Source organism: Bacillus sp. FJAT-29814 (assembly GCF_001510715.1).
GTDB lineage: Bacteria > Bacillota > Bacilli > Bacillales > Cytobacillaceae > Neobacillus.
This window is the reverse complement of record NZ_LMTJ01000005.1, coordinates 140,360-198,030: the sequence shown is the minus strand read 5'-3', so window position 1 is coordinate 198,030 and position 57,671 is coordinate 140,360. Positions and strand designations below refer to the sequence as shown.

55 protein-coding genes and 3 other annotated features (1 of these 58 cut by a window edge) are annotated in these 57,671 nt (G+C 43.1%); of the genes, 8 read left to right on the top strand and 47 right to left on the bottom strand.

Translation table 11 applies throughout. From position 1 onward, the window contains the following. The 12 genes from uvrC to zapA form a co-directional block, all read right to left on the bottom strand. Nucleotides 1-252, bottom strand: the start of a protein-coding gene (gene uvrC / locus AR334_RS13370) for an excinuclease ABC subunit UvrC (protein ID WP_066311461.1). It extends 1,524 nt beyond the left edge of the window; 252 of the gene's 1,776 nt are visible here — the first part of the coding sequence; it begins with the start codon at nt 250-252; its stop codon lies off the left edge, out of view. A gap of 126 nt (nt 253-378) precedes the next feature. Beyond that, complete coding sequence (gene trxA, locus AR334_RS13365; protein WP_066311459.1) at nt 379-693, bottom strand: thioredoxin; 315 nt, start codon at nt 691-693, stop codon at nt 379-381. Between the two features lie 168 nt (nt 694-861). Then, entirely contained in the window at nt 862-1,839 is a 978-nt protein-coding gene (locus AR334_RS13360) for an electron transfer flavoprotein subunit alpha/FixB family protein (RefSeq protein WP_066311457.1), read from the bottom strand. Between the two features lie 39 nt (nt 1,840-1,878). Then, entirely contained in the window at nt 1,879-2,652 is a 774-nt protein-coding gene (locus AR334_RS13355) for an electron transfer flavoprotein subunit beta/FixA family protein (protein ID WP_066311451.1), read from the bottom strand. 125 nt (nt 2,653-2,777) lie between these two features. Then, nucleotides 2,778-3,551 carry an enoyl-CoA hydratase gene (locus tag AR334_RS13350; RefSeq protein ID WP_066311449.1) on the bottom strand — a complete coding sequence of 258 codons (774 nt, stop codon included), beginning with the start codon at nt 3,549-3,551 and terminating at the stop codon, nt 2,778-2,780. An 18-nt stretch (nt 3,552-3,569) separates the two neighbouring features. Further along, nucleotides 3,570-4,136 (bottom strand): TetR/AcrR family transcriptional regulator, encoded by a 567-nt coding sequence (locus AR334_RS13345; RefSeq protein ID WP_253701306.1) that lies wholly within the window; start codon nt 4,134-4,136, stop codon nt 3,570-3,572. 216 nt (nt 4,137-4,352) lie between these two features. Further along, complete coding sequence (locus tag AR334_RS13340) at nt 4,353-6,056, bottom strand: AMP-binding protein (RefSeq protein ID WP_066311445.1); 1,704 nt, start codon at nt 6,054-6,056, stop codon at nt 4,353-4,355. Between the two features lie 367 nt (nt 6,057-6,423). Continuing rightward, nucleotides 6,424-6,831: a DUF350 domain-containing protein gene (locus AR334_RS13335; RefSeq protein WP_066311438.1), complete on the bottom strand. Its 408-nt coding sequence runs from the start codon at nt 6,829-6,831 to the stop codon at nt 6,424-6,426. 71 nt (nt 6,832-6,902) lie between these two features. Further along, the gene (locus AR334_RS13330) at nt 6,903-9,260 is read right to left on the bottom strand and encodes an endonuclease MutS2 (RefSeq protein ID WP_066311437.1); all 2,358 of its coding nucleotides are present in this window, start codon (nt 9,258-9,260) and stop codon (nt 6,903-6,905) included. A gap of 16 nt (nt 9,261-9,276) precedes the next feature. Next, the gene (gene polX / locus AR334_RS13325; RefSeq protein ID WP_066311428.1) at nt 9,277-10,992 is read right to left on the bottom strand and encodes a DNA polymerase/3'-5' exonuclease PolX; all 1,716 of its coding nucleotides are present in this window, start codon (nt 10,990-10,992) and stop codon (nt 9,277-9,279) included. A 96-nt stretch (nt 10,993-11,088) separates the two neighbouring features. Beyond that, the gene (locus AR334_RS13320) at nt 11,089-11,619 is read right to left on the bottom strand and encodes a CvpA family protein (protein ID WP_066311424.1); all 531 of its coding nucleotides are present in this window, start codon (nt 11,617-11,619) and stop codon (nt 11,089-11,091) included. 6 nt (nt 11,620-11,625) lie between these two features. Further along, complete coding sequence (gene zapA / locus AR334_RS13315; protein WP_066311408.1) at nt 11,626-11,886, bottom strand: cell division protein ZapA; 261 nt, start codon at nt 11,884-11,886, stop codon at nt 11,626-11,628. A gap of 106 nt (nt 11,887-11,992) precedes the next feature. Between zapA and rnhC the strand changes: the two genes are divergently transcribed. Further along, nucleotides 11,993-12,940, top strand: a complete 948-nt coding sequence (rnhC, locus tag AR334_RS13310) for a ribonuclease HIII (RefSeq protein ID WP_156431274.1) — start codon at nt 11,993-11,995, stop codon at nt 12,938-12,940. A gap of 13 nt (nt 12,941-12,953) precedes the next feature. Continuing rightward, the gene (locus AR334_RS13305; RefSeq protein WP_066311403.1) at nt 12,954-13,244 is read left to right on the top strand and encodes a 4a-hydroxytetrahydrobiopterin dehydratase; all 291 of its coding nucleotides are present in this window, start codon (nt 12,954-12,956) and stop codon (nt 13,242-13,244) included. A gap of 44 nt (nt 13,245-13,288) precedes the next feature. Here the strand turns inward: AR334_RS13305 and pheT are convergent, their stop codons facing one another. The 3 genes from pheT to AR334_RS13290 form a co-directional block, all read right to left on the bottom strand. Continuing rightward, entirely contained in the window at nt 13,289-15,703 is a 2,415-nt protein-coding gene (gene pheT / locus AR334_RS13300; RefSeq protein WP_066311401.1) for a phenylalanine--tRNA ligase subunit beta, read from the bottom strand. Nucleotides 15,704-15,717: 14 nt separating this feature from the next. Then, entirely contained in the window at nt 15,718-16,755 is a 1,038-nt protein-coding gene (pheS, locus tag AR334_RS13295) for a phenylalanine--tRNA ligase subunit alpha (protein ID WP_066311393.1), read from the bottom strand. Between the two features lie 52 nt (nt 16,756-16,807). Next, nucleotides 16,808-17,045 (bottom strand) — a binding site (T-box leader). A gap of 44 nt (nt 17,046-17,089) precedes the next feature. Beyond that, on the bottom strand, nt 17,090-17,851 hold the full coding sequence (locus AR334_RS13290; protein ID WP_066311392.1) for an RNA methyltransferase: 762 nt from the start codon (nt 17,849-17,851) through the stop codon (nt 17,090-17,092). Between the two features lie 120 nt (nt 17,852-17,971). On the opposite strand from AR334_RS13290, the gene sspI reads away from it, so the two are divergent. Then, nucleotides 17,972-18,181, top strand: coding sequence for a small acid-soluble spore protein SspI (gene sspI / locus AR334_RS13285; protein ID WP_066311391.1), 210 nt, complete (start codon nt 17,972-17,974; stop codon nt 18,179-18,181). 40 nt (nt 18,182-18,221) lie between these two features. Here sspI and AR334_RS13280 read toward each other — a convergent pair whose 3' ends face one another. Both AR334_RS13280 and AR334_RS13275 read right to left on the bottom strand, forming a co-directional pair. Then, nucleotides 18,222-19,310, bottom strand: a complete 1,089-nt coding sequence (locus AR334_RS13280) for a M42 family metallopeptidase (protein WP_066311384.1) — start codon at nt 19,308-19,310, stop codon at nt 18,222-18,224. A 69-nt stretch (nt 19,311-19,379) separates the two neighbouring features. After that, nucleotides 19,380-19,874, bottom strand: coding sequence for a dUTP diphosphatase (locus AR334_RS13275; RefSeq protein ID WP_066311378.1), 495 nt, complete (start codon nt 19,872-19,874; stop codon nt 19,380-19,382). A 92-nt stretch (nt 19,875-19,966) separates the two neighbouring features. Between AR334_RS13275 and AR334_RS13270 the strand changes: the two genes are divergently transcribed. Next, a complete protein-coding gene (locus AR334_RS13270) occupies nt 19,967-20,350 on the top strand; it encodes a sigma-w pathway protein ysdB (protein ID WP_066311375.1) in 384 nt (127 codons plus the stop codon). A gap of 16 nt (nt 20,351-20,366) precedes the next feature. Here the strand turns inward: AR334_RS13270 and AR334_RS13265 are convergent, their stop codons facing one another. Genes AR334_RS13265 through infC form a run of 4 tightly spaced genes read right to left on the bottom strand, consistent with a single transcriptional unit; the run spans nt 20,367 to nt 21,825 of the window. Further along, entirely contained in the window at nt 20,367-20,636 is a 270-nt protein-coding gene (locus AR334_RS13265) for a DUF1294 domain-containing protein (protein WP_066311373.1), read from the bottom strand. 57 nt (nt 20,637-20,693) lie between these two features. After that, nucleotides 20,694-21,053, bottom strand: coding sequence for a 50S ribosomal protein L20 (rplT, locus tag AR334_RS13260; protein ID WP_066311372.1), 360 nt, complete (start codon nt 21,051-21,053; stop codon nt 20,694-20,696). 36 nt (nt 21,054-21,089) lie between these two features. After that, a complete protein-coding gene (gene rpmI / locus AR334_RS13255; protein ID WP_066311369.1) occupies nt 21,090-21,290 on the bottom strand; it encodes a 50S ribosomal protein L35 in 201 nt (66 codons plus the stop codon). 16 nt (nt 21,291-21,306) lie between these two features. Next, nucleotides 21,307-21,825: a translation initiation factor IF-3 gene (infC, locus tag AR334_RS13250; RefSeq protein ID WP_172799234.1), complete on the bottom strand. Its 519-nt coding sequence runs from the start codon at nt 21,823-21,825 to the stop codon at nt 21,307-21,309. Between the two features lie 83 nt (nt 21,826-21,908). Next, nucleotides 21,909-22,041 (bottom strand) — a sequence feature (ribosomal protein L20 leader region). A gap of 220 nt (nt 22,042-22,261) precedes the next feature. Here infC and AR334_RS13245 point away from each other — a divergent pair. Further along, entirely contained in the window at nt 22,262-23,179 is a 918-nt protein-coding gene (locus AR334_RS13245) for a nuclease-related domain-containing protein (protein WP_066311364.1), read from the top strand. Between the two features lie 504 nt (nt 23,180-23,683). On the opposite strand, the gene thrS is transcribed toward AR334_RS13245, so the two are convergent. The 19 genes from thrS to AR334_RS13150 form a co-directional block, all read right to left on the bottom strand. Next, a complete protein-coding gene (gene thrS / locus AR334_RS13240) occupies nt 23,684-25,615 on the bottom strand; it encodes a threonine--tRNA ligase (protein ID WP_066311363.1) in 1,932 nt (643 codons plus the stop codon). Between the two features lie 63 nt (nt 25,616-25,678). After that, nucleotides 25,679-25,922 (bottom strand) — a binding site (T-box leader). An 85-nt stretch (nt 25,923-26,007) separates the two neighbouring features. Continuing rightward, a complete protein-coding gene (locus AR334_RS13235; protein ID WP_066311361.1) occupies nt 26,008-26,886 on the bottom strand; it encodes a putative sporulation protein YtxC in 879 nt (292 codons plus the stop codon). Between the two features lie 151 nt (nt 26,887-27,037). Then, on the bottom strand, nt 27,038-27,964 hold the full coding sequence (gene dnaI / locus AR334_RS13230) for a primosomal protein DnaI (RefSeq protein WP_066311356.1): 927 nt from the start codon (nt 27,962-27,964) through the stop codon (nt 27,038-27,040). A gap of 14 nt (nt 27,965-27,978) precedes the next feature. Then, the gene (locus AR334_RS13225; protein WP_066311353.1) at nt 27,979-29,361 is read right to left on the bottom strand and encodes a replication initiation and membrane attachment family protein; all 1,383 of its coding nucleotides are present in this window, start codon (nt 29,359-29,361) and stop codon (nt 27,979-27,981) included. A gap of 49 nt (nt 29,362-29,410) precedes the next feature. Continuing rightward, nucleotides 29,411-29,872 carry a transcriptional regulator NrdR gene (gene nrdR, locus AR334_RS13220; RefSeq protein ID WP_066311350.1) on the bottom strand — a complete coding sequence of 154 codons (462 nt, stop codon included), beginning with the start codon at nt 29,870-29,872 and terminating at the stop codon, nt 29,411-29,413. Nucleotides 29,873-29,987: 115 nt separating this feature from the next. Beyond that, on the bottom strand, nt 29,988-30,374 hold the full coding sequence (locus AR334_RS13215; RefSeq protein ID WP_066311347.1) for a hypothetical protein: 387 nt from the start codon (nt 30,372-30,374) through the stop codon (nt 29,988-29,990). 106 nt (nt 30,375-30,480) lie between these two features. Then, nucleotides 30,481-30,855 (bottom strand): adenosylmethionine decarboxylase, encoded by a 375-nt coding sequence (gene speD / locus AR334_RS13210; protein WP_066311338.1) that lies wholly within the window; start codon nt 30,853-30,855, stop codon nt 30,481-30,483. Between the two features lie 239 nt (nt 30,856-31,094). Beyond that, on the bottom strand, nt 31,095-32,126 hold the full coding sequence (locus AR334_RS13205; RefSeq protein WP_066311335.1) for a glyceraldehyde-3-phosphate dehydrogenase: 1,032 nt from the start codon (nt 32,124-32,126) through the stop codon (nt 31,095-31,097). A 167-nt stretch (nt 32,127-32,293) separates the two neighbouring features. Then, entirely contained in the window at nt 32,294-32,905 is a 612-nt protein-coding gene (coaE, locus tag AR334_RS13200; protein ID WP_066311332.1) for a dephospho-CoA kinase, read from the bottom strand. A gap of 21 nt (nt 32,906-32,926) precedes the next feature. Beyond that, nucleotides 32,927-33,562: a sporulation membrane protein YtaF gene (ytaF, locus tag AR334_RS13195; protein WP_066311328.1), complete on the bottom strand. Its 636-nt coding sequence runs from the start codon at nt 33,560-33,562 to the stop codon at nt 32,927-32,929. Nucleotides 33,563-33,781: 219 nt separating this feature from the next. Continuing rightward, the gene (mutM, locus tag AR334_RS13190) at nt 33,782-34,609 is read right to left on the bottom strand and encodes a DNA-formamidopyrimidine glycosylase (RefSeq protein ID WP_066311326.1); all 828 of its coding nucleotides are present in this window, start codon (nt 34,607-34,609) and stop codon (nt 33,782-33,784) included. A gap of 65 nt (nt 34,610-34,674) precedes the next feature. Further along, a complete protein-coding gene (gene polA / locus AR334_RS13185; protein ID WP_066313823.1) occupies nt 34,675-37,311 on the bottom strand; it encodes a DNA polymerase I in 2,637 nt (878 codons plus the stop codon). Nucleotides 37,312-37,321: 10 nt separating this feature from the next. After that, a complete protein-coding gene (gene pnpS, locus AR334_RS13180) occupies nt 37,322-38,725 on the bottom strand; it encodes a two-component system histidine kinase PnpS (RefSeq protein WP_066311324.1) in 1,404 nt (467 codons plus the stop codon). Then, nucleotides 38,722-39,438 carry a response regulator transcription factor gene (locus AR334_RS13175; RefSeq protein ID WP_066311322.1) on the bottom strand — a complete coding sequence of 239 codons (717 nt, stop codon included), beginning with the start codon at nt 39,436-39,438 and terminating at the stop codon, nt 38,722-38,724. The genes pnpS and AR334_RS13175 overlap by 4 nt, the downstream gene beginning before the upstream one ends. 142 nt (nt 39,439-39,580) lie before the next feature. Then, nucleotides 39,581-40,057, bottom strand: coding sequence for a MaoC/PaaZ C-terminal domain-containing protein (locus AR334_RS13170; RefSeq protein ID WP_066311319.1), 477 nt, complete (start codon nt 40,055-40,057; stop codon nt 39,581-39,583). Between the two features lie 83 nt (nt 40,058-40,140). Further along, on the bottom strand, nt 40,141-41,079 hold the full coding sequence (mdh, locus tag AR334_RS13165) for a malate dehydrogenase (protein ID WP_066311316.1): 939 nt from the start codon (nt 41,077-41,079) through the stop codon (nt 40,141-40,143). A gap of 77 nt (nt 41,080-41,156) precedes the next feature. Continuing rightward, complete coding sequence (icd, locus tag AR334_RS13160) at nt 41,157-42,425, bottom strand: NADP-dependent isocitrate dehydrogenase (RefSeq protein WP_066311314.1); 1,269 nt, start codon at nt 42,423-42,425, stop codon at nt 41,157-41,159. A 127-nt stretch (nt 42,426-42,552) separates the two neighbouring features. Further along, nucleotides 42,553-43,671, bottom strand: a complete 1,119-nt coding sequence (gene citZ, locus AR334_RS13155; RefSeq protein ID WP_066311311.1) for a citrate synthase — start codon at nt 43,669-43,671, stop codon at nt 42,553-42,555. Nucleotides 43,672-44,010: 339 nt separating this feature from the next. Beyond that, a complete protein-coding gene (locus AR334_RS13150; protein WP_066311307.1) occupies nt 44,011-44,472 on the bottom strand; it encodes a DUF441 domain-containing protein in 462 nt (153 codons plus the stop codon). A gap of 211 nt (nt 44,473-44,683) precedes the next feature. On the opposite strand from AR334_RS13150, the gene ytvI reads away from it, so the two are divergent. Then, nucleotides 44,684-45,781 carry a sporulation integral membrane protein YtvI gene (ytvI, locus tag AR334_RS13145; protein ID WP_066311303.1) on the top strand — a complete coding sequence of 366 codons (1,098 nt, stop codon included), beginning with the start codon at nt 44,684-44,686 and terminating at the stop codon, nt 45,779-45,781. A gap of 156 nt (nt 45,782-45,937) precedes the next feature. Here ytvI and pyk read toward each other — a convergent pair whose 3' ends face one another. The 7 genes from pyk to dnaE all read right to left on the bottom strand — a co-directional run bounded on the left by pyk (nt 45,938) and on the right by dnaE (nt 56,412). Next, nucleotides 45,938-47,698 carry a pyruvate kinase gene (pyk, locus tag AR334_RS13140; protein WP_066313817.1) on the bottom strand — a complete coding sequence of 587 codons (1,761 nt, stop codon included), beginning with the start codon at nt 47,696-47,698 and terminating at the stop codon, nt 45,938-45,940. A 53-nt stretch (nt 47,699-47,751) separates the two neighbouring features. Further along, nucleotides 47,752-48,711, bottom strand: a complete 960-nt coding sequence (pfkA, locus tag AR334_RS13135) for a 6-phosphofructokinase (protein ID WP_066311300.1) — start codon at nt 48,709-48,711, stop codon at nt 47,752-47,754. A gap of 306 nt (nt 48,712-49,017) precedes the next feature. Continuing rightward, complete coding sequence (accA, locus tag AR334_RS13130) at nt 49,018-49,995, bottom strand: acetyl-CoA carboxylase carboxyl transferase subunit alpha (RefSeq protein WP_066311297.1); 978 nt, start codon at nt 49,993-49,995, stop codon at nt 49,018-49,020. After that, nucleotides 49,986-50,867 carry an acetyl-CoA carboxylase, carboxyltransferase subunit beta gene (gene accD, locus AR334_RS13125; protein ID WP_066311294.1) on the bottom strand — a complete coding sequence of 294 codons (882 nt, stop codon included), beginning with the start codon at nt 50,865-50,867 and terminating at the stop codon, nt 49,986-49,988. Before accD ends, accA begins: the two co-directional genes overlap by 10 nt. A 206-nt stretch (nt 50,868-51,073) precedes the next feature. After that, nucleotides 51,074-51,640, bottom strand: a complete 567-nt coding sequence (locus tag AR334_RS13120) for a FadR/GntR family transcriptional regulator (RefSeq protein WP_066313807.1) — start codon at nt 51,638-51,640, stop codon at nt 51,074-51,076. 56 nt (nt 51,641-51,696) lie between these two features. Beyond that, complete coding sequence (locus AR334_RS13115) at nt 51,697-52,935, bottom strand: NADP-dependent malic enzyme (protein WP_066311291.1); 1,239 nt, start codon at nt 52,933-52,935, stop codon at nt 51,697-51,699. Nucleotides 52,936-53,049: 114 nt separating this feature from the next. Beyond that, the gene (gene dnaE / locus AR334_RS13110; protein WP_066311286.1) at nt 53,050-56,412 is read right to left on the bottom strand and encodes a DNA polymerase III subunit alpha; all 3,363 of its coding nucleotides are present in this window, start codon (nt 56,410-56,412) and stop codon (nt 53,050-53,052) included. A 150-nt stretch (nt 56,413-56,562) separates the two neighbouring features. On the opposite strand from dnaE, the gene AR334_RS13105 reads away from it, so the two are divergent. Next, the gene (locus tag AR334_RS13105) at nt 56,563-56,901 is read left to right on the top strand and encodes a YtrH family sporulation protein (RefSeq protein ID WP_066311283.1); all 339 of its coding nucleotides are present in this window, start codon (nt 56,563-56,565) and stop codon (nt 56,899-56,901) included. Then, the gene (gene ytrI / locus AR334_RS13100) at nt 56,898-57,401 is read left to right on the top strand and encodes a sporulation membrane protein YtrI (RefSeq protein WP_066311280.1); all 504 of its coding nucleotides are present in this window, start codon (nt 56,898-56,900) and stop codon (nt 57,399-57,401) included. The genes AR334_RS13105 and ytrI overlap by 4 nt, the downstream gene beginning before the upstream one ends. The last annotated feature ends 270 nt before the right edge of the window (nt 57,402-57,671 follow it).

The following is a 57,671-nucleotide window of genomic DNA, read 5'->3' as shown; positions in this document are numbered from 1 at the left end:
TTTCTTAATTAGGTTTAATTCCAAAAGCAGTGCTTCAATATTGGATGAAGTAACAATATATTCAAAGTCTTCGATTTCATTGACAAGCCTAAATGTTTTGCCGTCATGCGATCCAGTGAAGTAGGAACGGACGCGGTTTTTTAAGACTTTCGCTTTCCCGACATAAATAATTGTTCCCTGACGGTCTTTCATTAAGTAGCAGCCAGGCTGGTCGGGCAATAGTGTCAGCTTCTGTTTGATTATTTCATTCATAAATGCCGGCTCCTCTCCGTCAAATGGTTATCTTTAAATTTTATAGCATTCGTGAGCTTTAGGGAAGTAGGAGGTTATTAGCAAAAAAATAAACCCCAGCTCAATGCTGAGGTTAGTGTACACAACTTAAATGTGTTTTTGCAGAACGCTTGCCAATGCGTCTTTTGGCTGGAAGCCGACAACCTTGTCAACGACTTCGCCATTTTTAAATACTAACAAAGTCGGAATGCTCATGACGCCAAAGTTAGCAGCTGTTTGCGGATTTTCATCCACATCAAGCTTAGTAATTCTAATTTTTTCGCCCAATTCTGCGTCAAGCTCTTCCAATACAGGTGCAATCATTTTACAAGGTCCGCACCATGGTGCCCAGAAATCTACCAGAACAGTGCCTGAGCCTGTTTCAGCAGTAAAATTTTGATCGGTTAAGTGTGCAATAGCCATTTTATTGACCTCCTAAAAAATAACTTAAATACTAACGAAAGTATAACATTGTTAGCATTTACACGCTAATAATCTGTCTCGCAACTAATTTTCCCTTTTTACCCGTAAGTATTCTATGCAAAAGCCATGATAAAAGCGAGCGGAACTGTTCCGCTCGCCCCTATATTATTATTGGTGAACCTTTAGCTTTTTAAACTCTTCCGTCAACATTGGCACCACTTCGAATAGGTCACCCACGATACCGTAATCGGCCACCTTGAAGATGTTTGCTTCAGGGTCCTTGTTGATGGCCACAATGACTTTGGAGTTGGACATGCCGGCAAGGTGCTGGATGGCACCGGAAATGCCGCAAGCGATATATAGATCAGGTGTTACAACCTTACCTGTTTGGCCAATTTGCAGCGAATAATCGCAATATTCAGCGTCACAGGCACCACGGGAAGCACCTACGGCACCGCCCAATACATCGGCTAATTCTTTAAGCGGGGCAAAGCCTTCCGCACTCTTGACACCGCGTCCGCCGGAAACAACTACTTTCGCTTCACTTAGGTCAACGCCTTCGGTTGCTTTTCGTACCACTTCTTTAATGATGGCGCGAAGGTCTTTGATTTCTACGGAAAGGGAAGAGACTTCCCCAGCTCTGCTTTCATCTTTTTCAAGCGGTGCAATGTTATTTGGACGAACCGTTGCAAAAATTAAACCATCGGTCACGATTTTCTTCTCAAACGCTTTACCGGAGTAAATCGGACGTGTGAATACAACATTCCCACCAGCGACTTCTACTGAGGTTGCATCGGAAATCAAACCGGACTCAAGCTTGGCAGCAATTTTTGGAGACAGGTCTTTGCCCAGTGCAGTATGTCCAAATACCAGGCCTTCAGGCTGCTCTTGGTCCACTACAGCCAACAAAGCTTGAGAAAATCCATCAGATGTATATTGCTTTAATTTTTCATCTTCAACAACGACTACGCGATCAGCGCCATATTTCACTAGCTCCGCACCTAGGCTGCTTATTGCATCACCAATTAAAACACCGACAACTTCTCCGCCTTCTGCAACTGTTTTTGCTGCAGCAACTGCTTCGAAAGATACATTACGTAAGGATCCGTCACGAACTTCTCCGAGTACCAATACTTTTCTTGACATATGTGTATACCTCCTGGAAACAATTATTATGAAAACCGATTAAATGACTTTAGCTTCAGTGTGCAGCAGGTGAACAAGCTCCTTCACTTGGTCAGCCAAATCGCCTGATAGGACCTTTCCTGCTTCTTTTTTAGCAGGCAGATAGATTTCAATCGTTTTTGTTTTTGCTTCAACATCATCTTCTTCAAGATCAAGATCATCCAGTTCCAGTTCTTCAAGCGGCTTCTTCTTCGCTTTCATAATACCCGGTAAAGAAGGATAGCGCGGCTCGTTTAATCCTTGTTGTGCAGTCACTAATAATGGCAGGCTTGTTTCAATTACTTCGGAATCACCCTCTACGTCACGTGTAACCGTTACGCTGGTGCCATCAATTTCAAGCTTAGTAATCGTCGTTACATAAGGAATATCCAGCAGCTCGGCAACACGAGGACCAACCTGGCCGGAAGCATTATCGATCGCAACATTTCCACCTAAAATAAGGTCAACTTCTTTATCCTTTAAGTATTCAGCAAGGATTTTAGCTGTTGTAAATTGGTCGCCGTTCTCCACATCATCTTCGGTATTGATTAGAACAGCTTTATCAGCGCCCATTGCAAGTGCAGTACGAAGCTGCTTTTCAGTGTCTTCATTGCCGACAGAAATGACAGTCACTTCACCGCCATTGGCATCGCGGACTTGGATCGCTTCTTCAATTGCATACTCGTCATAAGGATTGATGATGAATTCGGCGCCATCCTCATTGATTTTGCCGCCGGAAAGGCTGATTTTTTCTTCCGTATCAAAGGTTCTTTTCATTAACACATAAATGTTCATGGTCAGGGTTCCCTCCTAGATATTCAAACATTTTTTTAGTTTGAAAAATTAAGAATATTTTTCTTAAAAAAATATATAAGCTTCAACGGCCCCGAGCGGATGCTCAGCACTATGCCATGTGAAGTTTATTCGCCTTTAAAATTTGGCACCCTTTTTTCAATAAAGGCTTGGATGCCCTCTTTTGCATCATTTGAGCCAAACACCTGGCCGAACAGCTCGGCTTCTCGTTTGGTTCCTTCGTAAAACTCTTTCGTTTTTGCATAGTTTACTAGTTCGATAGCCGCTTTTATAGCGACAGGACTCTTCTTGGCAATTTTGTTCGCAAGCTTTAATGCCTGCTCCAAAACCTCTGCTTCCGGATAAGCGTGGTTCGCAAGACCAAATTGAACCGCTTCCAATCCTGTGATTGGTTCTGAAGTGAACATCATTTCCGCCGCTCTTGCCACACCAACATATCTTGGCAAACGCTGGGTTCCGGCAAATCCCGGAATTAACCCGAGCTGCAATTCAGGCAAACCAAGTTTGGCGGTTTCGCTGACAAGGCGGATATGGCAGGCCATTGCCAGCTCCAAGCCACCGCCAAGGGCCGCACCGTGAATCGCGGCAATGATCGGTTTAGGGAATTTCTCCATCCTGTCGAATAAATCCTGTCCAAACGAACCCAGCTTTGAAAAATCATCAGAAGAGCCAACTGTAGTAAATTCCTTAATATCGGCACCTGCCGAGAAAAAGCGGCCCTCCCCATGAATGACAACAACCCTTAGCTCCCGGTTAGGCTCCACTTCATCCAGGACGGCAGATAGCTCCCGTAACAGACCGTTTGAAAGAGCATTTGCCGGGGGACGCTCGAGCGTGATCACTGCAACGCTTCCTTCACTTGACCATTTTAAATATTCCAATCCATTCCCTCCTATCCTTTATCGCTGATAGCTCCCCAGCCCGTTTAACAAAAGACTGTGGACTTTGGGTGCCATTGCGACCAAATTAAACTTTTGTTCGCTCATGACCCATGATGTGACAATTTCATCAATGGTCCCAAAGATCATTTGTCTTGTTAAGCGAACATCAAGATCACTTGAAAACTCCCCATTTTCCATGCCTTCCATAAGGATCTTGTCGATAAGCTGCAAATATCCTTTAAGGACAGCGTTTATTTTCAAGCGCAGCTCCTTGTTCGACTGGCGCAATTCCAGCTGGGTTACAATCGCCATATGTATATCCTCTGACAGGAGTTGGAAGTGAGTTTCAATCATCATTAATAACTTCTCCGCCGCCGTCTGTTTTCCTGCTGTCTTTACCTCTATATTTTCAACAAATTGTCCCATTTTTTCTTCAAAGAGAGAGATCAGGATGTCTTCTTTGTTTTTAAAATAAAGATAAATGGTGCCATCGGCCACTCCGGCCTGCTTGGCAATTTTTGAAACCTGGGCCTGGTGGTAACCGTTTTCGGCGATTACAACAACTGCTGCATCAATAATTTGCATGTATTTTGGTCTCAATTTTTTCACTGCTATCCCGCCTTTGAAGAAAAAAATCAATCTCTTAAATAAAAAGAAAAATATGAATGAATCATCATTCATATTTTTATATTAATTATTATCTGTATTTCTGTCAAGAAATACTTCTTCATATAATTTTCACAATTTTAATGAGACAACCCTTTTTTATCAAAAAAAATAAGGGCGAAGTCTTCTAAGCTGCTAAGCATGTTTTTTACTTTCATTCTCTAGTTTTTGGAGTTCTTCCTCTACCAGCATCCGTCTTAATATTTTGCCGACGGCCGTTTTGGGCAGTTCATTTCTGAATTCGTATTGTCTTGGTACCTTATAGGCTGCCAGATATTTTCTGGCAAATTTGTTCATTTCGTCGGCGGTAACAGCCGAGCCATCCTTTAACACAATGTAGGCTTTAACGGTTTCGCCGCGGTATGGGTCAGGAATTCCGGCAGCTACTGCTTCAACTACATCCGGATGTTCATATAATACTTCTTCTATCTCTCTTGGATAAATATTATACCCCCCCGCGATAATCATATCCTTTTTGCGATCAACCACATAGAAATATCCATTTTCATCCATATAACCCAAATCACCTGTATAAAGCCAGCCGTCCTTCAATACCTCTTCCGTTGCTTCCGGACGGTTCCAATAGCCCTTCATAACCTGCGGGCCTTTAATGATGATTTCGCCAATTTCCTTTAACGGCATTTCTTCTCCCGTTTCAGGTGAAACGACCTTGGCATCTGTATCTGGGTATGGCACCCCAATGCTGCCCTTCACACGTTCTCCCCACAAGAAATTGGAATGGGTGACCGGAGATGCTTCTGACAACCCATAGCCTTCAACCAGCTTTCCACCCGTGATGGACTCAAACTTCTCCTGTACCTCTTGTGGTAGCGATGCAGAACCGCTGATACAAGCATTAATCGATGATAAATCATATTTTTTCAAATCAGGATGGTTTAACAGGCCGATAAAAATCGTCGGCGCTCCCGGGAATAAGGTCGGACGCTGTTTTTCAATCGTTTTTAATGTATCGAGTGCATCAAATTTTGGCATTAACACTAATTTTGATGCCATCATAATCGACAAGATCATCACGGTTGTCAGGCCATACACATGGAAAAATGGCAGGATCCCCAAGATAACTTCCTCACCAGGTTTGCATTTATAAAGCCAAGCTCCGTTCGCCGTGGTGTTGGCAATGATATTTCTATGAGTCAGCATAACCCCCTTCGGCAGTCCTGTTGTCCCGCCTGTATACTGCAGCAAACAGATGTCTTCCTCAAGGTTGAAATCATGCTGTATTAATTTTTTCTGCTTCCACTTCAAGATCTCTGTAAGTAAATGTGTATGGCCTTCATGTTTTACTTTAACGACAATTCCATATTGCTTTTTCTGAATATAAGGATAAACGAGGTTTTTCGGAAACGGCAAGAAGTCTTTTATGCAGGTAACAATGATGTGAGTTAAATCGGTTTGCGGCATTATTTTGGAAACACGCGGATAAAGTATGTCTAGGGTGATAATAGCTATTGCGCCTGAATCCTTCATTTGATGTTCAAGCTCGCGTTCGGTATATAATGGATTGGTTTCCACTACAATCCCGCCAGCTAGCAATATGCCAAAGAAAGCGATTACATTTTGTGGACAATTTGGCAGCAGGATGGCGACACGGTCACCTTTTTTAATTCCAAGGGTTCCCTGAAGGTAACCTGCAAAGCTTAATGCATCTTCATAGAGTTGTTTAAAGGTCATTTCTTTCCCCATGAAATGAAGAGCAATTTTTTCAGGATAATTCTTGGCTGTTATTTCAAGATACTTTTGCACTGGTTCTGAGGAGTAGTCGAGTGTTGCAGGTATTTCTTCAGGATAATGTTTCAACCACAATTTTGACTCTGACATAATTTACCCCCTTTTATTGCAACTTTTTTAAAAATTTCCAACATTCATCACAATTATAATACAGAAATTGACAATTAACAATAAAAGCTCCTAATTTTTGTATGATTTAGTACCTATTGTCCACAGATTAAAAAATTTGTGTAGTATATCTAGTTTATTAACAGTGTTTATATTAAATGCCTGTACCATTTCATTATTTCAATCAAACAATTTGGACAAACTTTTTGAAAAAAAACACCGCCGAAAATAATCGACGGTGTTTTCTAATTTTTATGCGAAGAATACCATATAAATGATGCCGACCAGTATAAACAGGCCACATAATCCAAAAAGTACTTTTGCCAATGTTTCCACTAACGTTCTCCCCTTATGAAATACCTGCCCCAATCACATACGATAACCCGATGGAGATGATCATCGAAATCAGACCGACCGCCCGATTATCATTTTGAATTTCTTCATCAATTTTAAACTTTGGCGTCAAAAATTCAAAGATAAAATAACCGGCCAACAGCAGCACGAAGCCATAAACTCCCCAGCCAATCATGGATAGGAGGGTGTCATGGTCTTCAATCGAATGGCGGAATATATTGGCCACCCCAAAAATCTTGCCGCCAGTGGCCATCGCGACCGCCACATTCCCCTTCTTAATTTCTTCCCAATTTTTATATTTTGTCACAATCTCAAACACGGCCAGAAAGACGATCAAACATAAGATCACGACACTATAATCGGCAGCAATTTGAATATACTCATTTTCCCAAAACTGATCCATGCCTACTCTCCCCATAAAGCGTATTTACTTGCCTCTCTCTCCGTACCATGGCTTTGCAACTCAGCAAGTTATCATTTAAACTCCACAACGGTAACCCCTGAACCGCCTTCTCCAGCTTCTCCAAAGCGAATTTTCTTGACAGATCGGTGGTTTTTTAAATATTCCTGAACTCCTTGACGCAGTGCACCTGTCCCCTTACCGTGGATAATCGATACACGCGCGTAGTTGGCAAGCAGGGCATCATCGATATATTTCTCCACCTTTAACAGTGCATCCTCGTACCGCTCCCCGCGTAGGTCAAGCTCCAGTTTCACATTGCTGTCCCTGCCTTTTACAATCGTAAGCGGCTTTGTTGCTACCTGTTTTGGCGAATCGATATATTCTAAATCCTTTTCCTTTACCTTCATCTTTAATATCCCGATCTGAACCTGCCATTCATTATTTGACACTTGCTCCAGCAAGATCCCATTAGAGTTAAAGGTAAGCACCTTCACCTCATCCCCTGGAGTATATTGATGCTTTTTAGACTTTTTCTGAAGTGGCTGAGCGGATTTTTTCACTTCAGGCGTGGCTGACTCAAGGCGCCGTTTGGCTTCAATCAACTCATGCTCCTTAATGTCGGCATGCTTTTCGGTCCGCATCTTGCGAAGGTCGCGAATCACGCCTTCCGCTTCTTTCTTGGCCTCTTCGACGATTTCCTCTGCCTTTTCCGCAGCCTTTTCAAGCATGGAATCCTTTTTCTCGTAAAAATCGACCATTTGCTTCTGCAAATCTTTATGCAGCTTCTCGGCCTGCTTCAAAAAATCACGGGCTTCCTGCTGCTCGAGTTCTGCCTGTCGCTTACTTTCTTCAAGTGAGGCAATCATTTTGTCGATTTGATTAGTGTCTTCGCTGACATGGGAGCGGGCTGCCCCAATCACCCGTTCATTCAATCCCAGCCTTTTAGAGATTTCGAAGGCATTGCTCCGTCCCGGAACCCCCAGCAACAATTTATAGGTTGGGCTAAGTGTTTCGACATCAAATTCAACGCTGGCATTCAGCACACCCTCACGGTTATAGCCGTATGCTTTCAGTTCCGGATAGTGGGTTGTTGCCACCACCCTTGCTCCTCGCCGATAAACTTCATCTAATATCGAGATCGCCAGGGCTGCCCCTTCCTGCGGGTCGGTACCGGCACCCAGTTCATCAAATAATACCAGGCTATTAAAATCAACCCGATCTAAGATATCAACAATGTTAACCATATGGGAGGAGAAGGTACTGAGACTCTGCTCAATCGATTGTTCATCGCCTATATCGGCGTAAACCGCATCAAATACCGCCAGTTCTGACCCGTCCTGAGCGGGGACCTGAAGTCCGGCCTGGGCCATCAACGTACATAAACCGAGCGTTTTCAATGTGACCGTTTTCCCTCCGGTGTTTGGTCCGGTGATAACAATGGTCGTGTAATCCTTACCGAGCATAATATCATTGGCTACGACTACATCCATCGGGATTAACGGATGCCTTGCCTTATAAAGCGCAATTCTTCCTTCGTTGTTCATTGCAGGCATTGTTGCTTTTATTTTTTTCCCATAACGGGCTTTAGCAAAAATAAAATCCAAATTTGCCATAACCTCAACGATTACTTGCAGCTCATTTGCGTGTTGGGCAGCATCCGCCGATAACTCGGCCAAGATCCGCTCAATTTCCAGCTGTTCTTTCACGCGGATATCCTGAAGCTGGTTATTCAGCTGCACAATCACCTGTGGCTCGATGAATAATGTTTGGCCGGAAGCACTTTGGTCGTGAATAATCCCGCCATAGTGGCCGCGATATTCCTGCTTGACGGGAATGACAAAGCGGTCATTTCGAATCGTGATAATCGCATCTGACAGCATTTTCTGGGCACTTGATGAGCGAATCATACTTTCTAGCTTCTCCCGGACCCGCGCCTCATTTGAACGAAGCTGGTGTCTTAATGAGCGCAAGAGATCGCTGGCTCCGTCCAATACTTCACCACTTTCATCAATCGCCATTTTAATGGTCTGCTCTAGGTTCGTAAGCGGAATGATTTGCCCGACCTGTTCTTGTAAGATCGGAATCTCGGTCCGTTCTTCGGCAATTTCTTCAATAAACCGTTTGATTTGGCGGCTGGCATGAATCGTGCTGGCAATCTGCACTAGTTCATGCGGGCTTAAAACACCGCCGATTACTGAGCGTTTGACATGTGCGCGAATGTCATGGATTCCCGATAGCGGGACATGCCCTTTAATACGCAATACCGTTGCTGCCTCGTCCGTTTCTGCCTGGAGCTTGACCACTTCCTCAAAGTCAGGCGACGGAACCATATTTTTTATTTTATCTTTACCTAGCGAGGATGCAGCATGGTCCAGCAGCTGCTCCCTGACCTTGGTAAATTCCAATACTTTTAAAACCCGTTCATGCATGAGGGCGAGCCTCCTTTTATCGATTATGCAAAAAATTAAGCAGTTCCTGTTTATCAAGTGCGTTTAATACAGTTGATTTTTTAATCCAGCCCTTTTTGGCAGCTGAAACGCCAATTTCCATATGCTTTAATGTTTCCATGCGATGTGCATCGGTGTTAATCATGATTTTCACGCCGGCCTCCTGCGCCTTTCTCAAGTGCTCAGCCGCCAAATCCAGCCGGTTCGGATTGGCGTTTAATTCCAAGGCGGTGTTTGTTTCTTTGGCTAACTCAATCAACAAATCCATATCTACCGGATACCCGTCACGGCGGCCAATTTTCCGGCCGGTTGGATGGGCGATCAAATCCACATGGGGATTCATTAATGCCGTTTTCAGGCGCTCCATGATTTTATCGACCGGCTGGGTAAAAGCGGAATGGATTGAGGCGATGACAAAATCCATCTCGGCCAGCAGGTCATCTTCAAAGTCCAGGCTGCCATCCGGCAAAATATCCATTTCGACACCTGATAGTATTAGAAAATCATCATATTTTTCATTTAACTTTCTGATTTCTTCCTTTTGTTTTAACAGCCGTTCACGGTTCAGTCCATTGGCTACCTTTAAATATTGCGAATGGTCGGTAATCGTTATGTATTGATACCCTCTTGCGCGGCAGGCTTCTGCCATCTCTTCGAGAGAGTGGGCACCGTCGCTCCAGGTGGTATGCATATGGAGGTCGCCTCTGATGTCTTCGAGCTCAATCAATCCTTCCGATGCAGAGAACGTGTCAACTTCCCGGCCGTCCTCCCTGACTTCAGGAGGAATGAACGGAAGGTCAAAATGCTTGAAAAATTCTTCCTCTGATTTGAACGTCCTGATTTCGCCCGTTTCTGTATTTTCCACGCCGTACTCACTAATTTTTTCGCCACGTTCCTTGGCCAATTGTCTCATCCGGACATTATGGTCCTTTGAGCCGGTAAAATGATGGAGAGTAGTAATAAACTCCTCCGGCTTGACCAATCGGAAATCAACGGATATATCAAAATCTAAATCCAGTGTAACCGACACCTTTGTATCGCCGGCGCCAATCACTTCTTTTATAGTAGATATTTTTAAAAGCTGCTCACGAACCGTTTGCGGCTCAGTGGTGGCGATAATAAAATCTAGGTCTTTGATCGTTTCTCTCATTCTTCTAAGACTGCCTGCCCGCGAAAAGCGCTGCACTCCTGGCATGGCTGAAAGCATCGCTTCAATTTGTTCGGCAATTGGCAGCATATAGGCAAGCGGAAGCCGCTCCGGTCTTGTTCCGACATTGGCAATGGCGGCTAGAATTTTTTCCTCGGTTTTTTTACCAAAACCGGCGAGAGTTTGGACCTTGCCTTCCTCACAAGCTTCTTTCAAACTCCCGGCATCGACAATTCCTAATTCCTTATAAAGCTTAGAAATTTTTTTGCCGCCTAGACCAGGAATCTGTAGCAGCGGGATTAACCCTGAAGGCACTTCCTGCTTCAGTTCGTTAAGTACCGAAGAGCTGCCTTCCTTTATGTATTCTACCATTACGGCCGCCGTACCTTTGCCAATTCCGGAAAGCGTGGTGAAGTCTTCAATTTCTGCCAGTGTGCGTTCGTCCATCTCAAGCACTGTAGCGGCCTTGCGGAATGCCGAAACCTTAAACGGGTTCTCACCCTTTAATTCCATATAAATCGCAATGGTCTCCAATAAACGGATTACTTCTTTTTTGTTCACTTCCATAACAATCTCCCGCCCTCTTTGGTTAGCATCTTTATTTTACCCCAGTTACCGATATTAACAGAAAAACTTCTCTGCCCCAGAGAAGTTTACGCAGGATTATTGAATCCACCAATCATGAATTTGCTGCGAAAGGATAGGGGTATATTTCACCATGGTCTCGGCCATAAAGGATCCATCCAGCGCAGTTTGAAAAAGTTCTATTGGAATTAAGGCGGCTATGTATATTACAATAAAAATAATAAAATAAACTTCCAAGAAGCCTAAAAGTCCGCCTGCCCAAAAATTCAACTGTTTTAGAACCGGCAAATGTGCAATAAAGTCAAACATCGACCCGATAATTTGCAGCAGCACTTTAACCGCAAAAAAGATGATGACAAACGAAATTGCCCGGTAAAATGCCATTTCCATGTTGCTTGAATCTGTTAGAATCTTTAATATGGTGCCTTCTCCAAAGTTGGGATAGGGAATCCACAGCATCAGCCTGGGCACGAAATCTTCATAGTACATATATGCCACAATATATGCAATAATAAAACCTATTAAATGAACCAGCTGCAGGATGAACCCTCTTTTAAGGCCTACAAAAAATCCGATAATCAGAAATAATAAAATTGCCAAATCCAACATAATCACTTAGTCCTTTTCTTTTTGTAATTCTATCATTAGTCGTTCTAGTTCTTCTTTCATTTTAAGATAATCATTAACTGCGTTAACCGCAGTTAAAACAGCGAGTTTATTTACATCCAGCCCAGGATTCTTGGAATTGATTTCTCGCATTTTATCGTTGACCAGCGCCGCTACATGGCGGATATGACTGGGACTTTCAGTACCTAAAATAACATATGGTTGACCGTAAATATCAACGGTTAGTCTATTTTTCTGTGTATTTGACAACGTAAATGCCCCTTTCAAAGAATCCTACACTATATCATAACACGAAAATATTGAAGTCGAAAAGTTATAACAGTGATTATATTTAATAGAAATGTGGTGCTTTGTTGTGGGAAATGTCGTTTTGGTTTTGAATATAAATAAAATTTTGGAAATGCAGGCTTACTACAAGCGATATTTGGCCGATAAAACCCCGCCTGGGAGCGTATTTGCGGCGAAAACCCCGGCATGCATGATTACTGCCTATAAGTCAGGCAAAGTATTATTTCAAGGAAATGATTGCGAAAAGGAGGCCGGGAAATGGGGAGAGACAGGGGGAACTGCTGCTCCTGCAAAAAAGACAGCGGGAGCGGCCAAGGCGGGAAGCGGGCTTCCGGCCGGGTTTGGCGAATGGTCGGTGATCGGTTCGGATGAAGTCGGTACCGGAGACTTTTTCGGCCCGATTACTGTTGTCGCCGCCTATGTCAGAAAAACGGATATCCCTTGGCTTAAGGAAATTGGCGTAAAAGATTCCAAGGATTTAAATGATGAAAAAATTGTGGAAATCGCCAAAGCAATCAAAAATGTTGTACCCTTCAGCCTGATGACCTTGAAAAACGAAAAATATAATCAGGTACAAGGGGCGGGAATGTCACAGGGGAAAATGAAAGCATTACTTCATAACCAGGCTATCTTGAAGGTGCTGGAGAAGATTGCCCCTGAAAAGCCGGATGGTATTTTGATTGACCAATTTGTTCAGGAAAGTACGTATTTTCAACACTTGCGCGGGCAAAAGGTCGTCGCCCGGGAAAATGTTTATTTTAGCACCAAAGCCGAGGGGATCCACTTAGCCGTAGCCGCCGCCAGTATTCTTGCCCGTTATGCCTTTATTCAATATATTGATCAGATGAGCGAAGCTGCCGGTTTTAGAATCCCTAAGGGTGCCGGGTCCCAAGTTGATGAGGCCGCAGCCAAGCTGATTATGAAAAAAGGCCGGGATGCGCTGCCATCGTTTGTTAAACTCCACTTTGCGAACACCGAAAAAGCGGAGAAGTTGGTATATAAAAAAAGAAACTAAGAGGTGAAATGGAATGAGGAGACTGACAGATGAAGAAATTTCGAATGAAGTGGCAGGCTTGAGCGGCTGGAAATTGGACGGAAAGTTTATTATGAAGAAATATCGATTCAAAGAATTCTTAACAGGGGTCGCGTTTGTAAACTCTATAGCTAATCTGTCTGAAGAGAAAAACCATCACCCGTTCATTTCCATTGATTATAAAATGGTCACTTTGAAACTTACCTCCTGGCATGCCGGCGGATTAACCGATTTGGACATCGCCTTAGCGAAACAATATGATGCCATTTACGAAAAGCATAACTAACAACAAAGGAGTATCCCTATCAAGCGGGGATACTCCTTTTGCCTTTATCCTCTTAAAACCGCTCCTGCCTGCTCCTCTAACGCAGCCAGCACACGATTGTGAACCTTCGTTACCTCTTCATCCGTCAATGTCCGCTCCGGATCCATATACTTCAGCGAGAACGCAAGCGACTTCTTGCCTGCCTCCATCTTATCACCCTCATATAGGTCAAAGACAGTCGCTTCCTTCAACAGCGGTGCACCTGTATTTGTAATAATTTCCCATAAGGTACCTGACACCGTTTCTCTGTTAACCATAAGGGCAATGTCTCTTGTGATCGAAGGGTAGCGCGGAATGGCTTGATATTTCAACGCCTCTGTTTCGGCACCAAGAACTGCTTTTAGCGATAGCTCGAATACGTAAGTATCCTTTAAATCAAGTCCCTTTTGGACGCTTGGATGAAGCTGGCCGGCAAAGCCGATTTTTTCGCCGTCGAGCAGGATTTCTGCCGTACGCCCCGGATGCATGCCGTCAACCTGCGCCTGAACGTAAGTGACGCGCTCAGTCAAGCCAAGCTTGGCAAACATGCCTTCTAGAATCCCCTTTAACACAAAGAAGTCAACAGGCTTCTTCTCCCCTTGCCAGGAATGAGAGTGCCAAAGACCGGTGATTGCTGCGGCCAAATGTTCTCTTTCTTCTGGAAGTGCATCCTGGCCATTTGCTAAAAAGATATTTCCTGTTTCGTAAACAGCCAGACTGTCATTTTGTCGAGCATTGTTGTACTTTAGAACCTCCAACAGCTGCGGTAGAATGCTTAAACGCAAGATGCTGCGGTCTTCACTCATCGGCATCGCCAAGCGGATTGTATCACGTTTTTCTAAAGCAAATTGCGCAGCCTTCTCCTCGCTTGTTAAGGAATAAGTCACCGCTTGGTATAGACCGGCACCCTCAAGATAACCCCTAACCACACGGCGTTTCTTTTGGTACTCTGATAATTTACCAGGAGTTGACGAGCCGATTGGCAATGTTTTCGGAATGTTGTCATAGCCATAAAGCCGCGCAACTTCCTCAATCAAATCTTCTTCAATCTTAATATCGCCGCGGCGTGTCGGTGCTGTAACAGTAATCGTATCGTCCTCAACTGACGTTTCAAATTGCAGGCGGGCAAAAATTTCTTCAACGTCTTTCATCGTTAAAACAGTTCCAAGCACGCGGTTAATTTTTTCAAGCGTGACGGAAACAACTGCCGGTTCAACTGTTAATGTATCCGCAACAGCTTCGCCTTCCAATACTTCTCCGCCGGCATACTTTGCCATTAAGTAAGCAGCACGCTCTCCGGCAGCGCGAACGCGATTCGGGTCAACGCCTTTTTCAAACCGGGCGCTCGCCTCACTGCGAAGACCATGGTCTTTGGATGCCTTTCTTACAATTGCCCCGTTAAAATAGGCAGCCTCCAGTAACACCGTTGTGGTATCGGATGTCACCTCGGAATTTGCTCCACCCATGACACCTGCAAGAGCTACTGGCTCGGTTCCGTTCGTGATCACTAAATGGTCGGATGATAGCGTACGTTCCACGTCATCAAGCGTCACGAATTTCTCGCCATCGTTGGCACGGCGGACTAAGATCTCCTTTGAACCTAAACGATCATAATCAAATGCGTGAAGCGGCTGGCCATATTCCAACAGAATATAGTTGGTAATATCGACAACGTTATTGTGCGGACGGATTCCCGCCGACATTAATCTGGTTTGCATCCATAGCGGCGATGGGCCGATTTTAACATTTTTAATCATCTTGGCAACATATAACGGACTATCTTCTTTTGCATCAACATTGATTTTCACATAGTCCGCCGCTTTTTCAGAGATCGGCTCGAGAGCTGTGTCCGGAAGTTTTACTTCTCTCCCAAGAATGGCCGCAACCTCATAAGCTACTCCTAGCATGCTTAGGCAGTCAGCACGGTTTGGCGTCAGCCCAAGCTCAAGCACCTCATCGTCTCTGTTTAATAGTTCTAATGCGTCCGTTCCAACCTCGGCATCTGCTGGAAAAACAAAGATCCCTTCCGCGTATTCCTTAGGAACAATTTTTCCTTCCATGCCAAGCTCTTGGAGCGAGCAAATCATCCCGTTGGATTCTTCACCGCGAAGCTTTGCCTTTTTAATTTTAAAATTGCCCGGAAGCACGGCACCGACTTTTGCGACAGCAACCTTTTGCCCTTGCGCGACGTTCGGCGCACCGCAAATAATTTGCACCGGCTCACCCTCGCCAATATCAACCTGGCATCTACTTAATTTATCGGCATTTGGGTGCTGTTCACGCACAAGGACGTGACCAACCACAACACCTTTGATCCCCTCATTCAGAACTTCAACGCCTTCTACTTCGATTCCGCTTTTTGTGATTTTTTCGGCCAGTTCTGCCGCTGATACTCCGGTCAAGTCGACATATTCCTGAAGCCATTTATATGAAACAAACATTTAACCTCAACCCCCTATTCTTCCACCGCGAATTGTTTTAAGAAACGAACATCGTTTGTATAGAAATGGCGGATATCGTCCACGCCATATTTCAGCATCGCAATCCGCTCAGGTCCCATCCCGAACGCAAATCCGGTATATTTCTTGGCATCATAGCCCGCCATCTCGAGAACGTTTGGATGAACCATGCCCGCACCTAGAATTTCAATCCAACCGGTATGCTTACAAACATTACAGCCATGGCCGCCGCATACTTTACAGGAAATATCCATTTCAACAGAAGGCTCGGTGAATGGGAAGAAGCTAGGGCGAAGGCGGATTTCACGATCCTGCCCGAACATTTTTTTCGCAAATACATCCAATGTTCCCTTTAGGTCACTCATACGAATGTTTTCGCCAACAACAAGGCCTTCAATCTGCATGAATTGATGCGAATGGGTGGCATCATCGTTATCACGGCGATACACTTTACCAGGGCAAATAATCTTGATTGGCCCTTTGCCTTGGTTCTTTTCCATCGTCCGCGCCTGTACCGGAGATGTATGGGTACGCAGCAAAATTTCTTCCGTGATGTAGAAGGAGTCCTGCATGTCGCGGGCCGGATGGCCTTTCGGCAGGTTCAGCGCTTCAAAGTTGTAATAATCCTGTTCCACTTCGGGACCTTCGGCGATTTCATAGCCCATCCCGATAAACAAATCTTCAATTTCCTCGATGATTTTCGTTAATGGGTGGTGATTGCCAACTTTTATTGGACGTCCCGGCAGAGTCACATCAATGCTTTCGGAGGCCAATTTTTCCAAAACAGCGGCTTCCTCAAGCTCGTTTTGCTTCGCCTCAATTTTGGCAGCAATTGCTTCCCTTACCTCGTTTGCAAGTGCGCCCATCACGGGACGCTCCTCGGCGGAAAGCTTGCCCATCCCGCGGAGCACCTCGGTAATCGGGCCTTTTTTGCCCAAATAAGCAACGCGGATGTCATTTAATTCCTTTAAGTTTGCAGACTGTTCCACTTTTTGAATCGCTTCTTGCTGCAATTCCCTTAAACGTTCTTGCATTTCAATTCCTCCTTTAGATTTATGTATAAAAAACAAAAAACCCCGCCCCCAAAAAAGGGACGAGGTATATTCGCGGTACCACCCTTGTAAACATCGTATGTACAATACTAATGTTCGCTTCATTCGGGTAACGGCTTATGCCGGGGCATCTTTACATTTGTTTAAAATGGTCCCGATGCCGACTCGGGAGGTGAACTTCTCCTGCCCCGCCCATAAAAGTGCTTTCAGTCAAGGCACTTTCTCCCTAAATGGTCGACAAACTGGATACTTTTCTCCGTCAAAGTCTTTGAATTATTAACATTGTTGACTATTATATAATAAAATTTTCGGGGTTTCAAATTTTATTTTTTAAATAATAGAGCAAAATCCCGGTTGCCACAGCGACATTTAATGATTCGCTTTTGCCGTAAATCGGAATATAAAGGTTGGCTGTGGTTTCGGCCAGCAAGTCTTTGCTAATACCACTTCCCTCGTTCCCGACCATCAAGGCAAATGAATTTTCGGTGGAAATACCAGTATATGCAGTTGCCCCTTCAAGTGCTGTACCGTAAACGGGAATATTTTTTCCTTTCAGTTTTGCGGTCCATTCATGAAGGTCACCCCGAATGATCGGCAGGTGAAAATGGCTTCCCTGGGCGGAACGAAGCACCTTGCTATTGTAGATATCAACGGAGCCGCGGCCAACTATAACGGCATCAATACCGGCAGCATCTGCCGTGCGAATCATCGTGCCGAGATTCCCAGGGTCCTGGACCGCGTCGATTAATAGGAAGGTTTTTGCATCCTGCGGCATACCTTCTTGACGTATTTGCCTGCAGACGGCATAAATTCCTTGCGGCGCCTCCGTATCCGATAACGAATCCGATATTTCCTCCGTTACCATATAAATCGGTGTCTGTCCGGCATCCAGACGGGGCGGCAGTCCTGTTTTTTCCGATATGATCAGCTCGAGAACCTGTTCCTCTTGCTTCAGCGCTTCTTCCACTAAATGATAGCCTTCGACCAAAAACGTTCCTGACCGGTCACGTTCCTTTTTCGTCAAAAGCTTCTTCCATTGTTTGACTTGCGAATTTTGCAGTGATTGGATATATTTCAAGTCGTTTTCCCCTTTAAAAATTTCTCTGATTTTTACATTATAGCCCAATTAAAATACATAATAAAACTAAAAATAGAAATGATATTAGAGAAATGCAGGTTAAAAAGGAGTGTGCAAATTATGAACTTAAATTTACGCAATGCGATTATTCACAATGTCTCCAATAATACTCAGGATCAGCTACAGGATACTATCGTTGATGCGATCCAAAGCGGCGAGGAAAAAATGCTGCCAGGTCTGGGCGTTTTATTTGAAATTATTTGGCAACATTCATCCGAAGACGAAAAAAAAGAGATGCTCAACACCCTCGAAAGCGGGTTAAAGCACTAAAAAAAATCCCCAGCCACTGTTGCTGGGGATTTTTACTTTTTTATTCAAAGGTAATCTTATCAACCGTTTCACGATCTAAACGTTTAATCACTTCAACAATGAGTTTTACAGCATTTTCATAGTCATCGCGGTGAAGCATCGCCGCGTGAGAATGGATGTAACGGGTAGCAATGGTGATGGCCAGTGCCGGAACGCCATTATGGGTCAGGTGAATTGAGCCCGCATCTGTGCCGCCGCCAGGGATGGATTCGAACTGATAAGGAATGTTCAATTCATCGGCCACATCAGTGACAAAGTCGCGCAATCCCTTATGAGCCACCATAGAAGCATCATAGACAACCACTTGAGGGCCTTTGCCCATTTTACTCATCGCTTCTTTTTCAGTAATTCCCGGAGTGTCGCCCGCAATACCTACGTCAACAGCAAAGCCGATATCCGGTTGGATTTTGTAGGTTGCCGTCTTGGCACCACGCAGGCCAACCTCTTCCTGAACAGCCCCAACCCCATAAACCTCGTTCGGATGGTCTGCATCCTTTAATTGTTTCAATACATCAATGGCAATCGCACAGCCAATTCGGTTATCCCACGCTTTTGCCAGCAGCATCTTTTCATTATTCATAACGGTAAACTCAAAATAAGGCACGACCATATCGCCTGGACGCACGCCCCACTCCTGGGCCTCTTCACGGCTTGATGCACCGATATCAATGAACATATCTTTAATCTCAATCGGTTTCTTGCGGGCCTCTGCTGAGAGGACATGCGGCGGCTTGGAACCGATAATGCCGGTTACGTCGCCTTTTCTCGTCACGATTGTTACACGTTGGGCAAGCATGACTTGACCCCACCAGCCTCCGACTGTTTGGAAGCGCAGGAAGCCTTTATCATCGATTTGGGTTACCATGAAGCCAACTTCATCCAAGTGGCCGGCCACCATAATTTTCGGTCCGCCCTCTTTGCCCACTTTCTTGGCAATCAAGCTGCCGAGGCTGTCAGAAGTTATTTCATCTGCATACGGAGCTATGTATTTCTTCATGACTTCACGCACTTCACGCTCATTGCCGGGTATTCCTTTGGCATCGGTTAATTCTTTTAGCATTGTCAATGTTTCATCCAGTTGTTTTGCCATGAGTATTTGACCCCCTTTTTATGTATGTACAATTTTCATTATAACGAAAATTCAGGACAATGAACAAATTTAATAGTTGTTTTGTTGTCTTAGATAATTTACTTCATTTTTGTGAAAATATGCCTGTTGAATTTCCTCTTGGGTTATCCCCAATAAGCCTGCGAGGGCCATGTAGGACTTAAATAAGACAAGAAAATCTTCAAAGCTTTTGCTATTTTGAAAAACGCTCGTTTGTTGATAGACCTTTAAAAATTGCTCTGTCAGGGTTTCTGCTGCCGGGAGTGCCCCGTCCAAGGAAAATTCCTTCTCATCAAAGCCGCAGACAATCCCCAGTGATAAAATGAAATGGATTCCATCTACAAATTCCTCAAGAATCACGTCTTGCGGTGAAGAGGGCTTTACGCTCCAAAATTTAAAGCAGCGGGTTTCATTCGCCAACTCCCCAACCTCAACCAATAACGCGAGAACCTTTCGTGAAAATAAATCCTCATTTAGAAGGCCATGTTTTTCCTCGATATGAGTATCCAACGCCTTTTGCATGTGAAAAAGTTTTTTTAATTGCATAATCTATTCCTCCCTCGAAAAATTATAGCAGGATTTGAAACTTTTTACACACTCGTTCGTAGATAGAGAAAATGAGTGTAGGAGGCTTACAGATGGTTGTATGGATACTGCGCTTCATATTATTGGGACTTATTGTTTTTTTATTTTACCGGGCTGTAAAATACTTGGTCCAACCAACAAGGAAACTAGAGTCGGCAAGGAAGCATCACCAGTTTTTCATGAGCGATCATGACGATGTGCGAAAAAATATCGTACTCACCTACAAGGGCGCCGTGTTTGCCGGTGAAAAATACATGGGACCCACCGACGAAACATTTGATGTCGTGTCAATCTCGCTGTGGCCGGAAAACACTGCCTCGTTAAAAGGGATGGTCAGAGAGGATTTTTGCTTCATCGACAGAAAAATAAAAGAGCATTATCCAAATGCCGAAATTAACTGGAGAAGTCCGGTAAAGGAATTTTTGTATGAAAAATAGCCGCTACGATAAGCGGCTATTTTAATTGATAAACAAATAGGATGAGTTCAATGATGGCCAAGAGTGGAAATCCGATTTTGAATTGCAGATGCTTCGTTTTATGCCGAAAAAACTTCATTCCGGCTGTTGCACCGACAGCGCCGCCCAAAATGGCCACGAGCCATAAAGTTTTTTCCTGAATCCGATACTCGTGCTTTCTGGCCCGGCTTTTGTCGACTCCCATCAAGATGAACCCTGCCCCATTCATAATGATAAATGCCGCAAGGAAAACGATATTCTCATTCATATATATAAGCTCCCTATAGAAAAAGCCATCCTCGTATAGAGAATGGCTATTTATTGATTACTTGTTGAATTGTTGTTTTGCAACGTTTGCTAATTCAGTGAATGCTGCTGCATCACTTACTGCAAGTTCAGCAAGCATTTTGCGGTTTACTTCGATACCGGCAAGCTTTAAGCCATGCATTAAACGGCTGTAAGAAAGACCGTTGATGCGAGCTGCTGCGTTGATACGAGTGATCCAAAGTTTGCGGAAGTCGCGCTTTTTCTGGCGACGGTCACGAAATGCATATTGCAATGATTTCATAACCTGCTGGTTAGCAACTTTGTATAATGTATGTTTTGAACCGAAATAACCTTTAGCTAATTTAAGAACTTTTTTACGACGTTTGCGAGTAACTGTACCGCCTTTTACACGTGGCATGTAATTTCCCTCCTAGTTTAAATCAATGCTTATCTATTACTTCACGTTAGTTAATAACTGACGAATGCGCTTGAAATCGCCTTTTGAAACAAGAGAAGATTTGCGAAGCTTACGCTTTGCTTTTGTTGATTTGTTTGCAAATAAGTGGCTTGTATAAGCATGGTCACGCTTTAGTTGACCAGTTCCAGTTTTCTTAAAACGCTTAGCCGCGCCTCTGTGAGTTTTCATTTTTGGCATTGGGAAGTCCTCCTTATTACTTATCGTTTTTAGGTGCTAATACCAAGAACATGCTTCGGCCATCCATCTTTGGATGAGATTCAACCGTTGACACTTCCTTGCATAGCTCAGCAAAACGGTCCAACACTTTCTGACCGATTTCTTTATGGGTAATCGCCCGTCCCTTAAATCGAATCGAAGCTTTTACCTTATCGCCTTTTTCCAAAAACTTGATTGCATTGCGAAGCTTTGTATTAAAGTCATGCTCATCAATCGTTGGGCTTAGACGAACCTCTTTTGTCGTGATAATTTTTTGGTTCTTCCGAGCTTCTTTTTCTTTCTTCTGCTGCTCGAATTTAAATTTGCCGTAGTCCATAATCCGGGCTACCGGAGGCTTTGCGTTCGGTGCAACAAGCACTAAATCCAGATTCACTCTTCCGGCAATCTCCAGCGCTTCGTTTTTGGATTTAATCCCCAATTGTTCGCCGTTTTGATCAATCAGGCGTACTTCACGAGCGCGAATCCCCTCATTTAACAACATGTCTTTGCTAATAATTAGCCACCTCCAAGGTTTAATCAAGAATACTTTTGTCCGGGACCGTTCCCCCTCTGATTCTATCACGGATTGGCAGTCCGAAAGCAAATAAAAAAGTGCGGATGAACACACCCACACTTACGAAACATAGTTAAAAAACTAAATAGTCCACGTAAAACCTGCTAACAGCCAAATCGCGTCAAATCAGGTGAGAAGCGGGTGCTTCTTCTTTTCCCAGTAACTAGTATTCAATTTTATACCTTAGTAACTATATCATAAGCGAAAGCCACATGTCAAATGGACTTTTTTATGACAACGAAATTTATTTTAGCAGGAAACCAAAAATTATTCAACAATTTTTTATGAATTTCTCCATTGGAAAAGTTAACAAAATATTCAAATCTATTTCATGTATTATTTGTTAGGATTAATTTGAGTCTAAGAAAGGATGTGGCATATGGCCTATAAAAATCGAACACAGCCCGAGGAATTAATCATTTTGAGATTGTTAAATATTCGAATGATCTTGTCGGAAGCTGATAAGCAGTACTACTTTGCGCTTAAAAAGGGGTATGAAGGGGAGGTCATGTTTGATCAGTTAACAGAAAAGCTCCAATGCGAATGCTATGTTTTAAATGATTTGCTGCTTAAAGTGAACAACAAAACATTTCAAATTGACACGCTGATTATTCTTTATAAAAAAATCCTGATTTTTGAAGTGAAAAATTATGAAGGCGATTATTTTTACGAGGTTGGTAAAGAGTCCGATCGTCTTTACAAGCTGCCCAAGACCGAATATGATAATCCACTAACCCAATTAACTCGAAGTGATTCTTTGCTCCGCCAAATGCTTCAGGGTCTCCATGTAAACCTGCCAATTGAGGCCAATGTCGTTTTTATCCATTCCAAGTTCACCTTATACCAAGCTCCCCTCGACAAGCCGTTTATTTTTCCAACCCAGATTATAAGCTATTTAGAAAAATTGGATAAATCCTCTTTGAGGCTAACTGAAAGTCACAGACGATTGGCCGACAAGCTCATTTCTTTGCATATCAAAAAATCTCCTTTTACGCAGTTGCCCGCTTATCGATATGAGCAGTTGAGAAAAGGGAATACTTGTGGAATATGCCATTCTTTTTCAGTTATTGTCAACGGAAAGAGGTGTGTTTGCTTGGAGTGTGGGCATGAAGAGTGCGTGACGGATGCAGTTTTGCGGAATGTGGGGGAGATTAGGCTTCTTTTTCCGGGGATGAAAATAACCACTAATTTGGTTTATGAGTGGTGTGGGGGGATGATTAATAATAAAAGAATTAGTAGGATATTAAACCAGCATTTTCAAATTAATGGGGTTGGTCCTTGGGCTTTTTACGAGTAAGCTTTTAATGGCAGAAGAATAAATAACTACATCTACCCTTCTATAGGGGAATTTTGCCTTTGATTATCCAGTTACTTACAAACCAAAGACATTTTCACTTCTATCTGGGGCTGTTTTGTCTTTAAGAAGCTTGATCAAAGACAATTTTACCTCTTAACCTGGGGATTTTGTCTTCGATTATCCAGTTACTTACAAATCAAAGACATTTTCACTTCTATCTGGGGCCGTTTTGTCTTGAAGAAGCTTGATCAAAGACAATTTTGCCTCTTTACCTGGGATTTTGTCTTCGATTATCCAGTTACTTACAAATCAAAGACATTTTCACTTCTATCTGGGGCCGTTTTGTCTTTAAGATGCTTAATCAAGGACAATTTGACCCTTTTCTCGAGGGATTTTGTCTTTGATTATCCAAATACATACAAAAAGGCCGTTCTCGTCTCTTCCACCGTCGCTCTTATCCTTAAAAAGAAAAAAGGGAGATCCACTCTCCCTTTTCAGAAAAAACTATCTTTGCACTTCCGCCTTCAAAGCCGTCAGAAACTCCTCAAACGCCACAGTCTCAGACTTTTGTTCACCATATTTACGAACATTGACGGCCTGTTCAGCCACTTCCTTGTCACCAACCACGAGCATATACGGAATCTTTTGCATCTGCGCTTCACGGATTTTATAGCCGATTTTTTCATCACGACCATCCAACTCCACGCGGAAGCCTGCCGCTTTAAGCTGCTCTTGGACCTGGCGCGCATAATCGTAATGCGCTTCCGGCGATACCGGAATCACTTGAACCTGTACCGGCGCGAGCCAAGTTGGGAATGCACCCTTGTATTCTTCAATCAGATAGGCCACAAAGCGCTCCATTGTGGAGACCACACCACGGTGGATCACAACCGGGCGGTGCTGCTTACCGTCTTCACCGACATACGTTAAATCAAAGCGTTCAGGCAGTAAGAAATCCAACTGAACAGTCGATAAAGTTTCGTCCTTACCCAATGCAGTTCTCACTTGAACATCAAGCTTAGGACCGTAGAATGCAGCTTCCCCTTCAGCTTCAAAATAATCAAGCCCAAGGTCGTCCATCGCTGCTTTAAGCATACTTTGTGCTTTTTCCCACATCGCGTCATCATCAAAGTATTTTTCCTTATCCTGAGGATCACGATAGGACAACCGGAACGAATATTCCTTAATGTCAAAGTCTTTGTAAACCTCCAGAATCAGTCGAACAACCCGTTGGAATTCTTCCTTGATTTGATCTGGACGGACAAAGATATGAGCGTCATTCAACGTCATCCCGCGAACGCGCTGCAGACCCGACAACGCACCGGACATTTCATAACGGTGCATCGTGCCAAGCTCGGCAATCCGAATTGGTAGCTCGCGGTAGCTGTGCATCGCATTTTTATATACCATCATATGGTGCGGACAGTTCATCGGACGAAGTACCAGTTGCTCGTTGTCCATATCCATGACCGGGAACATATCTTCATGGTAATGATCCCAGTGGCCGGAAGTCTTGTACAATTCAACGTTGGCCATAATTGGTGTATAAACATGGTCGTAGCCTAAGCTTACTTCTTTATCAACAATATAACGCTCCACAATTCGGCGGATGGTTGCGCCCTTTGGCAGCCAGAGCGGCAACCCTTGACCGACCTTTTGCGAAGTAGTAAATAGGTTTAGTTCTTTACCGAGTTTACGGTGGTCGCGCTCTTTTGCTTCTTCCAGCAAACGGAGATGCTCAGCCAAATCTTCCTTCTTGAAAAAGGCCGTTCCATATACGCGCTGCAGCATTTTGTTATTACTGTCGCCACGCCAGTAAGCACCCGCAATGCTTAACAGCTTAAACTCTTTAATTTTCCCAGTCGACGGAACATGAATACCGCGGCAAAGGTCGAAGAATTCGCCCTGCTCATAAATGGTCACTTGCTCATCATCCGGAATCGCTTCGATCAATTCAAGCTTATATTCGTCGTCGATTTCCTTAAAGAGCTGAATCGCCTCGGCACGGCTGACTTCTTTGCGGACAACCTCAAGGTTTTCACTTACGATTTTCGCCATTTCTTTTTCAATTTTAGGCAGGTCTTCCGGAGTTAGGGACTCTTCTAGATCCATATCGTAGTAGAATCCGCCTTCAATAACCGGACCGACACCAAGCTTAGCTCCAGGGTACAGGCGCTTCACCGCTTGAGCCATTAAGTGAGCTGTGCTGTGGCGCAATACCTCGAGGGCATCTGCCGAATCTGGTGTCACGATTTCTATCGAGCCGTCTTCATGCAAAGGACGGCCCAGGTCAACCATTTGTCCGTTAAATTTACCGGCAATTGCCTTTTTCTTTAGGCCCGGGCTAATCGAAGCAGCGATATCTTCTGTTGTCGTGCCGCGCGGAAACTCCTTTACTGCTCCGTCCGGAAACGCAATTTTAACAACGTCTGACATAACAATTCCTCCATTTCCGCGTTTTATAACGCTTTTTAAAAATAAAAAAACCCGTCCCTAAGGAATAGGGACGAGTTTGTTAACACGTGGTTCCACCCAATTTTTCATTTTTCGCACTAGTAAGCAAAAAATGACTTTAGTTCAGGTAACGGCTGCGGCCGTCAACAATTACTAACCTCCCAACAGAGGGGTTCACTGCTGAAGTTTAAAGGTGGTAAGTATTTCTTTCGTATTAGGAGGCTTCCAGCCATGACCTCCCTCTCTTGAAACCGTAAAAAAATACTGTTGTCCTTATCATTACTTTTGATGTGAATTAAACTATGTACAGTATTATAATGATATATTTTTGAAAAAGCAACTTATTATCCTAATTATTTTGACATTTTCTCTATCTATCCGTGGGTTTTTGCCGAAGTCCCGCCACCTTCGCGATTCTTTAATTCTCTTAGGCCGTGGTAGGCACGGACAATCACTCTTTCTTCAAAAATATTTTTGATTGTCCTTACCAGCGGGGCATCCTCATCCTTGACGTATAGGAAAATGGCGGTCGGCGCTATCGATAACAACGGGGCAATCGAAGCGGAGTCGACATAGACAGGATGATTGACAAGCAATCTTCGGTCAATCATTTTTGTTAACTCGCCGCGTTTAATTTCCTGCAGGTCCTCATTGTAAAAGGTAATTTCCTCATCAAATAACAGGTGGAGCGTTTCCATTTTCGGCTCGCGATTTGTCAGAAAGTCCCGTAGCATTTGGACAAACATTTGGTACTCCTGCTCCATTTTGTATTCGTCAATGGAAATTTCTACGTAGCTTTCCAGCATTTCGAGATACGAGCGGAGGCGAAATTTTACAAACGAATCAAATGAAAAGGAAACATTCTCCTGCAAAACGTGGTCAATGGCTTCTTTAATTTTTGGTTCCTCAACCCTTTCTTTTAAAAAACTGGTCAAATCAACCCTTTGGCCGTCCATTACGGAATAGAGAATCTCTAAAATTTGCTGCTGTTCCTCAAAGTCCTCGAAATAAAACTGGTTCATCAAAATTTCACGAAACCAATCATCACGTTTTATTACTGTAATAAAATCATAAAATGCCGCTTTAAATTGCTGAAAAAACTCCTCTGAAACGGAACCGTTTAAAACTTTTACTATATGTCGATCTTCAAAAAGAAGAATATTTTCATAATCTGGATTATACTTTAGACATTCCCGCAAATGGTGATAAAACTTGTTTGCATCCTGTTTGCTTTGGAAGATGATTTCTGCCAACCAAATCCCCCCTTTAACCAAATCTCTGTTTTAATATATATGGGGAACTTGGCCAAAATAGAAGTTGGCAGTTGGCTGGATTTATTATTTGGCGAAAAAAAAAGACTGCCAATTATAATTGGCAATCCACATAAAATTATTACTAAAATGATTAACGACGGTTTGGCCCCACAACGTGGACAGGTTCGCTCAGGGACCGAATTCGTTCCATAATCCGCATCGCCTTCATTTTTTCCTCTTCGCCGCGCTGGCTGTAGGTCAGATGGTGCTCGAGCCCTTGAAAATCAAAATTGGAAGTAAAGAATGTCGGAAGGCTCTCGAGCATCCGGAATTGCAGAATCGGCCCCAATACCTCATCCCTTGTCCAACTCGACATCGCTTCGGCACCGATATCATCCAGCATCAAAATGGGTTCCTTTTTCAATGCCTCAATTTTTTCGTTTAAACTGGAGTCGGCAATCGAACTCTTTAACTCTCTAAATAACTCAGGAACATACACAATCATCGAGGAAATCTGTTTTTTTGCCAGTTCATTGGCAATAGCCCCTAAAATATACGATTTTCCTACTCCGAATTTTCCGTACAGATATAGTCCCTTCGCCTTTTTGCCGCTTTCATAATTCATCAGGAAAGTAGCTGCCTTGTCGCCTGCATCCAGTCTGCCGGGGTCCCCTTCAAAATCTTCAAAGGTGGCTTTCAAGATATCCTTAGGGACATAAAGACTTTTAATCAGCTTTTCATTTTTCGCTTTTTCATCTGCCATGATTTTTCTTGGACAGCGCTTGTAGATCACATCGATGGCATTACGATTAATGACGAGTTCGGGATGGTAGCCTTTCATGAAATTCATGCAGCCTTCAAGGCTTTCGCATTTATTGCATTCCTTGCTCTGATTTGTATACTCAAAAAGCTTGCTCATGCCTTTTTCAATCATGGTCTGATTAATTTCGTTTTGATGCTGCATTAAAAACGCTTTGACACCGGGGTTTTGCAGCACCTGCTGGCGCTCCTGCTCATAGCGCTTTTGAAAGTTCTCGTTCCCTGCCAGTTTCTTTAATGTTTGATTGATTTTTTCCAACCTTGGTCACCCCCTTATTTGCGAAAAGCCTTTAATTTTTCTTCCATTGCGCGTTTTTTGGCTTCTATATCGGTATCGTTTGACTGTGGTGAAATTTTTTCAGTCACTGCAGGATCATTATCGAACCAATCAGGGATTAGCTCTTTACGCACCGGCTTTTTCCTGCCAGCCCATCCTGCCTTTTTATTTTCCATTTCTTTATAATCCTTGCGCGCGTATTCGATTGCATCCATTACCGTTTTTAATTGGAGCCTGGCCCAATGACCGGCAATTTTCTCGACATATGATTTTGTGAATTTTTTATCTGCCAGCAGCATGACGTACCAAATCAGGACATTAACAACTCCAGGGAGGAGCTTTTGCGTGATCATGATGTCCTCAATAATTTTTATGTCCCCGGAAGGCGGCGTTCCGCCATCTGAAAGATCGGTTAACACCTTTAGCGGTGAAACATTCTCAAAATAGTGAATTAATTGTTCATCTTTGGTTTTTGGTTCAACGACCCTGCTTTTGTAGACAGGAGGCTGAGTTCGTTCAACCAGGCTTGGAAGTTGGTCATAATGAACAAATTGATACCAATCGCGCGCCCCTTTTCTTAAATCCTCAATATCAATCTCATCATGCTCATTAAGGGCACCAAGGATAAAATTCTTCATTTCAATGGCATTAATCCCGTACAGAAATGCCAAATTGCTAATCACATTTTTTACCTTTGGCGTCAGGGCTTTTTTCGGCACGAGCGATTCCTTTAATCCGGCCATTAACAGGTCGAAGTCAAAGGTATTCTGGTCAATTTGGATGGGGTCCGCTTCAGTCCGGCCGATAAAATGTTGATTTTCTTCGGCTTTGATTTCCCCGGATACCCCCTGAATATATTCCATGCTAGCCGGGGAAGCCGCTTCAAATACATCCTGGAAGGCTCTGGTCACATCATGATATTCTTCCTTCGGGATTTTCTGATCGGAGAAAAAGCGCTTTAATCTGGCAAAATGATTTTTGCCGATTTTTCGATATAGGAAAATGTTAAGCATTCCATCCAGAAAAAATTGTTCGGGATTGAGCGGCGGATAAAGCTCATATATAAAAGAGCGCTCCCCATCAACGTTTTTGACATAGCATTTTAGCAGGCCGATGCCTTCAAGCTTTAAACGTGCTTCATAAATATCATTTAGGTTTACTCCTAACAGGTTCATCAATAAATGATGGGTGGAGGTTTCCCCCCACAGCCGATTTTCCTCAAGCTCTGCCCAAAGCGTCATATAGAGGCTTAAGCAGGACGAGCCAATTAGGGGCTGATATAGGAATGTCAGCACTTTCCGGTCATAATCATGCAACAGCCCATTTGCTGTCACAATATAACGATCGATTGGAAGTATTTCCTGCCAATGCTGCACCATAACTCTAAAGCCTCCCCATTCTAAGCAAAAAAGAGCCCCAAACAGCTCTTTATGATTTCTCTTTTTTAATCAATTCCTTTAATTCGTCAATAAAGACATTAATATCTTTAAATTGGCGGTAAACGGAAGCAAACCGGACATAGGCGACTTCATCGACCTGTGCAAGCCTGTCCATGACCATTTCGCCGACTGCTTCACTTTTAATTTCTGAAACCCCTTGGCTGCGAAGCGCTTTTTCTACACCATGGGTAATGTCTTCCAATTCCTTTAACGCAACAGGACGCTTTTCACACGCTTTAATCAACCCGCGAAGTATTTTGTCGCGGCTGAACTCCTCTCTGGTTCCCTCTTTTTTGACAACGATTAACGGAATCTCTTCGATTTTCTCAAAGGTGGTAAAACGATAGCCGCATTCTTCACACTCTCGTCTTCTCCTTGTGGCACGTCCTTCATCAACAGGACGAGAATCGAGGACCCGTGTACCATAATGTTGACAGGAAGGGCATTTCATCGAATCAACTCCAACTCTTTGCGGCTTTGACTTTTCCGCACTTTATCCCGAATAAACGGGCAATAATATATACTACTATCTTATAAAAAAGCTGTCCTTTTCACAAGTACAACTGTCATCCGTTTTTTCTGGTGCCAACAAGGGTATGTAATTGATTAATTTTCTGATAGTAGGCGTTAATTCGCTTTTTTAAAATCGGATAAGTCCCCAGCGGCGAAAACTTTTCGGAGGAAATATTAAAATCAACTGCTGTTTCCATCCCCTTGACCGAAACGACTGTGGCAATTAAAAAACAAGGGAACGGCTTATTGACTTCAACAGCAATTTCCCCGTGTTCTTTTGAAACGGTCGTAACCTGACAATCCGCATCCTCCCTGAACATTTTTTCCACAGATTCGAACAGCTGGTTGAAAGTTGCTTTATAATAGTGCGTTTTTAAGGCATCATCCGTTTGATGATCTGCTGTTTCAATTTCCCTTTTAAACCGTGTAAATAGCCCCATAATAATCCTCCTGAAAAATCACTTTATCATTATTTTATAACAATAATCCAAAAAAATAAAAAGAGGTGTATCTGCTACACCTCTACATTCATCCATTAATTAAGTATTAAAGGGCTTTTGCCTGCTTTACGTGTACAGGGCCCATGCCGCGTGGAATTTCAATGTTCTCACGAGTTTTGGCATTCAAGGCTTCAGCGATATAATCAGCAGCAACATTTGGATTCAAATCTCCGCAAGTAAACACGTCAATGCTTGCATATCCATGTTCCGGAAAGCTGTGGATGGTTAGGTGCGATTCAGAAATAATCACGACACCGCTCACGCCTTGCGGGGCAAATTTGTGAAATGCCACTTCGCGAATTTCCGCTCCAGATTTAAGAGCCGCTTCCACAAAAGTCTTTTCGATAAAATCCATATCGTTCAATTTTTCAAGGTTGCATCCCCATAATTCGGAGATCACATGACGTCCCATTGTTTCCATATTTAATTCCCCCTCGAGACTTTTTGAGCCCTTCTTAAAACCCTGATATTGATGGTAACGGCCAATTACCACGGGGGAAAGTTAGTCCAAAGAGGTCCTAACCCTTTAAGTAATCAGACGGCACCTAATTATAAGAAGTTCACGATGACTAGTATACTTTGTTTATATTTTTTTTGCAACCTATGAAAGCCAAAACATATGTAAAAAGCTGCCAGATTAAAGGCAGCTTTTCCGTTCTATTAACCGACTTTTACTTGGTTCATTTTCGCCAATTCCGCAGCCACGAACAAACTAAGGTCAACCACTCTTGCCGAATAACCCCATTCATTGTCGTACCAAGCTAGAACCTTCACTTTTCTTGTCCCCATTACTATTGTTGATAGTCCATCGATAATCGCGGAATGCTCGTTTGTATTAAAATCAACGGAAACCAATGGCTCCATTGTAAAATCGAGGATTCCTTTCAGTGAGCCGGAAGCTGCTTCCTTAAATGCATTGTTAATATCATCCATGGTTACATCTTGTTTCAAGTCGACCACCAAATCAACTAGCGATACATTAGGGGTTGGAACGCGTAGTGCCATTCCGTGCAATTTCCCTTTCAGCTGCGGCAGCACAAGCGATATGGCTTTGGCAGCACCTGTCGTGGTTGGAATGATGGATTGTCCGCATGCACGCGCTCTCCGAAGATCCTTGTGCGGGTTATCGATATTTTTTTGATCATTTGTATAGGAATGAACGGTTGTCATCAAACCGCTTTCAATTCCAAACTTGTCGTCCAAAACTTTAGCGACCGGGCCAAGACAATTTGTTGTACAAGAAGCATTGGAAATAATGTCGTGCTGATGAATATCCAGCATCTCTTCATTAACACCCATTACGATGGTAACATCTTCGTTTTTACCCGGCGCGGTCAAGATCACCTTCTTGGCTCCTGCATCCAGGTGAAGTGCTGCTTTTTCTCTGGAGTTAAATTTCCCGGTCGCTTCTATGACAATATCAATTCCCAGCTCTTTCCATGGCAGCTGCTCTGGATTGCGATTGCTTAACAGCTTGATTCTTTTCCCATTCACTAAAAGTTCATTATCTAAAGGGATGACATCTCCCTGAAATGTTCCATGATTGGTATCATATTTAATTAAATGTGCTAACGTTTCAGCCGGATAACTGGCATTAATGGCTACCACATCAAGCCTCTTTTCAAGGATTGCTTGTCTAAATACCATTCTCCCGATTCTCCCAAACCCATTAATTGCTATTCTGGCCTTCATTTTGCGGCTCCTTCCGTATTAATGTTATACTCTATTCACCCTTTGTTGGTAATAGTATAACACATTAGTCTGGAATTGTGATGAACAAATAGCTCATTTTTTAAATGTTTAACAATTCAGATAATTAGGGACGAAAAAAAGAAGAGATCACACTCTCTTCTCTTCCATTACACTATCGTTTTCCCGATACCCCAGCCAGACAAAATTTCCACAAGCTGTGTCCGGCTTTCCTCAATTGTTCCATTATTATCAATGACCGCGTCGGCCAGTTTAACTTTTTCCGATAAAGGCATTTGCGAACTGATTCTTGCCTCCGCATCCTCTTTAGTCAGGCTGTTTCTCTCCATCAGCCGTTTTAATTGAGTCGCTGGATCTACATAGACAAGCAGGGTTTTATCGGCCATAAATGTTAGCTTGCTTTCAAACAAGAGCGGAATATCTAGTACAAGGACCTCTTCGTTTTTCCGGACAGCCTCCTCAATTTGCCGCTTCATTCGATTTCTGACTTCCGGATGGACAATGGAATTAAGGATTTGCCGTTTTTCCGCTTGATGAAAAATAATTGCTCCCAGCTTTTGCCGGTCAATTTCCCCATCAGGCAACAAGATCCCTTCGCCAAATGCCGCCATAATTTTTTGATGAGCCGGTTCCCCTTTTTGGACAGCAAGACGGGCCTCTACATCTGCATCAATGACTGTTACTCCCATTTCCTTTAACATATTTGATACGGTACTTTTTCCACTGGCAATCCCGCCTGTTAATCCAATAACTAGTGACATCCTTCGTATCCTTTCTTTTCGTTAGATTTTCCAAATCCCTATGATAATTAAGAGCACTCCCGGCAAAAAGGCGAACCGCTGAACCCAATCAAACTTATGAAATAAACTTCCACTCTTAATCCCGAAGAATACGAATAATGAACTCATCACCGCAACCGAGATTGCCAGGTTAATTGGCGAAAACCCAAGCATGGCCGCCCCGATCCCAGCACCAAAAGAATCCAGCGACAGGGCAAAGCCTAGCATAAATGCCTCAATCCCAGTAATGGTTCCGGACTGGTCAAAATCGGCCGACATCGGCTTTCTTAAAATATTGATGGCCAAGCCGAGGGAACGAATTTCAAAGTTTACAATCATTTTTTCATGTTCAACGGGCTCTTTCTCCTTCTCCGGGCGAAAAAATTGATACAATACCCAAACGCCGAGTCCGATAAGAATGATTCCCCCAAGGCTTTCGGTCATTCCCGGCGATAAAACCCTTTCGAGGCCGTGCCCAATGGACACAGCGATCATCAGCGAGACAGCTGAGCATGTAGCAATAATAAGGATGGACTTAAATGGCATTGCCATTTTTCGTAATCCATAGGTAAATCCTACACTGAAGCTGTCGAGGCTAAGTGCAAATGCTAGGATGAGAAGTGAGAACAACTGACTCATGATGTCTAGAACTCCTTCCTAAAAATCATTACGATAGTATATGGAAGGAGCCCATCTTATGTGTTTAAAAGAAATGCGGAAGCGCCTTGTCCAGGGGCGACAGGCATAAGACGAGCCGGCGGGAAGGTTGTTCTTTAACCTTCCTGACGGATTGGCTTATGACCCCGAGCCCCTAGGCGCTGGAGCTAGACACTGTTCAAAGTACATGTTGTTATCAACTTAAACCTTCTGGCAGTTCGGGCAGAAATGTGTTCCTCTGCCGCCTACGGTTATCTTTTCAAGCGGTCGGCCGCAGCGTTTGCATTCTTCCCCCTGGCGCCCATAAGCATATAACTCGAGCTGGAACATGCCGATTTCCCCTTGAGAATTGACATAAGAGCGAATCGTGCTGCCGCCCTTTTTCACAGCTTCACTCAAAGTGGCGACAATCTCCCGGTGGAGTTCGGTTATTTCCGGTTCCGTCAGCGAACTAGCGATTCTTTCTGGGTGAATCCCCGCTCTAAACAAGGCTTCATCTACATAAATATTGCCAAGCCCGACAAGCAAATTTTGGTCCAACAATGCCGGTTTGACTTTGCGGTTTGTTTTTCTTAGTTTTTCAGTCAAATATTCAACTGTGAACTCCTCGGAAAACGGCTCGGGACCGAGGGCAATCAGGGGCGGATAGTTGAATTCATCCCCTTTTTTGTATAGATGCATCGTTCCAAACTTGCGGACATCTCGATACCTCAATTCCGTTCCATCAGTAAAATGAAAGATGACGTGTGTATGCTTGTCGTAAGGTTCGTCACCGGGATGGAGTCCATAGCGGCCTTCCATCCTTAGGTGCGATACCAAAGCGAATGTATCTGTATAGATGATTAAAAATTTCCCTCTTCGTCCGACATCAACAATGGTCTCACCTTTTAATGCATCGATAAATTGCTCCACCTCGACGGGGTTTTTAATAATTTTTGGCCAATGGATCGTCACTTGGTCGATCGTTTTATGAAGAACTAGCTTTATTAAAGTTTTTCTGACAGTTTCCACTTCAGGAAGCTCCGGCATTTTGGAGAACCCCCTTTTTCAAGTTATTGTCCAGCTGAAGCGCCTAGGGGCTTCAGCATATCTTTTTATTTTGCATCAAACCATGTTGGCCCATATGAATAATCCACTTTTAACGGCACCGAAAGTTCAATCGCATTTTCCATTACTAACGGAACCAATTCTTTGAGGATTTCTACCTCTTCTTCAGGCGCTTCAAAAATCAATTCATCGTGCACCTGAAGCAGCAGCCTTGTTTTTAAATTTTTATCCTTTAAGGCTTCGTCCATGTCAATCATTGCTTTTTTAATGATGTCGGCTGCGCTTCCCTGAATCGGTGTATTCATCGCCGTTCTTTCCGCAAAGCTTCTCAGATTAAAGTTGCGGCTAGTGATTTCCGGTAGGTAGCGCCTTCTATGAAGCAAAGTGGTTACATAGCCACTTTGCTTTGCCATATGAACAATTTCATCCATATATTCCTTTACACCTGGATAACTATTAAGATAACGGTCGATAAAACTTCCCGCTTCTTTTCTTGTAATCCCTAACGATTGAGAAAGGCCGTAATCGCTGATGCCATAGACAATCCCGAAATTAACGGCCTTGGCATGTCGGCGCATATTTGAGGTTACTTCATCATCAGAGACATGAAAGACCTCCATTGCGGTTTTCGTATGGATATCAAGATCATCCCTAAACGCTTGAATCAACTTCTCATCCTTGGAAATATGAGCAAGGACTCGGAGCTCAATTTGCGAATAATCCGCAGCAAATATGGCCCAGCCCGGCTCAGATGGGACAAAGGCCTGACGAATTCTTCGGCCTTCCTCGAGGCGAATCGGAATATTTTGCAGATTTGGGTCAATCGAGCTTAACCGGCCGGTTGAGGTCAAGGTTTGTTGGAATCGCGTATGGACCTTCTGCGTTTTCGGATCAATGAACTTAAGCAATCCTTCAATATAAGTTGATTGCAGTTTGCCTAACTGCCTGTAAAGAAGGATATGCTCAATGATTTCATGCTTCCCTGCCAGCTTTTCCAACACATCGGCCGATGTTGAATAGCCCGTTTTGGTTTTTTTAAATGGCGGCAATCCCAATTTTTCAAAAAGAATCACACCGAGTTGTTTTGTTGAGTTTATATTGAATTTTTCTCCGGCCAATTCACATATTTTTTCTTCAATCTCGATGAGCCGTTCATTTAACTCTCTTCCCATCGCTTCAAGGCGCTCGCGTTCCACCTTGATCCCGGTAGATTCCATATCTGCCAATATGAGCGATAATGGCATTTCAAGTTCGGCAAATAATTCAAATTGTTCATTTCTATGTAATTCATCATCAAGTGTTTCCTGCAGCTGCGACATCACCATTGCCTTTCTGACCAAATGCCCGGCAAGTGCATCCCCTTCTGGAACTTTCCGCTTAGCGCCTTTACCGTAGAAGGATTCGTCGCTTTGGATATTTCTTACATTATATTTCCCTGCGATCGCTGCAAGGTCCTCGAGATTATCGGAAGGATTAATAATGTAAGACGCCACGAGTATATCAAACTCCACGCCTTTTAAATGGATATCATGCTTTCTTAATGATACTTCAGACCTCTTGGCATCATAGACCGTTTTCTTCTTCGTCTCGTCTTCAGCCCAATTTTTAAAGATTGAAGATTGGATGGCCGATTCTGTCGGCAAAAAGAATCGGCCATTTTCGTTGGCAATTCCAAATCCGATTATTTCGGCATAGTGATAGTTATCATCCAGCAATTCAACATAAAAATAACTATGGTCAGTAAACAGGTCGTCTGTTATTTCCGATGGTATTTCATAGGAGATTTCCTCCAGTTCTTGCTGTACCTCTGTATCAGTGGCTTCTCCCAACTTGTCCAAAAGAGAGGTAAAGCCCAATTCCTTAAACAAGGCAACGACCTTTTCTCTGGTGAATCCCTCATATTCTGTAGCTTCCACATCAATATTAACAGGTGCCTTCCGTTCAATGGTGGCTAGCTGTTTACTCATAAATGCTTGTTCTTTATTCCCTTCTAGCTTTTCCTTCAGCTTGGCACCGCTCACCTGGTCAATAGAGGAAAAAAGATTTTCCAGAGTGGAAAATTCCTTAAGCAGTTTGATGGCCGTCTTTTCACCGACTCCTGGAACACCAGGTATATTATCGGATGCATCACCCATCAAACCTTTCATATCGATAATTTGCTCAGGCACCAGACCGTACTTTTCCTGGACATGTTCCGGCGTGTATTCCTCGATATCGGTTATTCCTTTTCGGGTAATCCCGACTGTTGTTTTTGGAGAAGTGAGCTGTGTTAAATCCTTATCTCCGGAAATTACCTTTACATCATAATTGTTTTGTTCGGCAATTAAGGAAAGAGTGCCGATAATATCGTCGGCCTCATAATTTTCCAGCTCATATCTGGTGATGCCATAGGCATCCAAAAGTTCACGGATAAACGGAAACTGTTCTGACAGTTCAGGCGGTGTTTTTTGTCTTCCGCCCTTGTATTCCTTAAACGTTTGATGTCTGAATGTTGTCTTGCCGGCATCGAACGCAACCAGCATATGTGTTGGTTTTTCTTCCTCCATAATTTTCATCAGCATCATGGTAAAACCATAAACTGCATTGGTATGTATCCCTTTATCATTATTTAGGAGCGGCAATGCAAAAAAAGCACGGTATGCAATACTATTTCCGTCTATCAGCACCAGCTTTTTGTTTCCCATCTTTTCACCTTCAATTCCATTTTTTCTTGAGTTCGATAATAAATTCGCTGCCTTGTCCTGGGCTACTTTTGACATTAATATGGCCATGATGTGCTTCAACCAAATGTTTTACAATGGCAAGACCAAGTCCAGTCCCGCCGGAGTTTCGGCTTCGTGCCCGGTCCACCCGGTAAAACCGCTCAAATATCCTCGGAATTTCTTCTTTTTCTATTCCGACTCCGGAATCCTTTACATGGATCATCACATGGTCAGACTGGTCAACAAGTCTTACTGTAACCTCTCCTTTTTCGGGTGTATAAGTGATCGCATTGCCGATTAAATTGATGAACACTTGCTTTAAACGGTCGAAATCGCCTTGAATGAACACCGGTTCTGTAAGACTGATAAATTCAAGCTTGATATCCTTAGCCTCCGCTTTGCCGTTGAGCAATGGTATGACTTCTTCGAGCAGGTCATGCAAGTCCAATTTCTGAATATTTAACTGAAAACCTTGCTGTTCAATTTTTGAAAGCTCGAGCAAGTCCTGAATTAACGATTGAAGCCTGTCGCTTTCCTTTAAGATAATCGATAAAAAGGCTTCAAGTGTTTCTTTATTGTTCATTGCCCCATCCAAAAGTGTCTCTGTAAATCCTTTTATCGAGGTAACCGGTGTTTTTAATTCATGTGATACATTGGCTACAAAATCCTTCCGCATTTGCTCGAGTTTTTTTAATTCGGTAATATCGTGAAAAACGAGCAAAACTCCTTTCCAAACATTGTCCGTTCCGATTATTGGCACTCCGTAAACATCAAAATAGCGTCTTTCAATTGCTAATGGCAATAGCAATTGTTTATTTACCTTTTGTTCAGTTCGGAAAACCTCGGCAACCAAGTAGGATACTTCTCTATTGTCAATGACTTGGTAATAAATCTTATTTAGGTAATCGGATGGTTCAACCTGGAAAATATCTATAAACCCTCTATTGACTAAGTTAATGGTGCCATGACTGTCGATTAATATTAAGCCCGCCCCTATATTTTCAATTAACGCAGTTAACCGGTCCTGCTGCATTTCTTGTTCTCGTACCAGTTCCTGAAGATTTTCCGCCAGCATATTTATAGATGTTGCCAGCATCTCTGCTTCATCCCGCCTGTCAATGGATGCACGTGCACGATAATTTCCCTTCGCCAGTTCAATTGCAACCTTTGTCACTTTTTCAATCGGTTTTGTATATTGAGATTTAATTCGAATGCCTAGATAGATTGTAATAATAAAGGACACCCATATACTGATAGAAATAATCCACCAAATCTGTCCATACATCTGGTTCAGTTCATACGTTTTGAAAATTTGTGCAAACAACATTTCTAATGCAACAACTAATACAGCAATGATCGATACTGCAATTAAAAGCTTTGTCCGAAATTTGTTCATTCCTGCTTAGGCTCCTCGAGCTTATAACCGAGACCACGAATCGTTTTGATATAAACCGGCTTTTTCGTGTCTGCCTCAATTTTTTCTCGCAGATGTGAAATATGTACGTCGACAATTCTAGTATCACCAGCAAAGTCATAATTCCAAACAGCGCTTAATAATTGGTCGCGGGTCATCACCCTGCCTTTGTTTTGGGCAAGGTATAATAAGAGTTCGAATTCCTTTAGCGTCAGCTCAAGCAGCTGGTCAGAAAAGAGTGCTTCATATTTTTCAGGATAGATTTTTAGCTTCCCGATATTGATTTGTGCCCCCTCATCGGAGTCTCCATCTACGGCTTCTTTTAGTTGTTGCGTTCTTCTTAAGATTGCCTTCACCCTGGCAATGACTTCTCTCGGGCTGAATGGTTTAACCATATAATCGTCCGCGCCAAGCTCTAACCCCAATATTTTATCCAGTTCGTCATCCTTTGCCGTCAGCATTAAAATGGGCGTCATAATTTTTTCTTGTCGAAGCTGCTTGCAGACTTCCATCCCATCTAATTTAGGAAGCATCAAATCTAGGACGATAATATCCGGTGCCTCGAGTTCAGCCATGCGTTTTCCTTCTTCTCCGTCCATAGCTGTGATTACGTCATATCCCGCCTGCTCCAAATTATATTGAAGCAAGGTTACAATCGATTGTTCATCATCAACGACCAATACTTTAGTTTTCATAAATGTTCATCACCCCGGTAAATGAATTTAGCTAATTTAGTCTCATTATAAACTAATTTGTCAAAGAATACTTCCTTTGCACACCTTATAGGGGAAAAGCAAAAAAGGAATGCTACAAACATTCCTTTTGTTTCATTAACTATTAAAAGTTATCCAGGGCTCTACCGTGAATGTCCTCGAGACGGTATGGGGGGCAAACGTTGAGGCTTCCGCTGATGACGGTTTCCTTATCCTCATTTGTCCCTACTACCTTGATGACAATAAAATGTTCCTCATTTCTTACCTCGGTGACCTCAAATAAAAATTCAACTGTTCCATAGTGATAAACGGGCTTTATGAAATCAATATGCTGAGTTAAGATATGGCTTCCCGGTCCAGGCATGTATTTTGAAATGGCAGAGGTAATCATGCCTGTCAGCATAATTCCGGGGACAATTGGCTTTTCAAACGGAGTTTGCGATGCGTAATCATGCTGAATGTATAGCGGGTTGGCGTCGTCCGTTAAACCTAAATAAAGGAGGATTTCCTTATCTTCCACCTTTTCGGTTAACGCCAATTTTTCACCAACGCTAATTTCTTCAATTCTTCTTCCCAGCTTTCGTTTTTTTCCTAATAGCATCCATAACACCTCCAACCTGTAAGCGATTTCATAACTATATAGAGAAATTCGGGGAACGATTGAACCCCGAATTCCATAAATTATTAAGCTAGTACATTCATTACATTGCGGACGGATTCAACCGACTTATCCAATGCCGCTTTTTCTTCAGCAGTCAATTCCAGTTCGATTACCTTTTCGATTCCGCTTGCACCAAGGATGGTCGGAACTCCAAGATAAATTCCATCGTAGCCATATTCACCTTCAAGGTAGGCAATCGAAGGTAATACTCGGCGCTGGTCTTTCAGAATAGCTTCACACATTTCCACTAAAGATGCAGCAGGTGCATAATAAGCGCTGCCATTGCCAAGCAGGTTGACAATTTCGCCGCCGCCTTTACGTGTACGTTCAACAATTTTATCAAGTCGATCTTTTGGAATTAATGTTTCTAGCGGGATTCCGCCTGCGTAGGAGTAACGTACTAGCGGTACCATGTCATCTCCATGTCCGCCTAATACAAAGCCGGTGATGTCTTTAACGGAAAAATTTAGTTCCTGTGCAACAAAGGTACGGAAGCGGGCTGTATCAAGAACACCCGATTGGCCGATTACCCGGTTTTTAGGAAAGCCTGATTCCCTAAAAACGGTATAAGTCATTGCATCAACAGGGTTCGTTAATACAACGATTGTACAATTAGGAGAATACTTTACTACTTCCTGTGTTACACTCTTCATAATCTTTTGGTTTGTTTGCACCAAGTCGTCACGGCTCATGCCTGGTTTGCGGGCAATGCCTGCTGTGATGACAACGATATCGGAATCTTTTGTGTCCTCGTAGTTGGATGTGCCGGTGATGTTGGCATCAAACCCTAGAACAGGGCTTGCTTCAAGCATATCTAAAGCCTTTCCTTTTGTCGGGTTTTCCATTTGCGGGATATCAACTAATACAACATCACCAAGTTCTTTTTGTGCAAGTAAGAATGCAGTTGTAGCTCCAGTAAAACCGCCGCCGATTACAGAAACCTTTTTACGCTTCAATGACATACCAGATCTCCCCTTTGTATGTAATGGATAGAGGCTGTCTGACTAGACAACCTCCTAATTAAAGATTTCAGAAACAATTATTCCATGTTTTTGATTAACTCATCTGCGAACTCGGAAGTTTTCACTTCTGTTGCGCCTTCCATTAAGCGGGCGAAGTCGTAAGTAACAACTTTAGATGCAATCGTTTTTTCAACAGACTTAATGACCATTTTAGCTGCTTCATTCCAGCCAAGGTGTTCAAGCATTAATACACCAGATAAAATAACCGATGAAGGATTAACTTTATCAAGGCCAGCGTATTTTGGTGCTGTACCGTGTGTTGCTTCGAAAATAGCATGGCCGGTTTCATAGTTGATGTTTGCCCCTGGAGCAATACCAATTCCCCCTACCTGTGCAGCAAGTGCATCTGAAATGTAGTCACCGTTTAAGTTCATTGTTGCAACAACATCAAACTCACGTGGACGAGTAAGGATTTGCTGTAAGAAGATATCAGCAATTGCATCCTTTACGATGATTTTGCCAGCTGCTTCAGCATCAGCTTGCGCTTTGTTCGCTGCTTCTGTGCCTTGTTCAGCTTTAATGCGGTCATATTGAGCCCAAGTGAATACTTGATCGCCGAATTCTTTTTCAGCAAGCTCGTATCCCCAGTTTTTAAATGCACCTTCAGTAAATTTCATGATATTACCTTTATGCACTAGTGTTAATGATTTGCGGCCTTCTTTAATAGCATAATTAATGGCAGCACGTACTAGGCGGCTTGTTCCTTCTTCAGAAACAGGCTTAATTCCGATACCAGAAGTTTCAGGGAATCTGATTTTATTAACGCCCAATTCAGTTTGCAAGAAGTTAATAAGCTTATTAACTGCCTCTGACCCTTTTTCATATTCGATACCTGCATAAATATCTTCAGTATTTTCACGGAAGATCACCATATCAGTATCCTGTGGACGTTTAACAGGTGAAGGAACACCTTCAAACCATCTTACAGGGCGAAGGCAAACAAATAGATCTAGTTCTTGACGTAAAGCAACGTTCAAAGAACGAATTCCGCCGCCAACAGGTGTTGTTAACGGGCCTTTAATAGCAATCAAATATTCATTGATGACATCAAGAGTTTCTTGTGGAAGCCATTCACCTGTTTGATTGAAAGCTTTTTCTCCAGCTAAAACTTCTTTCCAAACTATTTTACGCTCGCCTTTATAAGCTTTTTCAACCGCTGCATTTAAGACTCTCTCAGAAGCAGCCCAAATATCTGGCCCGATCCCATCTCCTTCAATGAATGGGATAACTGGGTTGTTAGGAACGTTTAATACTCCATTTGTTACTGTGATTTTTTCTCCTTGCATAAAACTACCCCTCCTAGTATGTAAATCGTAGAAATATCAAAAGGCTGAAGCAAAGGTTAGAGGATAGTAACCCCTAACCTTTAACATCCAATCTTATTGAATCAATTTTTCGGAAAAAAGTAAAATATTATCCTCTTTGTTCAATAGGAACATATTTTTGCATGCCTGGACCGGTATACTCCGCGCGTGGACGGATAAGCCGGTTGTTTTCAAATTGCTCCAGGATATGGGCAAGCCAACCGGAAACGCGGCTTACAGCAAAAATTGGTGTCATTAGGTCATGGTCCACTCCCAAGCTATGGTAAACGGATGCCGAATAGAAATCAACGTTTGGCGGCAATTTCTTTTCGCCGGTCACAATGCTTTCAATCTTCACCGACATATCATACCAGTGCGGTTCGCCTGTCAGCTCGGTTAATTTTTTGGACATAGCTTTTAAATGCTTCGCACGCGGATCGCCCTGACGATAGACGCGGTGACCGAAGCCCATGATTTTTTCCTTCTTTTCAAGCTTGCCGCGAACATATGGATCCACATTATCAAGGGTGCCGATTTCCTTCAGCATTTTCATAACAGCTTCGTTGGCTCCACCGTGAAGAGGGCCCTTTAACGCGCCGATTGCTGCCGTTACACCAGAATATACATCAGATAAAGTAGCTACACAAACACGTGCGGTGAAAGTCGAAGCGTTTAATTCGTGGTCGGCGTGAAGCACGAGCGCCTTATCAATCGCCTCAACAGCAACCGCATCCGGCTCTTTTCCCGTTAACATGTAAAGGAAATTGGCAGCAAAGCTTAGGTCCTGTCTAGGTGCAACAGGCTCAAGTCCTTTTCTGATTCGGGCGAACGCTGCCACAATGGAAGGCATTTTCGCTTGCAGACGGATTGCCTTTCGATAGTTGGCTTCCGCATCCATTACATCTGCTTCGTCATCGTACAACCCCAGTAAAGAAACTGCTGAGCGGAGCGCTGCCATTGGATGTACTGTGTGAATCGGAAACAGCTTGAAATGTTCAATCACTTCCTGCGGGAGAGTGGCATTTTCAGCAAGCTGCTGCTTTAGTTCTGCCAATTGCTCAGCATTTGGAAGCTTAAGGTGCCACAATAAATAAACTACCTCTTCAAAGCTAGCATTTTCAGCTAAATCATCAATGTCATACCCAACATAAGTAAGCGTATCATCAATGATTGAACTGATCGAGGATGTTGTTGCTACTACCCCTTCAAGACCGCGAGTTACTGTCATCATAAATCTCTCCTTTATTTTCTAAAATTCCCCATTACCCAACTAAAAAAGTGATACTTCTGCGGACAAGCCGACAATTGATCTTGAAAGAAAGGGCATTGAAATATTTTCGAAGACTTATATTTCTTAAATATATAGTTTGACTGAGCGTTTGCTCAGCCAACCATAATTTGTATGCCCTTTCATTCACAGGAATAAATAATCCTTCACATGAAATACAGTATTCATATAGGGTTTATGTAAAAAACGAGATACTTACATGCCTATTATAAACAATAATCAGATTTTTGTGAATGAAATAGAACTGAAAATAGTAAAAAAATATTATTTTAAAAAAAATCAACTAAAAAAACTAAATAGTTTCATCCCGGCGTAAGCAATCCCGGCACCAATTAATGGACCGACGGCAACCCCTTTAAAAATGGACACCGAAAGAATGGTGCCTAGAACCAAGGCAACAGTGATTTGGGGATCTTCGCCTAAAAGTTTAACGCCACCTTTTGCCAATAGCGCCACCAGCATCCCGGAAATGAGGGCCACCCAAGCATATGGGGATTTAAAGGCCGCCATTAAGTCTTTAAAACCAATTTCCCCGCTGGCAATCGGCGCCAACACAGCGATGGTTATGATGGTAACACCCCAATTGATACCCTTTGCTTGAATAAAAGAAAAGAACTTGGCATCAAGTCCAAGAAGTTTCAGGAAAAACAAAACGCCGATAGATACCATTAACGAGCTGTTTTTTGCTATAAAACCGATAACCAATAGCAAAACCAAGAATAATATCGACTCACTGATCATTTTATAAGCACACCTTTTCGAAAGCTATTTTAGCATAACAACATTAAAATATAGAAAGCTTTTAACTCGAAGCTCGTTTTTTTATCAAGGGGCGAAACTTTTTTCGCCAGGACCGCCAAAATTATTATCTTCTCTCCAATGTGGAAGATTATGCAGTATTATTAATAAAATGGTAAGATATAGTTACCGATTTTAATTGGGAGGTTTTGTATTGAATCTCAAATACATATATAGGACAATCAGGTTTTTAATAGTGATTGGTGCAGTCGTTCTGGGTCTCCTTTCCTTTTATTACCTTTCAAAGGTTACCTATCCTTTTTTAATTGGGCTAATAATAGCTTTTATCATTAACCCGATCGTAAATTTATTGGAAACAAAAGCCAAAATGCCGCGGGTACTTTCGGTGCTTGTTGCACTTGTCCTTATTTTTGCCATTTTCGCCGGGTTAATTACTTTGCTCATTGTGGAGATTGTTTCGGGAGCAAATTATTTGGCAAAAGTAATTCCACAGCATCTTAATACATTGATTACCTTCTTGGAAAATTACTTTACATCCCTATACAATCAACTTTATAGTGTATTTAATAAACTCGAAGCGGGACAAAAAGATACAATTATTAATAATATCCAAAATATCGGCACCAAGATTGGAAGTACAGTGGGCAACTTCATACAAGATTTAGTCGGAAGTATACCCAATATTATTTCATGGTTTCCCAATGCCGCAACTGTCCTAATTTTTTCGTTATTGGCCACCTTCTTTATCAGCAAAGACTGGTATCGCTTGCAGCGACTAGGCAGCAAATTGGTGCCTGAAAAAGCAAGAACGAGCGGAAAAACAGTGTTTGCCGATTTAAAGATGGCGTTATTTGGTTTTATTAAAGCCCAACTGACCCTAATTTCAATTACAACCGTGATCATTCTGATTGGCTTGTTAATTCTAAGAGTTGACTATGCGATTACCATTGCCCTGTTAACGGGTATCGTCGACATCATTCCCTATTTGGGTACCGGCGCCGTATTTGTACCATGGATTATATACGAAGTAATCAGCGGCGATATGGGATTGGCCATTGGCCTCGGTGTTTTGTACGTCATTGTCCTTGTACAACGGCAAATAATGGAGCCTAAAATTCTATCTTCCAATATCGGCCTTGACCCATTGGCGACTCTAATCGCATTATTTGTCGGATTTAAATTAATCGGTTTCCTTGGATTGATCATCGGGCCGGTTACACTCGTAATCATCAGCACTTTATACCGCGCAAATGTTTTTCATGATATTTGGCAGTTTATCAAAGGTAAATAAATGAAAACTCGCCGATTGGCGAGTCCGTTAGGACGATGACAGAGGCGTAGTTGAATTTATGCGTGCGAAGCTGAGATGAAAAAATTGGGGAAATTTTATAATTCCTTATTAGCTAAGCATAAAAAAACGTCAGCCAAGCTAGGCTGACGTTTTTTATTATAGTACACTGGCGTGACCGTTATAAATAGTTCCTCTTGTTGCATCGACCGTTACCTCTTGCCCATCTTTAAATAACGCCAATGCATTTTCAACTCCCACAATTACCGGAATACCGAGGCTCAAGCCTACAACCGCCGCATGGCTGGTCAATCCGCCTTCCTCCGTAATCAGAGCAGCGCACTTTTCAATTGCCGCAACCATTTCGCGGTCCGACCCAATTGTTACAAGGATTGAACCTGATTTTGTTTTTTCAATGGCTTCCTGCGCATTGCGTGCAGTCACGACCCTGCCAAAAGCAGATTTCCGTCCAATTCCCTGCGCCTTTGCAAGGATATCGCCGACGATATGAATCTTCATCAAATTGGTGGTTCCAGCCTCACCGACCGGAACACCGGCAGTAATCACCACTAAATCCCCGTGCTGGACAATCCCACTGTTCAAGCCTTCCTCAATGGCTATTTCAACCATTTCATCCGTTGTTTGGGCAACTCGTCCTAATTGCGGGTAGACGCCCCAAACTAAAGATAAGCGGCGGCACACTTCTTCGTTGGCTGTGACCGCGACAATGGAGGCTTTTGGGCGATACTTCGAAATCATTCTTGCGGTGTGGCCGCTTTCTGTCGGCGTAATGATGGACTTCACGTCTAAATTCAATGCGGTATGAGCTACCGACTGACAAATTGCGTCTGTAACGTTATGCTCAGTATTCTTGCTCCGGTTGGATAAAATCTCCTTATGTTCAAGAGCCTGCTCCGCTCTCAAGGCAATATTATGCATTGTTTGGACTGCTTCAACAGGATATTGGCCGGCAGCTGTTTCACCGGATAACATGATGGCATCTGTTCCATCAAAGATGGCATTTGCCACGTCACTTGCTTCGGCTCTAGTAGGTCTAGGGTTCCGCTGCATTGAATCAAGCATCTGTGTTGCAGTAATGACAGGCTTCCCAAAGGCATTACATTTTTTAATCAGCATTTTTTGTACAAGCGGCACTTCTTCCGCAGGGATTTCCACGCCCAAATCACCACGCGCCACCATTAGGCCGTCCGAAACCTCAAGAATTTCGTCGATATTGTCAACGCCTTCCTGATTTTCGATTTTAGGAATGATTTGGATATGGGCCGCATTGTTTTCCTCTAACAATTGACGAATTTCTAAGACATCTTTAGCACGGCGAACAAATGAGGCTGCGACAAAATCAACGCCTTGCTCAATACCAAACAGGATATCCTTTTTATCCTTTTCGGTGATGCCCGGTAAATTTACTGAAACACCGGGAACATTACACCCTTTTTTGTTTTTTAACGTTCCGCTATTTAAAATTTTAGTATGAATTTCATTTGCGGCATGATCCACTTTTAAGACTTCGAGACCGATTAAACCATCGTCTAAAAGAATTTTCGAGCCAACATGAACATCCTCAATTAAACCAGGATATGTAACGGAAAACTTTTCTGTTGTTCCTTCGACTTCTGTCATGGAGACAATGATATTGTCCCCTGCCTTAAGTTCAATAGCCCCGTTTGCCATGTTATGTGTGCGAATTTCCGGTCCTTTTGTGTCCAGAAGAATAGCAGCGTTTTTTCCTATTTGCGCGGCTGCCTCACGAATATTTCTAATTCTTGCCCCATGCTCCTCAAAATCTCCATGAGAAAAATTTAAGCGGGCCACATTCATTCCCGATGTCAGCAATTGTGATAATTTCTCCACGCTCTCACTTGCGGGACCAATCGTACATACTATTTTTGTTTTTCGCAACATGATTTTCCTCCATTTAATATGCCGGACCCGACATTTTCTTGTTGAATACTTTAAATAGATAATTCCTGTGAAAGTTTATAAAGGTCCAAATCTAACTTATGTTTTCTGCTAAGCGCCTCAATGATATCATAATCCACCAGGCGATTATTCTCCAACCCTACAGCCCGGCCGCCCTTGCCTTCAATTAAAAGCTCAACAGCCCGTGCCCCAAGCCTGCTAGCTAAAACCCTGTCGGCTGCCGTTGGAGAACCGCCGCGTTGCATATGGCCTAATACGGACACTCTCGTATCAAAGTTAGTGGATTCTTGAAGCAGTTTGCCAAACTCAACTCCGCTAGTGACGCCTTCAGCCACAATAATGATGCTATGCTTTTTACCGCGCTCCTGACCCTTGCGCAATCGATCGGCGATATCATTCAAATCATAGTTTTCTTCAGGAATGAGGATGGTTTCTGCCCCTCCTGCAAGCCCAGCACAAAGGGCAATATCGCCGGCATCTCTTCCCATTACCTCGATAACAAAAGTTCGTTCATGTGATGTGGCTGTATCGCGAATTTTATCGATTGCATCAATCACAGTATTTAATGCTGTATCAAAGCCAATGGTTATATCTGTCCCTGGGATATCATTATCAATTGTCCCCGGCACGCCGACGCAAGGAAAACCCTGTTCTGTCAATGCCTTTGCGCCCCTATAGGAACCGTCTCCGCCAATGACGACAAGACCCTCAATACCGAGTGCCTTTAATTGTTGGATTCCTTTTTGCTGTCCCTCTTTTGTCTTAAATTCAGGGCAGCGAGCAGACTGAAGCATTGTGCCGCCACGATGGATAATATCGCCTACAGACCCTAGCTCTAGCTTTTTTATGTTTCCGGAGATTAATCCTGCATAACCTCCGTAGATGCCATAAACTTCAACATTATGAAAAATTGCTTTCCTTACAACTGCACGAATGGCCGGATTCATTCCCGGTGAATCCCCGCCGCTTGTCAGTACACCGATTTTTTTCATGATCATCACCTCAGTACTGTAATGAGAAACCTAAAAGAAAATGACGGGAAGGACAATTGTATGTATCAATTTATAATTCCTTCTCCTATTATTTACATAAAGTCATTGAATATTAATAAAATAACATGAAGAAATCCCTATAACAACTGAATCACATCGTTTAAACCAATAGACGAAATAATTAGTAAACTGCAACCGTTTTACTTCACAATGACAGCGATATCATTGTCTAATTTGTGAATTTCTGATGGAAGTGCGATTGGCCTTGCTAAATGAAAAACGCGCCCGGCAAGAGCACGTTCTTCTTTAATTTACACTAATTAAATCATTAATTAAGCCATATTCGCCGATTGTCCGGAATCGATTGTATCGGTCAGCGATTAATTCCTCTTCGGAAAGGTGCAAAAGCTCTTTGAGGCTAGCAGTCAGAATTTTTTCAATTTCCTCTGCCTGCTTCTTTACATCCTTATGAGCGCCGCCCTTAATTTCAGGAATGATTTCATCAATAACTCCTAATCCCTTTAGATCAGGGGCGGTAATTTTCATCGTTTCCGCGGCAGTTTTTGCATGTGCGGCATCCTTCCACAATATGGCCGCAGCTCCCTCAGGCGAAATAACTGAGTACGTGGAGTTTTCCAGCATATAAATCCGGTTGCCTACTCCAAGAGCAAGGGCCCCGCCGCTTCCGCCTTCACCAATGACAATGCAAATTACCGGTACATGCAACCCGGCCATTTCAAATAGATTTCGGGCAATTGCTTCACTTTGTCCGCGTTCTTCAGCAGCCTTTCCGGGGTAAGCGCCCTTAGTATCGATGAAACAGATAATTGGACGACGAAATTTGTCCGCCTGTTTCATTAACCTAAGCGCCTTTCTATATCCTTCCGGGTGCGGCATGCCGAAATTCCTGCGAATATTTTCTTTTGTGTCTTTGCCGCGCTGATGGCCAATCACCGTCACCGGCAACCCTTTAAATTTAGCGATGCCGCCGACAATGGCTTCGTCGTCCCCAAACGTACGATCCCCATGGCATTCAAAAAAGTTTTCAAACAGGAAGGAAATATAATCAAGCGTTGTCGGCCTGTCAGGATGCCTTGCGATTTGAACCCGATCCCAGGGCTTGATATTTTCATAGATATCTTCTTCAAGTTTTGCCAGTCTGCCCTCTAATTTCTGGATCTCTGAACTTAAATCTACATCGGCATTTTGGGTAAACTCTTTTAATTCGGTTATTTTTTTTCTTAATTCAATGATTGGTCGTTCAAATTCCAATTCTACTGCCATGTGATCTCACCTCTTGGCTGATGAATATCAAGAATATCGGTAATCTTTTCAACTAGGTCAAGCCGTGAAATAATCGCATCCAGCTGGCCGTGCTTTAACAGAAACTCCGCCGTTTGAAAATCCTCCGGCAATTTTTCGCGAATGGATTGTTCAATGACTCTCCGGCCGGCAAAGCCGATTAATGCACCTGGCTCAGCAAAGTTGAAGTCACCCAATGATGCGAAGCTCGCAGAAACGCCTCCGGTTGTCGGATGGGTCATAATCGAGATGATTAACCCGCCATGATTGCTAAATTTCTTTAAGGCAACACTTGTCTTCGCCATTTGCATTAGGCTTAGTGCCCCTTCTTGCATTCTCGCGCCGCCTGATGCAGTAAAAATGATGAACGGCACGGAAAGTTCATCGGCTTTTTCAATCGCCAGGGTAATTTTTTCCCCGACAACCGATCCCATACTTCCCATCCGAAAGGTAGAATCCATAATCGCCGCAACAATTTTGTGACCGCCCACTGTTCCAATCCCGGTTACCACAGCTTCATTCAGACTGGTTTTCTGGCGGTCAGCTTCAAGTTTCTTCAAGTAATCCGGGAATTGCAGCGGATTTCCTGAAATCATGTTTTCATTTAGTTCTTGAAAGCTTCCTTCATCAATAAAACTGGCAATCCGTTCTTTCGAATTCATTGGAAAATGGTGTTCGCAATGTAAACATACTTTTACATTTTTCGAAAGTTCTTTCGTATACATGATCTTTTTACAAGATGGACATTTTGTCATAATACCTTCGGGAACATCATTTTTCGCCGCTTCGGTAGGAATGGTTGCATACTTTTTCTTCTTCACCTGGTTTTTTGTAAACAAATCTTTAAGCGCCAAAAATTATACCTCCCTTAATGCCACTGGCAGATGGCATGTTTCCCCATTTTTCGCTCTACTCAGCAGTCTTTCTATCCACATTAAATCCCATACCTTTTAACCGCTAAAAAGTGGTCAGACCACTACGAGATTAAAAATGCCCTTCATGGGCTTGTACAGATTCCAATATAAATGAACAACAATTCAAAATGTGTTAGTATTTGTCGTCAATCAATAGACAAATTTCGTAATTTACAATAGGCAGAAAGCGTTTTTTGTTCATTTTTTTCTGCCAGTGCTTTAACCAAAAGAAAATAGTCTCTTCGATCATACTGAACAGGGTTTCCTATTAAAGCATTATAATAGTCCTTTAGGATTCCCCATATGCGTGAAAACAAATGGTTTTCGGCACCTTGTACAATCCGGCAGAAAAAGTCGTCATCGTGGAATTGTGCGGTTTCCGACAGCCATTTTTCCATACTATTTATCATGGCATCATCCATTTTTTTAACCGCCAGTCGCAGACAATCCATTTCTAACAGATATTTTGTTTCATATACATCACTTTTTGCTTTTTCATCCTGCAAAATGAACGTGCTTAGCAGCTGCACCAGCTGGTGGCCGTGAAAGTCACGGATAAAGGTTCCTTCCCCCCGCCTGGTTTCAATCAATCCAAGCAGTTCGAGCGCCCTTAATGCTTCACGAACGGAAGAGCGCCCGACATTCAGGCGCTCAGATAATTCACGTTCAGATGGGATTTTATCTCCTTGCATTAATCCGTCAGCTGCAATCATTTCTCTTAGCTGCTTGACGATTTCCAAGTAAACTTTTGAATTAGCCAATTACTTAATCACTCACTTTTTCCAATTAGAGCGAGCCGCTTGGTTTTTTCTTTAATTTCCTCAGGGTCGACCTTAATTCTGGCAACGCCTGTTTCCATCGCCGCCTTAGCAACGGCTGCTGCTACATTTGGAGCAACCCTCGGGTCAAATGGTCCCGGTATGACATAATCGGCATTCAATTCCTCGTCACTGATTAAACCTGCAATAGCTTCCACCGCAGCAATTTTCATTTTTTCATTAATATGTGTTGCCCGAACATCTAGTGCGCCACGGAATATGCCAGGGAATGCCAAAACATTATTTACCTGATTTGGAAAGTCGGAACGCCCTGTCCCTACCACTTTTGCTCCCGCTTCTTTTGCCACGTCCGGCATAATTTCCGGATCAGGATTTGCCATCGCAAAAATGATCGGATCCGGATTCATGGATTCAACCATTTCTTTTGTTAGGGCACCAGCAACAGACACACCAATAAATACATCGGCACCTTTGATAACATCCGCAAGGCTTCCCTCAATACTATCTCGATTGGTATACTTTGCCACTTCAGCCTTGACTTCGTTCATGCCAGTCGGGCGGCCTTCATAAATGGCACCCTTCGTATCGCACATGATGATGTCTCTAACACCGTAGCTGTATAATAATTTGATAATCGCAATCCCAGCAGCTCCTGCACCGTTGGCGACCACTTTAATTTCTGTCAGCTTTTTCCCTGTTAGCTTTAGGGCATTGACAAGGCCTGCCGCGGTTACAATCGCCGTTCCATGCTGATCATCATGGAATACTGGAATATTCGTCTCTTTCTTTAATCTTTCCTCAATAACAAAGCAATTTGGGGCGGCAATATCTTCAAGATTCACCCCGCCAAATGTTGGTTCAAGGAGCTTAACTGTTTCAATAATTTTTTCGACATCGGTCGTGTTTAAACAAATGGGAAAAGCGTCTACACCAGCAAAGCTTTTAAATAAAACTGACTTTCCCTCCATGACCGGCAGTGCAGCCTCTGGCCCTATATTGCCAAGACCGAGCACAGCTGTCCCATCGGAAACAACAGCAACCATGTTGCCTTTCATTGTATAGTCGTAGACTGTTTCCGGCTTCTCATAAATATCCTTGCATGGCTCGGCCACACCAGGAGAATAGGCCAAGCTTAAATCATGTGCGTTTCTGACTGGCACCTTTGATTTCGACTCCAACTTTCCTTTGTTAATACGATGCATATGCAATGCTTCTTCTCGTAAAGTCAAGATTGGTCACCCCTTGAATGAATAGAAAGATAAATAATCGCGAATAAAAAACTTGGTGGTCAGACCACACACGTCTCTTTAACACTATAACATATCTTCGATAGTTGTAAAGAATTAATCTTTAAGAACAACGTTTTGAAAGCCTAGGAATTGCCTTAAGGACTGGAGCAGCGATTGTGTTGGATTCACCTTGACTGCATCCCCAAGCCGCACCGTTTTTCTGGTTTCTTCATAGTGGAGGACAACACTTGCAGCCCCCTTATTTTCCCTCAACAATTGATGGATATGCTGCAGTGTTAGTTCATCCTGTTTATCTTTCACAATTTTCAAATATAGTACCGGCTGCGTTTTTGATTTGCTTGTTAACCACTGTTGTATTTCAAATACCTGCTGAATAATAAACTGTAGCTTATCATGGCGTTCCTCAACTTTCCCTTCAAGAAGCGCGAATTTCCCTTGTGATAAAAGTGGCATGAACCTCCTGTATACATCCGGGAAGGCAATCGCCTCTATTTCGCCGCTTGAGTCGCTGACCGTCAAAAAGGCCATTGCTTCGCCCTTTTTTGTTCGAATCGTTTTTTGGGCAGCGATATAGATCCCTGTTGAAACCCTTCGCCCATCCTTATTTAATTGATACAAAGGCTGTGCCCCGCATCTGGCAAGTTCTTTTTCGTATATCGAAATAGGATGGTCGGAAAGATAGAAGCCGAGTGCTTCCTTTTCAAAAGTCAGTTTCATCTCCTGGCTAATCGGGTCGATCATTACATATTTTGGTTTAGGGATCAATTCATCTTCAAATAAATCGATTTGACTCGAGTCATCCGGCTTAAAAATTTGCGCATGCTCGATTGCGACATCCAGGCTGGCCAAAAGAACGGCCCGGTCCTGGCCAAATTCATCAAAGCTGCCGGAATGAATCAGGTTCTCCATCGTTTTTCGATTGACCGCCTTAGATGAAACCCGAATGCAAAAATCAAAAAGATCGGCAAATTTTTTTAGTTTCCGGGTTTGAAAAATTTCCTTCAATGCCGCAGCGCCAACACCCCTAATAGCCGCCAAGCTGTAACGAATTTTATCGCCTTCCACCTGGAAGGAAAACCCGCTTTTGTTAATGGACGGTGGCAATATGTCAATATCCATTTGCTTTGCTTCCAAAATATACTGAGCAATTTTTGTATCATTTCCAATGGCCGATGTCAGCAGCCCGGCCATAAAATGCAACTGGTAATTCGCTTTTAAGTAAGCGAGCTGGTAGGCAATCATACTGTATGCCACCGCATGGCTGCGATTAAAGCCGTAATTCGCAAAGCGGACAATTAAATCATAAACCTCATTCGCCAGGGTCTGGTCATAACCTTTCTTTATTGAGCCTTGGACGAAGTGAGCCCGCTCTTTATCCAAAACTTCCTTTTGCTTTTTCGAAACCGCTCTTCTTAACAGGTCTGCTTCTCCAAGTGTGAATCCCGCCATCTTTGACGCAATCTGGATGATTTGCTCCTGATAGACAATGACTCCATACGTATTCTCGAGAATGGGCTGCAAATCAGGGTGGGGATAATGAACTGCCTCGCGACCATGTTTCCTGTCAATAAAAAGCGGAATATTTTCCATCGGTCCCGGCCGGTACAAGGCATTTACAGCAACAATATCCTCAAACCGCGATGGCTTTAGCCGGACCAGTACCTTTCTCATCCCTTCCGATTCCAATTGGAATATTCCGGTTGTATCCCCTCTGGCCAATAATTCAAAAGTGCTAGCGTCATCAAGGGGAATAGAACGGATGTCAATCCTTGCTCCACTGTGGCGATAAACTGAGGACAGGATGGTTTCAAGCAAGGTTAAATTTCTAAGACCGAGAAAGTCCATTTTCAAAAGGCCCAGTTCCTCAAGATATTCCATGGTATACTGCGTCAAATAAATGTTGTTCGAGCCCTGCTGAATGGGAATCAAGTCAACTAAAGGCTTCTCGCTAATCACAACACCGGCGGCATGGGTCGAAGTGTGTCTAGGAAGACCCTCGAGCTTTAATGCTGTATCGAAAAGCCTTTTGTTAAGGTCCGACTCATTTATATACCTTCGAAGACCCTCGGATTCATTAAAGGCTGTCTCTAATGTTAAGCCAGGACGTGAGGGTACCTGCCTTGACAACTGCTCCAATTCCTTCGTATTAAGTCCGAACGCCCTGCCGACGTCCCTTAGTGCCGCCTTTGCGGCAAGCGTTCCAAAAGTGGCAATTTGGGCAACATGGAGCTCACCGTATTTGCGTGCAACATACTCAATCACTTCGTCACGCCGATGGTCAGGAAAATCAATATCAATATCGGGCATCGAGATCCGTTCGGGGTTTAAAAACCGTTCAAATAACAGGTTATGTTCCAGCGGATCGACGTCGGTTATATATAAAACATAGGCAACCAGCGAGCCGGCCGCCGAGCCCCTGCCCGGTCCGGTCAAAATCCCGTGTTCACGGGCATATTTCATAAAATCCCAAACAATTAAAAAATAATTGCTAAATTTCATTCGTTTAATCACGGACAATTCATAGGCAAGGCGCTCGATGTAGGCCTGTGCAGGATTTTGAAAGCGCTCGGCAAGTCCTTTTTGGCAAAGCTTCTCGAGAAATTCATCGGCAGGAATCCCATTTTCTGTCGGATAGGTCGGTAGGTACGTCTTATTCAAGTCAATATTGATCTCGCATCTTTCCGCAATAGTAATAGTATTTTCCAGCGCATCCGGCACTTCCGCTAAGCAGTCCGCCATTTCACCTGCCGTTTTTAAATAAAATTGGTCGCTCCCCAGTTGTTCGCGATGATCATCCTGCAATTTATCTCCATTTTTAATTGCCAACAGGCATTCATGGGCAAATGTATCTTCTTTCTCCAAATAGTAAACCCGATTGGTTGCCACCAATGAAATATGCAATTCTTTGGATAACGCAATTAATTGATCCGCAATGGCAGTCTCTTGTTCCAGTTGATGATTTTGAAGGGACAGGAAAAAGCTTTCCCTGCCAAACAGATTGGAATATTTTAAGATGAATTCTTTGGCAGCATCCAACTGCCCATTGAGGATGGCCTGTTCAATTTCCCCCTCAATCCCCGGGGTGATGGCAATAAGACCCGCCGCATAATGTTTTAGCCATTTAAACGGGATGCCTTTTTCGGCCTTTGTTTGGAACGCACTGGATATTTTTAATAGATTTTTAAAACCTGCGTCGTTTTCAGCAAGAAGGACAAGCGGAAAAGCTTCATTTTCTGTCCGCTCACTCGCCACATCCACGGTAAGGCCGATGATCGGTTTAATATTTTGCTTTTTACATAGCTTATAAAACTCGATTGTCCCGTACATCACATTTCGGTCAGTCAGCGCCAGAGCGCGGAATCCCTTATCCCGGGCATTTCCCACCAATTCCGGCACCGATGCCGTGCTTGACAATAAACTATACGCGCTATATACATGCAGGTGAATAAAAGACATGCTTGTCACACCTTTACACTTTTCTCAATTTCTATTATAGGGGTTTAGAGCAAAAAAGGAAAATATGTTCTCATTTTGTTGACTCATATTTGAGTGGGGTTGTCCATATAAATGGTAGTAGTGCATTCCATAATAAAGGCGGTAGAAAAAATGAAAGAACTAGGCTTTTTCCCGGCATTTATAGAAAGCTATTTTATTGCTTTAGGCGTTGTTCTTGGGGGGGCGCTGATTGGGGGAATTGCCTCTTTTTTAACTGGACAGCCCCCGCTTACTACAGTCTATCGCTTATCTTCTGCCCTTAGGATATGGGCAATTGTGGCAGCCATCGGCGGCACGTTCGATACTGTTTATACTTTTGAACGCGGTTTCTTAAACGCCGAGACAAAGGATCTATTTAAGCATTTTTTATTAATACTGTCCGCCTTGGGCGGGGCTCAAACCGGGGCTTTAATTATTAATTGGCTGACCCAGGAGCATATTGCATCATGAGAATTCCGCCTTATTACCGCATCCCCTCCTGGCAGCGTTTTTTTTCAGCGATGGCAATTGGCGGAGCGATCAGCTGGTGCATTTTCTTATATATCTTTGGTGTCTGGCAGGAGGAAAATTCCAAACTTATTCAAACTCAGCGGGAAGAAATCAGCGAATTGAAGGACGAAATCAAAATTTGGCAGGAGGATTATGCAAACCTAAATCAAGAAAACCTTGAAAAGATTACGGTGCAAAAAATCAACATCAAAATAACCAACTCCGAAAAGTATCGGCTTGACGACTTCAGTGTGTTTCAAGCGGAGGAAGCGGTCAGGGATGATATCAAAACAGTGCTGGCAAAGGATTTGGAAACCGTCGCAAAAAGTAAGGACATGCTAAAAAAAATCATCGAAAACAAGCCGATCACCTTAAACGACAAGCGCTATAAGTTCAAGGTAAAAGAAATGGTCATCTATACCACACTAACGATCCAGCTCGAATTACAGTTTGATGAATAAGAGGCTGCCTTGAGTACGGAAAGGTCGAAGATAAGGGATGTATGCTACCGAACCTCTGTTTTTTTGGGGCGACAGGTCGAATAAAAGGGCTATATGTTACCGGACCGTTGTTTTTCTCGGGCGTTGAGTCGCATAGAGGAGCTATATGCTACCGGACCGTTGTTTTTTTCGAGCGTTGAGTAGCATAGAGGAGTCAAGTCCATTCTTTTGTGTAAAAGTGTCAATAATGTTTTTCAACCAATTAATAAATTTATTAATAAATGGTGTTAG

What these genes read in the sequence shown, in the direction of transcription:
- rpmI (WP_066311369.1), bottom strand. Translation starts at nt 21,290, where the DNA reads ATGCCAAAAATGAAAACTCACAGAGGCGCGGCTAAGCGTTTTAAGAAA.
- polX (WP_066311428.1), bottom strand. Translation starts at nt 10,992, where the DNA reads ATGGAAGTGAACAAAAAAGAAGTAATCCGTTTATTGGAGACCATTGCG.
- icd (WP_066311314.1), bottom strand. Translation starts at nt 42,425, where the DNA reads ATGCAAGGAGAAAAAATCACAGTAACAAATGGAGTATTAAACGTTCCT.
- AR334_RS13275 (WP_066311378.1), bottom strand. Translation starts at nt 19,874, where the DNA reads ATGCAATTAAAAAAACTTTTTCACATGCAAAAGGCGTTGGATACTCAT.
- pnpS (WP_066311324.1), bottom strand. Translation starts at nt 38,725, where the DNA reads ATGAACAAATTTCGGACAAAGCTTTTAATTGCAGTATCGATCATTGCT.
- dnaE (WP_066311286.1), bottom strand. Translation starts at nt 56,412, where the DNA reads ATGTCTTTTATTCACCTGCATGTATATAGCGCGTATAGTTTATTGTCA.
- AR334_RS13360 (WP_066311457.1), bottom strand. Translation starts at nt 1,839, where the DNA reads ATGTCAAGAAAAGTATTGGTACTCGGAGAAGTTCGTGACGGATCCTTA.
- AR334_RS13245 (WP_066311364.1), top strand. Translation starts at nt 22,262, where the DNA reads ATGGCCTATAAAAATCGAACACAGCCCGAGGAATTAATCATTTTGAGA.
- coaE (WP_066311332.1), bottom strand. Translation starts at nt 32,905, where the DNA reads ATGTCACTAGTTATTGGATTAACAGGCGGGATTGCCAGTGGAAAAAGT.
- ytaF (WP_066311328.1), bottom strand. Translation starts at nt 33,562, where the DNA reads ATGAGTCAGTTGTTCTCACTTCTCATCCTAGCATTTGCACTTAGCCTC.
- AR334_RS13175 (WP_066311322.1), bottom strand. Translation starts at nt 39,438, where the DNA reads ATGAAAACTAAAGTATTGGTCGTTGATGATGAACAATCGATTGTAACC.
- mdh (WP_066311316.1), bottom strand. Translation starts at nt 41,079, where the DNA reads ATGTCATTGAAGCGTAAAAAGGTTTCTGTAATCGGCGGCGGTTTTACT.
- speD (WP_066311338.1), bottom strand. Translation starts at nt 30,855, where the DNA reads ATGGAAACAATGGGACGTCATGTGATCTCCGAATTATGGGGATGCAAC.
- AR334_RS13340 (WP_066311445.1), bottom strand. Translation starts at nt 6,056, where the DNA reads ATGTCAGAGTCAAAATTGTGGTTGAAACATTATCCTGAAGAAATACCT.
- AR334_RS13150 (WP_066311307.1), bottom strand. Translation starts at nt 44,472, where the DNA reads ATGATCAGTGAGTCGATATTATTCTTGGTTTTGCTATTGGTTATCGGT.
- AR334_RS13335 (WP_066311438.1), bottom strand. Translation starts at nt 6,831, where the DNA reads ATGGATCAGTTTTGGGAAAATGAGTATATTCAAATTGCTGCCGATTAT.
- AR334_RS13205 (WP_066311335.1), bottom strand. Translation starts at nt 32,126, where the DNA reads ATGAAGGCCAGAATAGCAATTAATGGGTTTGGGAGAATCGGGAGAATG.
- sspI (WP_066311391.1), top strand. Translation starts at nt 17,972, where the DNA reads ATGAACTTAAATTTACGCAATGCGATTATTCACAATGTCTCCAATAAT.
- AR334_RS13320 (WP_066311424.1), bottom strand. Translation starts at nt 11,619, where the DNA reads ATGTTGGATTTGGCAATTTTATTATTTCTGATTATCGGATTTTTTGTA.
- pheS (WP_066311393.1), bottom strand. Translation starts at nt 16,755, where the DNA reads ATGCAAGAACGTTTAAGGGAATTGCAGCAAGAAGCGATTCAAAAAGTG.
- AR334_RS13120 (WP_066313807.1), bottom strand. Translation starts at nt 51,640, where the DNA reads ATGATTGCAGCTGACGGATTAATGCAAGGAGATAAAATCCCATCTGAA.
- nrdR (WP_066311350.1), bottom strand. Translation starts at nt 29,872, where the DNA reads ATGAAATGCCCTTCCTGTCAACATTATGGTACACGGGTCCTCGATTCT.
- ytrI (WP_066311280.1), top strand. Translation starts at nt 56,898, where the DNA reads ATGAGAATTCCGCCTTATTACCGCATCCCCTCCTGGCAGCGTTTTTTT.
- AR334_RS13330 (WP_066311437.1), bottom strand. Translation starts at nt 9,260, where the DNA reads ATGCATGAACGGGTTTTAAAAGTATTGGAATTTACCAAGGTCAGGGAG.
- rplT (WP_066311372.1), bottom strand. Translation starts at nt 21,053, where the DNA reads ATGCCACGTGTAAAAGGCGGTACAGTTACTCGCAAACGTCGTAAAAAA.
- polA (WP_066313823.1), bottom strand. Translation starts at nt 37,311, where the DNA reads ATGGGAAACAAAAAGCTGGTGCTGATAGACGGAAATAGTATTGCATAC.
- AR334_RS13225 (WP_066311353.1), bottom strand. Translation starts at nt 29,361, where the DNA reads ATGGTGCAGCATTGGCAGGAAATACTTCCAATCGATCGTTATATTGTG.
- AR334_RS13355 (WP_066311451.1), bottom strand. Translation starts at nt 2,652, where the DNA reads ATGAACATTTATGTGTTAATGAAAAGAACCTTTGATACGGAAGAAAAA.
- citZ (WP_066311311.1), bottom strand. Translation starts at nt 43,671, where the DNA reads ATGACAGTAACTCGCGGTCTTGAAGGGGTAGTAGCAACAACATCCTCG.
- AR334_RS13270 (WP_066311375.1), top strand. Translation starts at nt 19,967, where the DNA reads ATGGTTGTATGGATACTGCGCTTCATATTATTGGGACTTATTGTTTTT.
- mutM (WP_066311326.1), bottom strand. Translation starts at nt 34,609, where the DNA reads ATGCCGGAGCTTCCTGAAGTGGAAACTGTCAGAAAAACTTTAATAAAG.
- AR334_RS13105 (WP_066311283.1), top strand. Translation starts at nt 56,563, where the DNA reads ATGAAAGAACTAGGCTTTTTCCCGGCATTTATAGAAAGCTATTTTATT.
- accA (WP_066311297.1), bottom strand. Translation starts at nt 49,995, where the DNA reads ATGGCAGTAGAATTGGAATTTGAACGACCAATCATTGAATTAAGAAAA.
- thrS (WP_066311363.1), bottom strand. Translation starts at nt 25,615, where the DNA reads ATGTCAGACGTTGTTAAAATTGCGTTTCCGGACGGAGCAGTAAAGGAG.
- AR334_RS13305 (WP_066311403.1), top strand. Translation starts at nt 12,954, where the DNA reads ATGAGGAGACTGACAGATGAAGAAATTTCGAATGAAGTGGCAGGCTTG.
- AR334_RS13265 (WP_066311373.1), bottom strand. Translation starts at nt 20,636, where the DNA reads ATGAATGAGAATATCGTTTTCCTTGCGGCATTTATCATTATGAATGGG.
- AR334_RS13345 (WP_253701306.1), bottom strand. Translation starts at nt 4,136, where the DNA reads ATGCAAATTATTGATGCAGCAGTTGTTGTAATCGCCGAAAACGGTTAC.
- pheT (WP_066311401.1), bottom strand. Translation starts at nt 15,703, where the DNA reads ATGTTTGTTTCATATAAATGGCTTCAGGAATATGTCGACTTGACCGGA.
- AR334_RS13280 (WP_066311384.1), bottom strand. Translation starts at nt 19,310, where the DNA reads ATGGCAAAACAACTGGATGAAACATTGACAATGCTAAAAGAATTAACC.
- trxA (WP_066311459.1), bottom strand. Translation starts at nt 693, where the DNA reads ATGGCTATTGCACACTTAACCGATCAAAATTTTACTGCTGAAACAGGC.
- pfkA (WP_066311300.1), bottom strand. Translation starts at nt 48,711, where the DNA reads ATGAAAAAAATCGGTGTACTGACAAGCGGCGGGGATTCACCGGGAATG.
- AR334_RS13170 (WP_066311319.1), bottom strand. Translation starts at nt 40,057, where the DNA reads ATGCTATTAGGAAAAAAACGAAAGCTGGGAAGAAGAATTGAAGAAATT.
- AR334_RS13215 (WP_066311347.1), bottom strand. Translation starts at nt 30,374, where the DNA reads ATGGGGCTATTTACACGGTTTAAAAGGGAAATTGAAACAGCAGATCAT.